Origin of the sequence: Helicobacter anseris (genome assembly GCF_003364335.1) — a bacterium.
Taxonomy (GTDB): domain Bacteria; phylum Campylobacterota; class Campylobacteria; order Campylobacterales; family Helicobacteraceae; genus Helicobacter_H; species Helicobacter_H anseris.
Window position 1 is genome coordinate 173015 of record NZ_NXLX01000001.1, and the last position, 53700, is coordinate 226714.

A 53700-nucleotide genomic window follows, 5' to 3' on the forward strand; every position below is an offset into this window, starting at 1 on the left:
TTCTCTTGAAGTCTTATCGCTATTTAAATGTCGCAATGCCTCAAGAATTATATTTTCATGATTTACTAAGATTACATTTGTGTGTTTGCCTGTAAATTCAAAATGTATAAAAAACTCAAAATCTTTATATAGATGATGTTGGCGACAGTGTAAAATCAAGATTCTATTATTTCCATCACAAAAACAATCAAGAAGCCTAGCTTTTTTTGTAAGTTTTTGCAATAAAATATCAAAAGGTGCTTGGTAGGTTTTTCCGGTATATATCTCTGTTGAGATAAAAATATTGCTTTGAGATTTTTGCATATCAAGATAAAAAATTTCTTGATCGAGTTGCAATCTAAAAAGATTTTCTTGAATGCGTTTTAGAGAATTGATATGTGTATATTCTTTAAAAAGTTTAGCAATATTTTTCAATAAACAAAGATTCATAAATTTAATCTTTTTTTTGCAAATTCTATTGCTTCTTTAGTGATATTAGAACCACTTATCATTCTTGCGATTTCTTGAATTTTTCCTTCTGTGTCTAAAGATTGGATAAAGCTTTTATTGTCTTTTTTGGTTACAAGATAGTGGTGATCTGCTAATGCTGGGATATGTGGTTGGTGTGATATAGCAAAGATTTGATAGCTTGTAGCAAGCTGTTTTAATACTTTTGCTACTCCATCGCTTTCCTCCCCACTTAAATTTGCATCAATTTCATCTAAAATTAAAATTCCCGTCTTATCTGAAAAATTTGCTTCAAGACACATTACAGCAAGGCGCAGTCTATTGTATTCTCCCATACTGAGATTTTGTATTTGTGTATTTTTTAGTAGTATTGAAATTTCTTGAGAACCGGTGTGACTGAGACTATTTTCTTTTAATAAAACTTGTATATCTTTTAATTTTAAGAGTTTGCAGAGTTCTTCTAACCCATTTGTAAAGTCTTTGATATATTTTATGCGGTAATGGGAAATTTCTTTGGCTAATAAAATGCATTCCTTCTCAATTTGTTTTTGATTATCCAAGAGTTTTTCTTTATTAAAACTAATGTTGTCATATTCTTTTAATTTTTCTTGTTGAAATTGCAATCGTATAAGGGCTTCTTCAATACTGCCATATCGGTGGTTTAAGTCTGCAAGTTTGGAGATTCTATCAAGAATTTCTTCAGGATTTAGAGTGTCTAATTCTTGAAGTTTTGTATCCTCATTGTGAAGAATATCTTTGATCTCAAGAATGCTTTCATCAAAAGTAGGATGTGTCTTTTCTAGGATTTGTAGAGTGTTTTGTATGATGTGAATATTTTGTAAAATATCTAATGATTGAGTAATAAGTTCTTGTATTTTTTCCTTTTTTGAAAAATTCTTTTTTAATTGCATCAATTCTTCATATTCGCCTACTTTTGGATTTAAAGATTGAATCTTATTGATCTCAAAGGTTGCAAATTCTCTTAATTCTTGGATATTTTTTTCTTCTTTAAGTAGCTGATTGTAGGATTGTTTGATTGTTTGAAGTTCATCAAATTTGATTTGCATTTGCAAGAGCAAAGAGTGATAGTCTTGCTCTTTGCTTGTAATAAGAGTATCAAAAACCCTCAAGAGATTAGAGCTTTGTAGCTCTGTGGAATTTTTAAGAGAAATGTGTTTGATGTGATTTGAGAGTATCTCTTGGAGATTTTTTTTTGCAATAAGAGAGTTGTTGATGAAATATCTTGTTTTATCTTTTTTTATAATATTGATGAATATCTCATTTTCATTGTCAATACCATAATCTTCCAGATTGATAGGGCATTGTGTTAGAATTCCTTGTATTTGTGTAGCATTAGAATCTCTAAGTCCAAATAGCCCGAGCAAGGATTCCATAAATACAGATTTACCACTACCACTAGCACCGCTAAATACATTAAGTCCCTTATGAAATTCAAGATTTAGATTCTCAAATACGATGGCATTTTTTATATGGATTGATTCAATCATTTTGTCCCCATTGGAATTTTTCTTTTAAAACTTTAAAATAATTTCTTTGCTTTTGCTGAATTAAAAGAGCTGGTTTTTGCGCACTTTTTATCGTGATAATATCATTAGGATTAGTTACAATAGTTTCTTGTCCATCAATAATGACAATACTTTGAGTGCTTACTTTAAAATTTAAAGTAAGTGTGTGATCTAATACCATAGGTCTTTGGGTGAGCGTATGTGCAGCAACAGGTGTAAGTAAAATATTCTTGCATAAAGGATATACGATGGAGCCACCAGCACTAATATTATATGCAGTTGATCCAGTAGGGGTTGCAATGATGAGAGAATCGCCTTTGTATGTATTGAAGATTTCGCCATCAATGTAGGCTTGAATATTAAGTATTCCACTAGTAAGATTGTTTTTAGAAATTAGAAATTCATTGATTGCAAAAAAATTTTGATTGTTTATTTGAGCCTCAAGCATCATATGCTCTTCAATTAGATAGTTGCCAGTAGTCAAAAGTTTTAGAAAATCTTGCAATTCAAAAGGATTTATAGCAGTTAAAAATCCTAGTTTTCCTGTATTGATACCAAATACAGGAATGTGGCTACCATAAACTTTTCTAATTAAGGAGAGCAATGTCCCATCTCCCCCAATAGAGGCAATTGCATCAACTTTTTGTATAAGCTGATCAAGTGGATAAGATGGAGTAAAACTAATATCATTTGCACTAGATGATTCTAAGATTACTTCAATATTGGCTTTTTGAAGGATATTGCAAATTGCTAAAAAAGTTTCTAGAGATGTTTGAGGCCTTAAGAATATCCCTAGTTTTGTGATGTTTTTTTGCATATTCCCTCTTTTTTACTTAATTGTATCAAAAATATACTCCCTATTGAAAAAGAATAATTACAATAGTTTAGAGTTATATATAAGGTTTTTATAATGGAAGGTTTATACATTGTTGTAGGGATAATTTCTGGTATTGCTTCTGGAATGTTTGGGTTAGGTGGAGGGACTATTATTGTTCCTATGATGTTGAGTTTAGGTTTTAGTGTGCATCAAGCAGTGGGTATTTCTGTTTTGCAAATGATTTTTGCCTCTTTATTTGGTTCTATAATCAATTATAAAAAACGACTACTTTCTTTAAAAGATGGTGTGTTGCTTGGAATAGGAGGTGTTATAGGTGCTAGCTTTAGTGGTAAGGTATTGCAAATTTTAAGTGAAACAAAACTTACTTTTATTTTTTTGCTTTTAATGTGCCTATCTTTTTATAATTTTTTGAATAAAAAGAATGGTAATACAGAGCAGAAAACTATCAAAACAACAAAAACATACTATGTTTCTGTTTTAATATTTACAGGAATGATTACAGGGATTTTTTCTGTTTCTTTGGGGGTTGGTGGTGGTTTATTGATGATGCCAATTCTTATGCATTTTTTAGGTTTTGATACTAAAAAAATTAGCGTATTATCATTATTTTTTATTATTTGTTCTTCTATTTCAGGGGCTTTGTCCTTATTCCAACATCAAATTATTGATTTTAATATTTTATATGTAGGGTTATTTGTAGGTGTAAGTGCAATGATTGGAGTAAGTATTGGAATTTTTCTTGTACAGAAGATAACACTCTCTTTGCATAAAAGAGTGTTATCTTGCATTTATGTTTTTGCAATATCTCTGACGACTTATCATCTCTTAGAGAGACTTATTTAACCTCAAAATATACAGAGAAATCTAATTCTGGATTTGCTTCTTTATATTTACTTGCTTCAGAACGAGATTTAAACGGACCTACAAGATATTTTGTTAGTTTTTGTCCATTGATGGTAATCTCTTGAGTTCTGTAAGAATGTTTTTTGAGCATTGTTAGCAACTCTTTGCTTGGTTTTTTGCTAAATACACCAACTTGTAAATAAGAGCCTTTTGTTGCGATACGCGAATTTGTATTTGCCTTAGCTTTTTTTACTTGTTTTTTAGCTTGTTTTTGTTCTATGTTTTTTTGTTGAGCTACAGGTTCTTTTTCTTCTTTAAATGCAGGTATCTCTTCTTGAGGTGCTGTCATTTGTAGCTGAGGGGTTAATTCTTTTTCTTTTGCTTCATTTTTTAGATCTAATGCTGTATGGAATTGATCATTTGGCACTATTTCTTGTGGAGCAGATGAAAGTGCTTCCTCTTGGCTTAGATTTTGGTGATTATCCTCATGCATAGCAGGAATTTCTTGATTGGATGGAGTGTCTGATGCTAAGGTATTTTGATCATTATTTTTTAGATTTTGCATAATTTGATCAAAACGTTCATCTTCTATTGCTTCTGGGGTTTTGGTATTATCTAAGATTTGCTCAGGTTGTATTGTTTCTGAATGCTCTACTACATCGTGAGAACTTCTTGTAAATGACCATACAAGCAAGATAATAATCAAGACAACAACAACGCCTATTGCACCTAAAATAATATTTTTGATATTTTTTGGATTTTTCTTTTCCTCAAATAAAAGTTCATTAAAGTCTTTTTCTTCCATTTTTTCTCCTTAATTTTATTCTTAAAATATTATCGTATTCTTATCAAAAAATTGGCTTATTATAAACTGGGAATCTACCTCCTAATTCTATGATTTCTTTTTCTATGGCTTTTTGTAGATTAGTGTTGTGAATATCATCTAATATATCTGCAATTTTATTTGCAATCCAAATAAATTCTTCTTCTTTCATGCCTCTTGCTGTTAGTGCAGGAGAGCCTATTCTAATTCCACTAGTGACAAATGGACTTCTAGTTTCTCCAGGAACTGTGTTTTTATTGACAGTGATTCCTGCATTACAAAGTGCGCAATCTGCGTCTTTTCCACTAAAATCTTTATTAAGGAAACTCATCAAAATTAAATGATTATCTGTTCCATTGCTTACAAGATCATAACCCCTATTGATAAGCACCTCTGCCATTGCTTTTATATTGCTTTTTACTTGTTTTGCATAGACTTTCCATTCTGGTTTGAGATTTTCACCAAATCCAACGGCCTTTCCTGCAATAATATGCATCAATGGGCCACCTTGGCTACCTGGAAAAACAGCTTTGTTGATTTTTTGTGCAATTTCCTCATCATTGCATAAAATAATACCACCTCTAGGACCTCTAAGAGTTTTGTGTGTTGTTGTAGTTACTACATGGCAATGTGGGAAGGGGTTGGGGTATTCTCCAGCTACCACAAGTCCAGCAACATGTGCAATATCTCCCATTAAAATTGCACCAACACTATCAGCTATCTCTCTAAATCTTTTAAAATCTAGTTCTCTAGTATAGGCAGAAAAGCCACATACAATTAGTTGAGGTTTTATGAGTTTTGCTTGTTCTTCGAGTTTATTGTAATCAATTCTTCCATCTAATTCAACGCCATAAAAAAAGCTTTGATACATTTGCCCTGTGATACTTACTTTTGCGCCATGAGTGAGGTGTCCTCCATGGCTTAAATCCATACCTAGAATTTTGTCATAGGGCTTGAGAAGTGCAGAATATACAGCGGTATTTGCTTGAGAACCTGCATGGGGTTGAACATTTGCAAAATTGCAACCAAAGAGTTTTTTAGCACGCTCAATCGCGATATTTTCAATCTCATCTACAAACTCACATCCACTATAATATCGCTTTGATGGATAACCCTCGGCGTATTTATTTGTTAGTATGCTTCCTACAGCTTCCATAACACTAGGAAAAGTATAATTTTCACTAGCAATCATTTCAAGATGTTCATTTTGTCTTTTAAATTCCTTTTGAATGCTTGAAAAAACTTCTTTGTCTGATTGTTCTAAATAATATTGCATGTTTTTACCTTTCTTTTATTGGATTAGTGAATCTTCTTCATTGGATTTTAAGACTTTCATCGCAGGAAATAAGATTACATCTTTGATGGTTTTTGCATCAGTAAGTAGCATTACCAAACGATCAATCCCTATGCCTTGACCAGCAGTAGGGGGCATACCATATCCTAAAGCCCATACATAATCTTCATCCATATATTGAGCTTCTTCATCTCCCGCATCTTTTTCTTTTACTTGCTGTTTAAATCTTTCTAGTTGATCAATAGGATCATTAAGTTCGCTAAATCCATTAGAAATTTCTTTACCACCAATAAAGAGCTCAAATCTATCTGCTATTTGCATATCTTTATCATTGCGTCTTGCAAGAGGGCTGATGTCAATAGGATATTGAGTGATAAAAGTTGGATTGATGAGTTTAGATTCTACAAAAGCATCAAATGCCTCTCCAAGTAATTTGCCATAACCCATTTGTGGCTGAATGACAATATGATTTTCTTGTAAAAACTCTTTGAGTTTATTTTCATCCTCGATAATATCTCTTGATATACCTCCAATTTTTTCTAAAGCATCTTTATAGCTTATAACCTCAAAGCAATCAAAATCAATAATATCACCATTATGTGGTAATTTATGGGGTAGATTTAAGGAATCTAATAGATAGATAAAAAATTCTTTAGTAAGAGCAATTAAATCCTCATAGGTTTTGTAAGCCCAATAAAACTCTATCATTGTAAATTCTGGATTATGAGAATGATCCATTCCTTCATTTCTAAAGTTTCTGTTCATTTCAAAAACTGCCTCAAAGCCACCTACAATCAGCCGTTTAAGATAGAGTTCTGGCGCAATCCTAAGATATCTATCAGCATCAAGTGCGTTGTGATGTGTGATAAAAGGTCTTGCATTTGCACCTCCAGGTATTGGATGGAGCATTGGAGTTTCTACTTCTAAAAATCCCTTATCTTCAAAGAATCTACGAATTTTAGAAACAATTTGACTTCGTAATTTGAAAGTTTCTTTCACTTCTTTATTCATAATCAAATCAACATATCTTTGTCTATAACGCAATTCTATATCTGTAAGTCCGTGAAATTTTTCAGGCAATGGAACAATGGATTTTGTTAAGAGCTTATAAGCGGTTGCATGAAGGCTAAGCTCACCTGTTTTAGTTACAAATGGAAAACCATAAACATTGATAAAATCACCAACCTCTAAAGTTTTTTTGAGAATCTCAAATTGTTCTTGTAGGTCATTTTGAGAAACATAAATTTGTAAGCTTGCGCTTTCATCTTCTATATTGATAAAACAAGCCTTTCCCATCATTCTAAGAAGCTTTACTCTTCCTGTAACATAAAAGTTTTGAGAGATTTCTTTTTTTTCTTCTTGATTTTTTAAATAATCAAATTTCTTTAAAAAATCTAAATTACTGATAGTTTTTTTTGCTTCGTTGCAATAAGGGTTTTGATTTTGTTCTTTTAGGAGTTGGACTTTGTGGAGGCGTTGCTGGATATATTGATTTTCAAACATTGTATTTTCCTCTATTTTCTAGTGTAATGGGGATTGAATCTTCTCTTGAATTTGCTCAACAGATTTTTGAACTCCCTTACCAATTTTTTGCATTTTTTCTTCAACTTCTGCAATACTATCAAAATGCACAATCGTGCTTGCTGTCTCAAGCATTGTAGCATAGACTTTGCTTTCTTGAGGTAATTTTTTTACAAAGTCAATCTCTTTGATAAAGTTGATTTGAGTGAGACCATATATGATAAAAGCAAGAATACAGAAGCTTTTGATACAAGAAAAAGCAAAACCCAAAAATCTATCAAGCAATCCAAGTCCTGCAAATTTTACAAACTTTGAGAGTATAAAACCTAGCATCATAAAACCGACCCAAAAAAATGCAAGAACGATAATAAAGCCAAGTATAAGAGAAACAGAAGGGCTATTGATATTGTAGATATACTGATTAAAAAAAACAGCCATTTCCCCAGAAAGCCTAGAAGCAAAAAATATCCCAGCTACAACTCCAATAAGTGTTGATACTTCGTGCATTAAACCATTCAAAAATCCTCTAGCACCCAAAACAACAACAAGCACTAAAATAAAAATATCAATATACCCCATAATAAATCCCCAATCTCTCTAAAGCTTAAATAAAACTAAAATAGAATTATGCTATTCTACCAAAAATATTTGAGATTTTATGGGATAAAAATGCAACAAACTCACTTACATTTTCTACAAAAGCAACTGCAAACTTTTCTTTTTGCACTAATTTTTTCTTTACCCATTTTAAGTGGAACACTTTTTTTGTCTCTTGGATATGAAAGACTTTATATTGCTTTGAATACTTTATTTGCTCTCTGTGCTTTGATTGCATTTATCAAGATAGATAAAAAAATGCGTTTTTACTTTGGATTTTATGTAGGAGTGCTTTTGTTTTATTGGATTGCTTTAAGTTTTAGATTCTCTCCAATGCCTATTTTAATACCATTGATTATTTTTCTTGTTGCTAGTATTTATGGGTTAATTTTTACATTTTTGCTTTGGTTTGAAAATATTTTTTTTAGAATCCTTGCACTTTTATTTTTAGGATATATTCATCCTTTTTATTTTGATTGGCTCTTTGTGGAATCTTTTTTTGCTTATAGTATTTTTGGAGTAGATAAGATAAGTTTTTGTTGCGTATTGCTTGGGGTATTTTTTTTACTTCAAAAGGGAAAAATAAGAATCTTTGCTTTACTTTTTTTAACACTCGCGACACTGCAAACAGAATTTTTCAAAACTTACAAAGCCCCTTTAGATATAGAGCTAGCTCAGACTGCTGTGCCTCAAGATATACGATGGGATAGTGAAAATTTGTATCAGATTGTTCAAAAGAATTTGCAATATATTCAAGATGCTATTAAAAATAAAAAAGCAATGGTTGTTTTGCCAGAAACAGCCTTTCCAATAGTTTTAAATCACTATCCACAAATATTAGCAAGCCTGAAAGAATTAAGTCAAAATATTGCAATTGTTACAGGAGCCTTGCGTGGAGATAGGGATAGAATTTTTAATTCTACTTATATTTTTAATGAAGGAAATATAGAAATGATTGATAAGGTTGTTTTGGCTCCATTTGGAGAGAAGATTCCATTGCCCAATTTTTTGGCAAAACCTCTTTCAAAACTTTTTTTTGGCACAGAACAATCTTTTGATTTTGCAAAAGAGCCAAGAAATTTTGTGATTGATAATAAAATTTTTAGAAACGCAATTTGCTATGAAGGAACTTCAAAAATTCTTTATCAAGATAAGCCACAATATGTTGTAGTTATCAGCAATAATGCGTGGTTTTATCCCAGTATTGAGCCATTTTTTCAACAAATTTTATTGAAGTATTATGCTAGAATCTCAAAAGCTTTGATTTTGCATAGTGCAAATTTTTCAGATTCAATGATAATTACCCCAAGTTTGTTTTTAGGAAAATAGATGATTTTAAGAGTAAAAAATCTAACACATAGTTTTGAGCATCTACTTTATGAGGACTTGAATTTTGGATTAAATGCTTCAGAATCTATGGCAATTTTAGGGGTTAGTGGTAGTGGAAAATCAAGTATTCTCAATCATCTCTCCACGATGTTGCCTCCTCAAAAAGGCAGTATAGATTTATGTGGATTAGAAAATATCTATACTCATAGCAAGCAAGAGCTTTTGCGCTTAAGGCGTTATGATTTAGGCATTATTTTCCAAGCACATTATCTTTTTAGAGGTTTTAGTGCTCAAGAAAATCTCAATCTAGCCACTCTGCTTACAGGAGTGCAGTTGGATACAAAGATTTTAAAATCTCTACAAATTGAAAAAATCCTGCATCAAAATGTAGGGAGTTTAAGTGGAGGACAACAACAAAGGGTGTCTATAGCAAGAGTTTTGTGCAAAAAACCAAAGATTATTTTTGCAGATGAACCTACAGGAAATCTTGATTGTCAGACTGCAAAAAGTGTGATGGATATGATGTTTGAATATATCAAACAAAATAAAAGTGCACTTGTTTTGGCAACACATGATGAAGAATTAGCATATCGTTGTAATTTTGTTTATCGACTTAAAGATAAAAAACTCATTCTTGAAAATCAAAAATAAAATACATAAGCAATACGCAACTCTATATCTTTTTTAATCTCAAAAGATTGTTTTAGTGTTTGCTCTGCCCAAATATTTGCTGTTGCATTTACAGCTTTCCAAGAGTCCTGCTTGAGATTATAATAAGGGATTTTTACCCCAAACTCCAATCTATCATGTCTTGTGAGATAAAAATGCCCCCCAAGATTAAAAAATACCCCACTACCTGAAGCATAAAATGCGCTTTCTTGATTATCATAAAGGGATTGATTGATCCAATAATTACTTTTTAAAAGATTAAATTCTGCGCCAAATCCTGCAAAAATTCCTATTTTCATAAATGGAAATTTTTTCCATTTTTTTTGAAAAAAATAATCAATGGGGAAATTGAGGAAAAAATCAAGATTTAGGCTTAGTGTGGTGGATATTGCATTACTAAGCAAAAAATCCTGCTGTGCTTTTGGGCTAAGCATAGCTACTTTTTGAATGTCAGGAGAACCATCACTTTTTTCACCTACAATTGTATCAAAACTTACATCTCTAGGAGTTTGTGTTTGCACCTCTCCTTGTATATTTCCTAAAGATGCTTGTGCTACTTCTATGCCTCCATAGATTCTAAGTCCAGAGATATGTAATTTATCAAAAATCGCTTCATTACCAAGTATAAATCTAAAAGTTGGGCTAATATGTCCTTTGTAGGTTGCAGAGGATTTGCCTCCTATGCACACGCTTCCCTCACAAGTATTATTATCTTTTGTAATAACTTGAGAGAAATCTGTATGGATTGTGTTTCCAAAACTGCTTCCAAAACCTACAAAAGCATTGTTTTCAATACCATATAAAAACCCAAGATAAAGCCAAAAAAATAAAACTTTTTTCACTTAAACACTTTTCTTATTGAGAGTTACAAGCTGAGGTAAATCTTCTTGCACAAGCATATTATTTTCAAAAAAATTCTCAATGCTCTCTCGCATAATATGTGCATCAGAAATACCATTGACTTTATTGCGATATTCACTAGCCTCTTTATGTCCTTTGGCATAAGCGTGTAAATTTTTTCTAAACATAATCACCCCTCTTTGCCCATAAAAATCAATCATCGCATCAAAATGCTTTAAAACTAATTCTTTTTTGATGATATGTGGAATCTCTGAAGTTTGATTTTTGATTTGCCAAAAAATCCAAGGAGAGCTAATAGCAGCTCTACCAATCATCAAGCCATCTGCTCCTGTTTGTTTGAGCACATCATTTGCAATCTCATAGCTTGTAATCTCTCCATTAGCAATAACAGGAACATCTAGGATTTTTTTTATCTGTGCAATACTTTCATAATCAATTTTTTCTTTTTTGTATCCATCAGATCGTGTGCGACCATGAACTACGACAAAATCAATAGGTGCGTCTTTGAGTGCGTTTGCAATTTCTTGAGGTATTTTTTTATCAAATCCTAATCGCACTTTTACGCTACTATATTGTTTATTGCTTGTCTCTTTGATAGTTTGAAGTAATTTTACAAGCAAGGGTAAGTCTTTGAGCAAGCCACTTCCATTGCCATGATTTGCAACTTTTGGGGCAGGGCAACCGCAATTAAAATCAATAATATCAATTCCATCAATTTGATTAAGACATTCCACGGCTTTTTTGACTATCTCGACTTTTGAGCCAGAAATTTGCACAGAATAGGGGTTTTCTTGTGGGGATTTTTCTACCATTTTCAAAGTTTTATCATTAGAATAAACTAAAGCGTGTGAGCTTATCATCTCACTTACTGTTATATCTGCACCAAATTGCTTAACTACGCTTCTAAATGGAAGATCTGTATATCCAGCAAGTGGTGCTAACATCAAAAGATTTTCAAAGTTGATTTGCATAAAATCCCTATTTTTCAAATTTTTGCTAATTATACCTTAAGCATTTTGTAATAAAAAACTTTCATAAGCATTTTTACGCAAAATGCAAGCATTGCAGATTCCACAGCCATAACCCCAAGGATGTTTTTTTTCTCTTATGCCCTCATAGCAAGTATGTGTATCTTCTAAGATGATTTCTAAAATCCCAAGCTCTTTTGCGAGTGCAAATTCTTTAGCCTTAGACATAGCAATAAGTGGAGTATGGATAGTGATATGGGTTTGTGAGCTAAGATTGAGGGTTTTTTCTATGCTATCAATAAAGACCTTTCTACAATCAGGATATCCACTATAATCTTGTTCTGAAACTCCTAGTGCAAGGTGATTAGCACCAATTTTTTGTGCAAAACTATGCGCAAGGGTAATAAAAATTGCATTGCGATTTGGCACAAATGAAGCAGGCAGAGCATTATTATTTAGATGTGTATCATTGACATTTTGGGTGCTATTGAAAAATAGTGCAGATTGGCAGATTTGATCTAAAAAATCAAGTTTTATGATATGAAAAGGTAGATGGAGTTTTTGTGCGATGAGTTGTGCTTGAGTTAATTCGATTTTGTGTTTTTGCCCATAATCAAATCCAAGCAAGACAACACTTTGAAATTTTTCTTGTGCCCATCTAGCAGTCGTTGTGCTATCTTGTCCCCCGCTAAAAATTACCAAGCATTTTTCCATACCATCTACCTTAAAAAGTGTTTTTGTTATAATACCCAAAAAAGGGGTTAGGGTTGATGTTTGTGCTTCCACAAAATGTGCTGAGAGTTTTTGAATTATTAAAAGATTTTGAAGTGTATTTAATCGGTGGGTGTGTGCGAGATTTATTGCTCGGTATCACTCCAAAAGATTATGATTTTACTACTCAAGCTACCCCTAGCCAAATGCAAGAGATTTTTAAAAATCAAGGTTTGAGATTTGTTGAAATGGGTAGAGAGTTTGGCACTATTGCATTGGTGTTAGATTCTCAAACTTTTGAAATTACTACCTTTAGAAAAGAAGGAGTGTATAGGGATTTTAGAAAACCAAAAAGCATTACTTTTGCATCAAGCCTTCTAGAAGATACCAAAAGAAGAGATTTTACTTTTAATGCCATTGCCTACCACCCAAAAAAAGGACTGATAGATTATCATCAAGGACAACAAGATTTACAAGCCAAAATCCTTAAAGCTATTGGGAATGCTAAGGAGAGATTTTGTGAAGATGCATTGCGTATATTGCGTGCAGTAGGTTTTGCTATGAGATTTGATCTTGAGATAGAAATGCACACCAAACAAGCAATGTTTGAGAATCTCAAGCTTTTAGATTTTATTTCCAAAGAGCGCATTACAAGCGAGTGGGAAAAAATCATCAATGCAAAATTTTTTATGAAGCGATTTTTGGAGTTTGAGGAAATTTTCACATTTATTTTCAAAGAAAAAATAACACTTCCACCTTCTCTGCCACAAGATTTTTTGCTAAAAAATGCCCTGCTTTTAAAAACCCCAAAAAATCTTACTGCCCTTAGATTTTCCAATAAACAAAACAAGCAAATTCAAGCATTTATGCAATGGCAATTGCAAAGAGATTTCAAAGACAAAATAGCAATCAAAAAAATGCTCTCTTTATATCCCAAAGAATGGATTGAGATTTTTTTATCCCAAGATGAGCAAAAATTACAGATTTTATCTACTATTTTTCAAAATAATGAAGTTTATCATCTCAAAGATTTAGCACTAAGTGGCACAGAGCTTTTGGAATTTGAGGGTAAAAAAAGAGGAGAGATTTTACAAGAGCTTTTAACTCTTGTCATAGAAGCAAAACTTCCCAATAGCAAAGAAGCCTTGCTTTCTTACATCAAGACTAAAAACTTTTAAGCAAAGCTTCAAAAGCCTCTTCAAATGCACTTAATCCTTCTTGCAAGAGTTTTTCCCCAAGCTCTTTGATATCAATACCTGCTTTTTTATAAGATTCTAACATTGTTTGAATATTTTCTTGTGGCATAAAAGGGATTGTAGTTTTTTGAGGATTTGCAAGATAGGCATTGATGGTTTCAAGTGGGGCAGTATTGATACTATGAGGATGTAAAAGTGCATTGATATAATAATCTTTTGGCAATTCCTCTCCCTTTACTCCAGTAGAAGCAAAAAGGGTGCGTGTATAAGGATTGTTAGAAGATTCTATATCAAGATAGCAGTCTTGAGCATTTAAGATTCCAAGCTTTGCTTTGAGTGAGGAATCCACTTTATCATCTATTGCCCTATCAAATCTTGAAACAAAAACACTAATCACCCCTCTAGTATCTCCCCCTTTTCTTCCTCTCTCAAAAGCTTCAAGGCAAGCCCTCGCTTGAGATTTTAAGAAAACTAAAGTCGCATTGATGGGAATATTTTCTTGCATCAAAGCTTCCATAATCTCAAATCCTGCTTCTGTTGCAGGGACTTTTATCATTACATTAGGAAGATTGATAGCTTTAAAAAGTCTTTTTCCCTCATCGATACTCTCACCAACTCTATCACCTAAAAAAGGATCAATTTCAAGACTGATATATCCATCATCTTTGTTTTTTTCCCATAGGCTAAGCATTTGATTACCCGCATTTTTAATATCCTCTATAGCAAGATTCTCATAAATGACTTTTGCCTTGCTTCCTTTTTGCTTTTGGATAGCTTCTTGGTAGATAGGGTTTTTGAGTGCATTGGCAAAGATTGCAGGGTTGCTCGTAGCACCACAAAAAGCTTGCTTTTGCAAAAGCTCTCCAAATTCTTTTTGCAAAAAACCTCTCTCAATAAAATCACACCATAAACTAAAATTTCTCTCTTTTGATAGTTTTTCCATTAAAAAATCCTTAAACTTTTTAGCTAATTTTAACAAATCATAAACAAAAGTATCTTATAATTAAAATTTTATACATTTTTTACAAGGATTATCACAATGAAAGGTAGTTTTATCTCATTTGCTTTAAGCTCGGTTTTGGTTGGAGGGGTAGTATGGGGTTCTGATATCACTTTGGATCTTACTCCACCAAAAGAGGGAGAAACAACAAAAGGATATCCTGTAGAATTTAAATATACCTATGATAAAGATGGAAAAAAAGAAACTAGTATAGATGAGCTTAAATCAGAGACAGATTACTTCTGGTCAAAAGATAGTGGTAGCACCCTCTCTTTAAAAGAAAAAAAGCAAGCAAGTGGTAGTATGAGCAATTTAGTAGCTACTGCGGTATTTATTGCTCCTGGAAATAATGATAATCTTTTGTTAGAGAATTTTAACTATATCTCAGTAGGTGCTGATACCATCACTGAAAAAGGTAAGAATGATACCTACTTTGCTATCCAAAGTGGTCCAAACTCCTATACAAGCTTCACACTCAATGGTGCAAATATCTTTTCTGGTTCAAACCTCCATGTCGGTGGGATAGCTGCAAATAGTAGTGCTAGTGGAGCTAATAACATCACAGGGGGATTTAAAGATGTCTATCTTAAAGGCACGATAAAAGTAGATGCCAATGCAATTGACCAAGCAGATAGTGCTGGTAGTGGTAGCAAAAATGCGACTTTGAATTTTAGTAGTGAGTATAATGGAGCGACTTATACTATTGATAGTAGTGCGACACTAGATCTTACTTCTAGTGGTAATAACACAAGCACTGTGAATTTTAATAAAGGGATTGTGAAATATGATACAAATACCTCCAAAGATGTGTTTGCTACAGATCAAAGTGTGCTAAATAAAGGAAATATCAAAATTAGCAATACCACAGCAAATACAACAGCGGGGACACCAAGTGAGGAAAAAAACAATATCAATTTTCATATTGATTTAAAAAATGAAGGCACGATTACTTTGGAAAATGCAACACTAACTTTTAAAGATAGTGGTTTAATCATCTCTGATAGTGGAAGTGTAGGCACCATTGATATTAAAGCAAAGACTGATACCAAAGATAAGCTCTCTAGCAATCAAACTAATAAAAGCACCTTATATTTTGATAGCACAGATACAACTACTGCTAAAGCTTTTGAGATAGCTTCTCAAAAAATCAATATCACAGGTATAGCACCAAGTGATGCAAGCAGTAGCGAGAGCAATCAAGAGCTTTTTGGCTCACAACTCACTATCAAGGTAAATAATAGTGGTATTCCAAGTGGTGGTGCAAAAGATTTGATTCTCACAGGAGCAAAAGATAAGCTCACAGCTATCACCATCGGTGCTAGTGCAAGTAGTGGCACGGTAAATGACAAAAACACAAGCTTGATTTTTGATTCTGATACAGTGTCGATGGATAATTATGTAGGCATTACAGTGCAAAGTGGTGCAAAACTTGATTTAACGCAAATTAAAGGAACTTCTAGAACTTATACTGATAGCAGTAGCTCCGGTGCTAATAAAAATACAATTTTAGATTTTCACAATCAAGGCACCATCACTTTCAAAGGTGATGGGGTAAATACTAATATCCTAGATGCTAGTAGAAAAAAAATCATTCTTACAGATTATGCGACGACTAAGACTACTTGCAAGGTGGGGGATACAGATTGTAGCAAGATTTCTGATGTAAATAATATCCCAAAAAATGCAACTTTAACTACCACAGAAGAAGAATCTGCTGGGACTATGGAGATTAGCGGAGGGAAAACAACAATACAAGCAGATGTGGCTTATAACTTTGGGAATCTTAAGATTAGTAATAGTGGGACTTTGGACCTCTCAAAAATTGCAAAAAAACAAGATGGAACAAATGGTAGTGTAGATGAAGTAGGATTTGTCAATGCGGGAGTTTTAACTTCCACAGGTGGGGTGATTGATACAAGGACTACACAAGAAGATACCACAAAAACTGGCAATGATATTGATTATGACGCGATGAATGTAAATAAAAAAAATACTGGTGGTAGTAATACCAAAAAGCTTATCATCACAGAAGCAAAAAAAGAAAAGGTTAATGATACTAGAGATAGTGGGATTGATAAAGATGGAAGCACTAAATTAAAAGAAGGAGAATCTTGGGCAGCAAATAAAGATAATGAAACTCGTGCAGAGTTTGTAGTAGATAGTGGTGCTACGACTATTAGGGCTTCTAGTCTGATAAACAAAGGGCTTACCACCATTCAAAATGGTGGGACACTCAATCTTTATTGTGTAGGCACGGATTATTGCTATGATGGGAGATATTGGACAAACTTTACAAAAGATAGTCAAGGTGTATGGTATATAATGAAGCCAGAAGAAGCACCTTCTAGTACTTCTCCTAGTGCTACAGAAAAGCTTAAGGCTACGCAATTGGTCTTTGATAATGACACAACGGGTGCAATTATCCTTAGTGGTGGGACACTCAATGCCATAGATTCTTATAAGTATCAAGAAAAAGATGATAGCGGAAGTTACAAAGATGTTACAAAATATATTTATCACTCTTTAAAAATCACAGGAGGGGAGCTTGGAGCTTCTGGAGGGGTGAATTCTATCATTCGCGTAGGATATGGAGATACTAGCGCTGGCTCAGGCGCTAATAATAATTATCTTACTTTAGAAAATGTCAATCTTTCTTTGAGAGGGGATAGCAAACTTTTTATTATTTCAGAAAAAGATGAGGATACAACTTCTAGTGCCAAAGCTGATGTTACTTGGAAAGCAGGAACTAGCAATAATAATACCTTTACAATGTATCTTGGTGATGATGACTATACAAAAAATACAAGAGGGATTTATATCTTAGGACTTGCAGATAGTGATGGCAACTACAAAGGTGGGACAATCAATTTTACAGATAATGGTGGCAGCAGCAGTAAATTACCTAAATTTGTAATTGATTTGAGTGATTTGAGTGGTAAAAATACTATTTTGTTAAATAAGCAATACAATTTCCTAGTCGCAGGGCAGATTCAAAGTGGTGGAAGCAAAATTACTGATGCAAGTAAAATCACAATGGAAATTAACTTTGGCAAGGGTGCAAATACTAAAGATGGAACTGATAAACCTGCGAGTGATACAAAAGATTATGGCATTTACGATCAAACACTTTGTGCAAATGATTCTAAATTCTGCCTTGAGGCAAAAGATACAAATAAAAATGGTAGTGTAAGTGATGCAAAAATTACCATAGGAAATTCTAATAATAATGAAGGCGTAGTGGTTGTAGATAAAAGTGATAGCTCCAAACTCTCTGATATTACCAATGGGTGGCCAAATGGAAGTAATGAGACTTACGCAGATTTTGTAACTTTCAATAAAGTTTATGAGCAAGGTAGTGGTACTTGTGATTTTAATACCCTAGAGGGTTGTGCGGTGATTGGCTTTAGTGCAGTGAAATCTAAGACTTTGCAAAAAGATGGAGTGAGTGCAGTTTTCCAAAGTATCAAAGATAGGTATAATCAACTCCCAAATACACAAAATGAAGTTATCAAAAATACTCTTGCAGGAATCAATCTTATTGAAAGTGCTAATGCCAATGCAAGCACGATTTTGCAAAGTATTGTAGATACTGATGGAGTTGCAAGCTCAAGTATTTTGCTAAATTTACAAAAATTCCAATACACTGGAGATTTGGATCTTGCAAATCAAGTGGCAAAAGATTTGAATACTTTGGATAATTCTTTAGATGCGATTTCAAATGTCGCTCAAGAGAGCTTAGAGCTTATTAGTCGTGTGAATTTTACCTCCACTTTAAATACAAGTGCGCGTCTTGCTCAAAATTCTAACCCTTATAGAATGAATACAAGTTTTGCAAAAGCAATCAAGAGCTTAGAAAACAAAAAATTTGCAGATATTAGTGATAGTCTTTATAGTTATACAGATAGATTTGATTTTGATCATAATGCGTGGGCAATGGCTATTGGTGGTTTTGGTGGCAAGTATAGTGGCGGATATAATGCACTTGGTGGTATCTCTGCTGGATATGACAGAATGCTTGGTCGTGTGCTTTTGGGAGGATATGCGACTTATGCTTATGCACTCTCTTCACTCAATAGTTTTAATAATGATTCCACAGTAAAAACAGATAATAGCTCACATAATCTTGAGATTGGTGCATATTTGAGAGCGTATGTTGATGCACACGAAATTGATGTGATTTTGAGTGAGACTTTGGGCTTTAATAGCTTGGATCTCAAAAATTCTCTCACTTCACAGAATCTAAAATTTGATAACTTTACGACAAATCTTACAGCACGCTATGGATATGTAATCCCTCTTAATGTGGATAAGGGACTCTATATCAAACCTTTGGTGGGATTAAACTATATGTATCAGTATAATACTCAAGTCAATGGTAGCACTGATGTAAGAATCAATGCTAATGCAAAGCATTCTAATGCAATGACACTCTCAGCATTTGCTGAGGTGCGAAAATATGTCGATGATAAAAAATATCTTTATATTATGCCTGGAATTGAGCAAGATGTATTTGCAATTAGTGGGGATTCTCAAGTGTATTTTGCAAATAGTGCAAATAATATTCTTACTTATAAAGTAGATAATGTGGTGCGCACTTATTTGACTGTCATAGGTGGTGGAGAGATTGGAATTAAAGATAATATGGCAATTACTTTTGGTATGGGTGCAAAAATATCTTGGGATAGATATTTTATCAATGGTAATGTAGGCTTTAAATATAAGTTTAATTCCAATTAAGATTTTTTGAGAGTGGATAGATGTTTGTAGATTGTGTGGAGATTTTTATCTTTAGTGGCAAGGGGGGTGCTGGTGCAGTCTCTTTTAGGCGTGAGAAATTTGTGCTTAATGGTGGTCCTGATGGAGGTGATGGAGGTGATGGAGGTGATGTGTATTTTGTGATAGATAATAATGCAGATACGCTATCAAATTTTAGAGGTAAAAAGCATTATCGCGCACAAAATGGACAACCTGGTATGCCAAAAAATTGCACAGGAAAAAGAGGTGAGGATCTTATCATTAAGATTCCAGCGGGGACGATTCTTTATGATGCGCAGACAAATGAAGTGATTTATGATTTTACCAATCAAACACAAAAGGTAAAAATCCTAAGTGGTGGCAAGGGGGGATTTGGTAATGCGAGATTTAAAAACTCTGTAAATCAACGCCCCACCTATGCACAAAGTGGTTTAGCAGGGGAAGAGAGGCATTTGCGTTTGGAATTAAAACTTATTGCAGATGTGGGATTGGTGGGGTATCCAAATGTTGGAAAATCAACCCTTATCTCTACGCTCTCAAATGCAAGACCACAAATTGCAAACTATGAATTTACTACACTAATCCCTAATCTTGGGGTAGTGGATATGGAAGGATATCAATCTTTTGTGATAGCTGATATCCCTGGAATCATTGATGGAGCAAGTGAGGGTAGGGGACTTGGGATTGAGTTTTTAAGACATATTGAACGCACAAAATTTTTACTTTTTGTCATTGATAGCACAAATTATAGAGAGCCTTTCTTGCAGTATCAAAACTTAAGGGCAGAATTGCAGAATTTCTCTCAAAATCTTTATGAGAGAAAATACGGGATTGTGCTTAGCAAGGTAGATAGCTTATCAGATGAGGGGGTTTTACAAGATTTTTTTGAAAAACTTGGAGTGCAATATGACAAAAAAAGTATTTTTGGTAGCTCAAGTGATTATGGAATCTTTGTGCAAAATGAAGATGATACAAAACCTCTTTTTATCTTGCCCATTGCCTCAGTGAGCAATCTCAATCTCAAAACCCTAAAATATCTTGTTTTTGAAGCTTTGAAATGAAAATTTTATTTATGGGAACACCTGCTTTTGCAAGGGTAATTTTGCAAGAGGTAATAAAAGATTTTGAAGTCATAGGGCTTTTTTGTCAGCCAGATAAACCCTTTGGCAGAAAACAAGAACTAAAAGCCCCAGAGACAAAAGAATTTTTGCAAAACTATGATTCAAAAATCCCAATCTATCAGCCCATAGAGTTTGATAAGGCAATATTGCAAGAGATTAAAAAACTCAATCCTGATGTGATTTTGGTGGTGGCATATGGCAAGATTTTGCCAAAAAGTGTTTTGGAATATAAATGTATCAATATTCACGCATCAATTTTACCAAAGTATCGTGGAGCAAGCCCTATCCAAGAAATGCTCTTGCATAATGATAGAATCTTTGGAGTAAGTGCAATGCTGATGGAAGAAGGGCTTGATAGCGGGGATATCTTGGGATTTAGTATGATAGAAAATACTTTGCAAGAAAATCTTTTGAGTTTGAGTGAGAAACTAGCATTTTTGGGTGCAGATCTTATAAAAGATGTATTGAAACGCCTTGATTCTATCAAGCCATTAAAACAAAGCAATGCGCAGGCAAGCTATTGTAAAAAAATCAAAAAAGATGCAGGAGAAGTGGCTTTTGTCAATGCAGAAGAGATTATTTTGAAATATCGTGCTTTTGGTGTGTGGCCAAGTGTATTTTTGAAAAGTGGTTTAAAGCTTTTTGATGTGAGTTTAGCAAAAAAAGAGGGGAGCTTTAAAAGCGGAGAGATACTAGATATCCAAAATGATGGTATTGAAGTAGGTTGTGAGAGAGGAAGTATCAAGATAGGGGCTTTGCAAGCTCCAAGCAAGCAAAAAGTCGCTTCTAATGTCTATTTGATGGGGAAAAGGCTTAGTGTAGGAATGCTACTTGAATAATGGATATTGTATTTTTTGAGACATTAGAATCTACACAAACTTTTTTGCTTGAAAAATTGCAAGAAGATTTATGTGTAGTAGCCTTGAAACAAACCAATGGGATTGGGAGTCGTGGCAATTCTTGGGAGGGAGTGGAGAGTGGGCTTTATTTTTCTTTTTGTTTGCATCAAAAAAAATTACCCAATGATTTAAAACTTCAAAGTGCATCTTTATTTTTTGGCTTTTTATTTAAGGAAGTTTTGAATGAAAAGGGTTTTGAAATATGGCTTAAATGGCCAAATGATTTGTATTTGAGAGATAAAAAAGTAGGAGGGGTGATTGTTTCTTGTAAGCAAGATAAGGTAGTTTGTGGAATAGGGCTTAATTTTAAAAGTTCAAGTTTTGGAAGTTTAGGGGCAGAGCTACATAAAAAAGAAATTTTGGAAGTTTTTTTCAAAAAAATTAAAAATACTTCACAATGGAAGCAAGTTTTCAGGAAATATAAGTTAGAATTTTGTAAAAATTCAGATTTTAGCTTTCACTACCAAGAACAGATGATTTCACTCAAAGATGTAAAATTACTTGAAGATGGGTCGATTTGTTATAGTGGAAAAATTTTTTATAGTCTGAGATGATGGAGTAGGAAATGGGTGAGATTATTGCTGTTGCAAATCAAAAAGGTGGAGTAGGAAAAACTACTACCGCTGTTAATCTAGCTGCTTCTTTGGCATTAGCAGAGAAAAATATTTTGTTAATAGATTTTGATCCTCAATCCAATGCTACTACTAGTCTTGGATTTAATCGTAGTGATATTGAGTTTGACATTTACCATGTTTTAATGGGAAGCAAAAAACTCTCTCAAATTATTAGAGAAACTGAGATGCCTCATATGTATTTAGCACCTTCTAATATTGGTTTAGTGGGTCTTGAAAAAGAGTTTTATGACAAAAAAACTAATGGCAGAGAATTATTGCTAAAAAAGCGAATCCAAGAAATTGAGAACCTTTATGATTATATTATCATTGATTCTCCTCCTGCATTAGGACCTTTGACAATCAATGCTCTAAGTGCTGCAGATTCTGTGATTATTCCTATACAATGCGAGTTTTTTGCTCTTGAGGGATTAGCACAGTTGTTAAGCACGGTAAAACTTTTGCAAGAGCATATCAATCCAAATTTGAAGATAAAGGGATTCTTGCCTACAATGTATTCTACACAAAACAATCTCTCAAAACAGGTTTTTGCTGATCTCTCACAGCATTTTGGTTCAAAACTTTTTAAAAATGCAGATGCCAAAGAAAATCCATATATCATTATTCCAAGAAGTGTTAAGCTTGCAGAATCTCCGAGTTTTGGAAAACCAATTTTGCTTTATGATGTGAAATCAAATGGTAGTATTGCTTATCAAAATCTTGCTCAATCTATTTTGCGTGGTGCGTGATGAAAAAGAAAAGTTTAGGCAGAGGGCTTGACGCTATATTAGGAGATGTAGAAAAGGCGTATAAAAATAATTTAAGTGAGCATACAGATTCTATTATTGAGATTGATATTGATTTAATCAAGACAAATCCTTATCAACCTAGAAAAACTTTCCAAAAAGAAAGTTTGCAAGAATTATCAGAATCTATTCTAGAGCACGGGTTATTACAACCCATCATTGTATATCTTGATGAGAATAAAGATTATGTTTTAATTGCCGGTGAGCGCAGATTGCGTGCGAGCAAAATGGCAAATCAAAAGACTATTAAGGCGATAGTTGCAGAAATAGATTTAGCAAAACTTCGCGAACTTGCTTTGATAGAGAATATCCAAAGAGAGGATTTAAATCCTATTGATTTGGCAAAATCTTATCAAGAATTATTACAAGACTATGCTATCACGCACGAAGAATTGGCGCAAAAAATAAAAAAATCAAGAGCACAAATCACAAATACACTGCGTTTGCTAAATCTATCTTTAGAGGTGCAAAAGGCTTTAGTAGATGAGAAAATATCTCAGGGTCATGCAAAAGTTCTTGTAGGGCTGGATGAAAAAAATCAAAAAATGATGCTAGATTCTATTATAGGACAAAAATTAAGTGTAAGAGACACAGAGAGAATGTCTCAAAATATTAAAAAATCTAACAATCTCCCAAAAAATATCAAGCTTGAAGCCTTGCAGAAGGCTATGCAAGATAAAGCATTTAAGGCAAAAATACAAAGCAATAAGATTTATATTACCTTTGAAAAACAAGAAGAAGTGGAAGCAATGCTAGCCTTTTTCTTGAAATAAGTTTCATTTTAAGGTATTTTTTGTTAGAATTTTGAGATTTTACAATGAGGAGTAAAAATGTCTACAGAAATTAGCCTACATCTTATGGCTTTAGTGTTTGTAGTATTTTTGGCAACACTTTATTTGTTGAATATTTGGTTATTTAAACCTTTGATACTTTTTATGGAAAAACGCGATGAATCCATAAATCAAGATGTTCAAGAAATTAAAGATAGTGCAAATGAAGTAGAGCTTATTACAAAAGAAATAGGCGAGATTTTAGATGGGGCTAGGGCTGAAGCAAAACATATGATAGAAAATGCTTCAACTGAGGCAAAGAGTGTTTATGATGCTAAAATGGCAAGATATAAGGCTGAAAATCAGACTAAGTTTGAAGATTTTCTAAAAGGATTAGAATCTGAGAGAGTAGAACTAAAAAATGCTCTCATTGGTAATAAGGCGTTATTTCAAAATGCTTTGAAAAGCAAGATAAAAGAAATTTAAGGAAAAATGATGCGAATAATTTTGTGTTTTTTTGTAGTTTTTTCTTCTCTGATTTTTGCTAGTGCTGTGGATATTAGCAAGACTGATATTGTTGAGAGAAGCATCAATTTTATTATTTTTATTGCAATTTTATGGTATTTGTTGGCAGGAAAACTAAAAGCTTTTTTTGGTGCAAGGAGAGAGAAGATAGCGCAACGATTATCAGAGGTGCAAGAAAAATTAAAAATTGCTAAAAATAATAAAGAACAAGCTTTAAGAAAATTAGAAGAAGCTAAAGAGCAGGCAAGTCAGATTTTGGCAAATGCAAAAAAAGAAGCCTATTTAATTGCTCAAAAAATTGAAGAGCAATCAAGTGTTGATATTGAGATTATGAGAAAAAACTTAGAAATATTGATGGAATTTGAGCAGAGAAAAATGGAAAAAGAAGTAGTAGATGAGGTTTTGCAAGAAGTATTTGCACAAAGTAAATTAAATACTACAGAATATGTCAATATTCTAGAGAAGAAGGTTGTGTAATGTTAAATACTATAGCAAAACGATATTTGAAGGCAATCTTAAAATCTTGGAAGACTGAGGATTTGGATGGTTTATTAAAAGAATTAGAGAAGGTTGCTTGTGCTACAAAAAATGATAAATTTTCTGATTTGATGCATTCTCCCTATGTCTCTTTCCAAGATAAGCAACAATTACTTCTTACTCTTATAGAATCTAAAGACAAAAAAGTATCTAATCTCTTGAGCTTACTTTTAGAAAATAAGCGTTTAGAGGTAATTCCTTATTTATGTGAGGAATTAAAAGGATTTATTAGTCAAACGCATAATTTTTATAAAGGTGTTGTCTATGCTAAAGAAAAGATGAGTGATGTTGAGGTTTTAAAGATTAGAGATAGTCTTGCAAAACGGCTAAACATAGGCTTAGAGCTTATATGTCAAGAGACGCATAAAGATGAGATAGCATTGGTAATTGATGGGCTAGATGTGGAAATTTCATTTTCAAATGAAAGATTCTTAAATGATTTAAAATCTCATATTTTAAAAGCAATTTAATATCTTAAAAGGAGTAAAAAAGTGACAAAACTTAATTCAGAAGAAATTAGTAATATTATTCAAGAAAGAATTGAAAATTTTGATATTCAGGTAGATATTGCACAAACTGGTAAAGTTATCGCTTATGCAGATGGTGTTGCAAAGGTTTATGGTATTAAAGATGTAATGTCTTATGAAATGGTAGAGTTTGATACTGGTGATAAGGGATTGGCCTCAAATCTTGAAGAAGGTAGTGTTGGGGTTATTGTTTTAGGTTCTGGAAAAAATATTAAAGAAGGCACTTCAGTTAAAAGACTTGGTAAGTTGATGAAAGTTCCTGTTGGGGAGAGTGTTGTAGGTCGTGTTATCAATGTTTTGGGAGAACCTATAGATGGTAAAGGTGTGATTGATGCAAAAGAATATCGTTTTGTTGAGCAAAAAGCACCAGGTATTATGGATAGAAAATCTGTGCATGAACCATTACAAACAGGAATTAAGGCTATTGATGCTCTAGTGCCTGTGGGTAGAGGACAAAGAGAGCTTATTATCGGGGATAGACAAACAGGAAAAACAACAGTAGCAATTGATACTATTATCAATCAAAAGGGGCAAGATGTAGTTTGTATTTATGTTGCTATTGGTCAAAAAGAATCTACAGTTGCTCAGGTGGTAAGAAAGCTTGAAGAACACGGCGCTATGGATTATACAGTGGTTGTTAATGCCTCTGCATCAGATTCAGCAGCAATGCAGTTTTTGGCACCTTATACTGGTGTAACAATTGGAGAGTATTTCAGGGATAATGCAAAGCATGCGTTGATTGTGTATGATGATTTAACTAAGCATGCAGTTGCTTATCGTGAAATGTCTTTGATTTTAAGACGCCCTCCTGGTCGTGAGGCATTTCCAGGAGATGTGTTTTATATCCATTCAAGACTTTTAGAGAGAGCTGCAAAGGTGAGTGATGAAAAAGGTGCAGGCTCTCTAACAGCATTGCCAATTATTGAAACCCAAGCAGGGGATGTATCTGCATATATCCCAACTAATGTTATTTCAATTACAGATGGTCAGATTTTCTTAGAAACGGATTTATTTTTCTCAGGAATTCGCCCAGCAATCAATGTGGGACTTTCTGTATCTCGTGTAGGTGGTGCAGCACAGATTAAGGCTACAAAGCAAGTTGCAGGAACATTGAGATTGGATTTAGCGCAGTATAGGGAATTGCAAGCATTTGCACAATTTGCATCAGATTTAGATGAAGTAAGTAGAAAACAACTTGATCGAGGTCAAAGAATGGTAGAGGTGTTAAAACAAGGTCCATTTGCACCACTTCCGATAGAAAAGCAAGTAGTAATTATTTATGCAGGTGCCAAAGGTTTCTTGGATGATGTGGCTGTTGATAAGATTGTAAAATTTGAAAAGGAACTTTATAGTTTTATAGAATCCAAAAAACCAGAAATTTTTGAAAATATTAGACAAAAAAAGGCACTAGATTCTGAAATAGAAGCTTCTTTGAAGGCTATAATTGAAGAATTTAAAGTAGGTTTTGGTAACTAGAAATGGGAAACAATCTAAAAGAGATACGTAAGAAAATTACAAGTGTCCAAAATACACAAAAGACAACAAGAGCAATGAAGCTTGTCTCTACTTCAAAGCTAAAGAAAGCTGAGGAGATGGCAAGACAGTCAAGATTGTATGCGCAAAAACTTAATGAAGTTTTTGATGATTTGGTTTCAAAATTACATTCAAGAGGATTGGATAGTATTAATTCTAAGTATTTTTTGAAATCAAAAGATAAAAAAATAAAGGTTGTGGATATTATTGTCATTACTTCAGATAAGGGACTTTGTGGTGGTTTTAATGCTGTTACAATAAAAGAAGCAATGCGTTTAAAGGCACAATATCAGGCACAAGGAATTCAGACAAGAATAAGAGGTGTTGGTAAAAAAGGTATTGCATATTTTGTATTTAATAATATTGAAGTAATGGATAAGATTGTCGGACTTTCTGCTTCCCCAGATTATGAAGCCTCATCAGAGTTTATTTATAGTGTTATTGATGATTTCTTAAATGACAAGACAGATGAAGTAATCATCTTGCATAATGGATTTAAAAATATGCTTTCTCAAGAGTTAAAATCTCGTATTGTCTTACCTTTTGATTTAGATGGGTATAAAAAAGAAATGGAAAGCACAAATCTTTTTATTGAACCAGATGATGAAGAGGATAGGGTTTTAGAGGATTTGGCAAAAAAATATTTTGAATATAATATGTATTATGCATTGATTGATTCTTTGGCTGCAGAACACAGTGCGAGAATGCAGGCAATGGATGCAGCTACAAATAATGCAGGTGAGCTTGTAAAAAGCTTGACAATTTCTTATAATAAAGCAAGACAAGAGGCTATTACTACAGAGCTTGTAGAAATAAATGCCGGCGTAGAAGCAATGAAATAATTTTTTAAGGAGTGATAAGGATTATGGAAGGAAAAATTACACAAGTTATTGGTCCAGTAGTTGATGTTGATTTTGATGGCTATTTGCCTGCTATCAATGAAGCGTTAGATGTAAATTATAAGGTAGAAAGTGAAGAAAAAAAACTTGTTTTAGAAGTTGCTGCACATTTAGGTGATGGTCGCGTTAGAGCCATTGCTATGGATATGACTGAGGGTTTAACTCGTGGGCAAAAAGTTATTGCACGAGGCAAGATGATTGAAGTTCCTGTTGGTGAGCAGGTATTAGGTAGAATTTTTAATGTTATTGGAGAGGTGATTGATGGGGGGGAAGCGCTTAAAGATGTGCAAACTTGGCCAATTCATAGAGAAGCACCAAAATTTGAGAATCAATCTACAAAAACTGAGATGTTTGAAACAGGTATTAAAGTAGTTGATTTACTTGCTCCATATTCAAAAGGTGGAAAAGTTGGGCTTTTTGGTGGTGCAGGAGTTGGTAAAACTGTTGTTATTATGGAATTGATTCACAATGTGGCTTATAAACATAGTGGATATTCGGTTTTTGCTGGAGTAGGAGAGCGAACAAGAGAAGGAAACGATCTTTATCATGAGATGAAAGAAGGTGGGGTTTTAGATAAAGTTGCACTCTGCTATGGACAGATGAATGAGCCACCAGGTGCAAGAAATAGAATTGCTTTTACAGGACTTACGATGGCTGAATATTTCAGAGATGAGAAGGGTCTTGATGTATTGATGTTTATTGATAATATTTTTAGATATGCTCAATCAGGTGCTGAAATGTCAGCATTGCTTGGAAGGATTCCTTCAGCTGTTGGTTATCAACCTACTTTGGCAAGTGAAATGGGAAAACTTCAAGAGAGAATTACCTCTACTAAAAAGGGTTCAATTACTTCTGTTCAAGCTGTATATGTTCCTGCAGATGACCTTACTGACCCCGCACCTGCTTCAGTATTCTCTCATCTTGATGCTAAAACAGTTCTTAATAGAAAAATTGCTGAAAAGGGAATTTATCCGGCTGTAGATCCACTAGATTCTAGCTCAAGGATTCTAGATCCTCAAATAGTTGGTGAAGAGCATTATAAGATTGCTACAGGTATTCAACAAATATTACAAAAATATAAAGATTTGCAAGATATTATTGCAATTTTGGGTATGGATGAACTTTCTGAAGAAGATAAAAAAGTTGTAGAAAGAGCAAGAAAAATTGAAAAATTCCTCTCACAACCTTTCTTTGTTGCAGAAGTCTTTACAGGAAGTCCTGGAAAGTATGTAACGCTTGAAGAAACGCTTGAAGGCTTTAAGGGTATTTTGGAAGGAAAATATGATCATATTCCAGAAAATGCATTTTATATGGTGGGTAATATACAAGAAGCAATTGAAAAAGCTGAAAAAATGAAAAATGCCTAAGGAAAAATAAAATGAGTGCTTTGATGGTGAGTATTGTTACTCCTTATGGGAAGATTTTTGATGGTTCTGTCACTTCCATCACCCTTCCTGGGGTTGAGGGTGAATTTGGAGTGATTGAAGGTCATAGCGACTTGCTTTCTTTATTAAAAACAGGGGTAATTGAAATTATTAGAGGAGAGCAGAGAGATTTAGTTGCTATAAATTGGGGTTATGCTAAAGTGCAATCACAGCAAGTTGATGTTTTAGTCGATGGTGCTGTATTGATTAGCGAGCATAAGGGGGATATTGCTATGGCTATTGAAAATGCTAAAAAACTTTTAGAAGATTCCAGTAATGATAAAATTGCAATTTCTGGTGTTGTTTCTAAGATTGATAATATGGTTAAGGGGAAATAATGTTAAGTTTACAAGGTTTTATACATAATAGTAGTTTTATTGCACTCTTTGTTTTATTTTGGCTATCAGTTTATTTTGTAGCTACTCTTTGGGTTTTTTTCTATAAGTTTTTTTTGTTGAAAACTACTTGTTTAAAAGAGCAAGATTCTTTAGATGCAATTTTGACTGGTAAGGGTATAGCTCCAAGTGATCCTTTATTTCAAAATATTACAAAACGCCCATCAAAGGAATTGTTGTTAATCTGGAGATCTCAGGTTCAAAAAAGAATTACTACAGGTTTGGTGGTTTTGAGTATTATCTCTTCAACCGCACCTTTTATAGGATTGTTTGGGACGGTCGTTGAGATTTTAGATGCTTTTGGGAAGTTAGGCGGAGGAGGACAGATAGCTTTTGATGTTATAGCTCCGATTATTTCACAAGCTTTGATTGCAACTGCTGGAGGTATTTTAGTTGCAATCCCAGCTTATTCTTTTTTCTTAATTTTAAAAAGAAAAGCATATGACATTAGTGTCTTAGTGCAGATGCAGATTGATATACTTAGTGTAGAAAAAAAGGCAACCAAAGAAAAAGGAAATAGTGTTGGATAACAATTTTATTGATTGGGAAGAAAAGCCAGAGTTAAATATTACACCTCTTGTTGATATTATGTTAGTGCTTTTAGCTATTTTAATGGTTACTACGCCTGCTGTGATTTACAAAGAAGAGATTAGCTTACCACAAGGTTCAAAAAGTTCAAAAGTATCTCAAGATGAGAAATTAGAAGTTAGAATGGATCTTGATAAAAAAATTTATATTAAAAATGATGTGTATGAATATAATACTTTCCCAGATAGTTTAAACTTATTGGCAAGTCGTTATGATAAAAATATGAGTATTTACATTCGTGCAGATAAACGTTTAGCTTACCAAGATGTGATTTATCTTCTCAAGAGTATCAAAGAGGCTGGATTCCATAAAGTATCTTTGGTAACAACAAATTAAATAATAATGAGTAAGAAGAGTTTTTTTTATTTAACAGGAAGTTTTTCATTTTTAGTTTATATTGCATTGCTTTTTATGATTTTTGGATTGATTAATCTTAAACAAGCTGATAAATTTATAGTAAAGACAGATACGCAATTTGAGCAAATTATTCCCATTGAGGCTTTAATAGAGCAAGAGATGCAGCCAAAGCAAGTTGATTTACAATCAAAGCCAAAAATAGAGGAAGAAAAAGAAGAAGTGCAAGAAAGTCAAAAACTTCCTGGTTTGAAGGATCTATTTTCAGATATTCCTGATTGGAGTGAGGATACAAGAAAACAAAAAGAAGAACAAGCAAGGATAAAAAAAGAACAGCAAAAAAGGCATCAAGAGCAACTAAAAATACAGCAAGAAATGCTCAAACAACAACAAGAGCAAATTAAAAATCTTCAAAGTAGTTTGCAAAATACTAATAGGGCATTAGAAGAGATTAATACGAGTATTGATATTAAAACAGATATTCCTCCAAATCAAGATAAGGGACTTCATGATGAATGGGTTGAGAAAATATATAGAATCTTATATGAAAATTGGGATTTTTCTTTTTATCAAAGAACGGTTATAAGCGTGCTTATTAATATCACAAGTAGTGGAAGTTTTTCATATAAAATTTTAAAATATTCTCAGTATGATGATTATAATCAAAAAATACAGGTATTGCTTAAGCGTTTAGAGGAAGTGAAGATGCCTCCTTATCCAAATGGAAAATCAATCAATATTGTAGTAAATTTTAAATCAAGGGTGCAAGATGAATAGATTTTTTTTGGTTTTTTTCTTAAGTTTTAGTATTTTTTTTGGCGCAGATGCTACGATTGATTTAATAAAAACAGTTCAAAAGATACCAGTTATTCAGGTAACTTATTTTGATAATAAGTATGCAGATCAAGCTTTAAAAGTTTATAAAGTTTTGCTCGGAGATTTAAATATAAGTGGTCATTTTTCTGTGCAAGAAGGACAGAAGGGTAAGGCAAAACCAAATTATGCAGAATTTTTAAACAATAAAATTGATTTATTGGCAAATATTGAAGCTCAGAAGAATGATGAGGGATTTAGGATAATTGTCAAACTCTTTGATATTAATGCCCAAAATCTTATTTTGGATAAAGCTTATACTATTGAAGAAGAAGCGCTTTATCCTTTTGTAGCTCATAAAATTGCTATTGATATTAATGATTATATAAAAGCACCTTCTATTGATTGGATGAAGCGTTATGTCGTTTTATCCGCGTATGTTGTATCTGGTAGAAGTAATATCTTAATTAGTGATTATACTTTAACGTATAGAAAAACCATTATCAATGATGGATTAAATCTCTTTCCAAAATGGGCAAACAAGGATCAAACAGAGATTTATTTCACAAAAATCATTAATAATGTTCCTACTATTTTAAAATACAATATTTACACAGGTGTGAGTTCAGAAATTGAAAAAAGTAGTGGTATGGCTGTAGTTTCAAGTGTTAGTTCTGATTCTAAAAAATTACTTCTTACTCTTGCTCTAGATGGAGAACCGGATATTTTTTTATTTGACTTAAATACAAAACAAAAAACTCAGCTTACAAAATATAGAGGAATTGATGTTTCTGGCAGCTTTGTGGATAATGATCAAGCTATGATTTTTGTGTCAGATAGGCTTGGTTATCCTAATATTTTTTATAAAAGTTTAGAAGAAAATGCTCCAGTTGAGCAAGTTGTATATCATGGAAAAAATAATAGTTCAGTGTCTTCTTATAAAAATTATGTTGTGTATTCTAGCAGGGAGACAAATAATGATTTTGGTTATAATACCTTTAATCTTTATCTTATTTCAACAAAAAATGACTTTATTAGAAGATTAACTGCAAATGGTGTAAATCAAATGCCAAGATTTTCAGCTGATGGAGGTAGTGTGATGTTTATAAAAAATTTGCCAAATCAAAGTTCCTTGGGTGTAATTAGACTAGATTATAATAAAACTTTTTTCTTCCCAATTTATAACATGCAAATTCAATCTTTTGATTGGTAGTTTATTGACTTATTTAGCTTATTTAAATAGAATTTTTATACTGTTAATAAAGTATTGAAGGATGAACTTGAAGAAAGTATTTTTCTCTTTTCTTGTTGTATTATTGTTTGCTGGTTGTGCAAAAAAGGCAATTATGGGTGATTCTGATGCTTTTGAAGAAGAAGCAATTCAGCCAAATGTAGTCGAAGCTTTAGAAGAACCTCTTGAGACAAAAAAAGCACTTGCAGATGGCACTGTGATTGCTAGTATATTTTTTGATTTTGATAAGTTTGAGATAAGATCAGATATGCAGTCTGAGATAGATAAGAGTGTGGATATTGCTAAAGAAAATGATGAGATGAAAATTTTGATTGAGGGGAATACAGACGAGTTTGGTAGTGATGAATACAATTTTGCTTTGGGCAATAAAAGAGCATTAGCTGTAAAAACAGCCTTGATTACTAGGGGTGTTGATAAAAAGAAGATGCAAATAGTTTCTTTTGGAAAAACTAAACCTTTGTGTACTGAAAAGACTAATGAATGCTATCAAAAAAATAGAAGAGGAGATATTAGACTATTATTAAATAAGTAGTCTAAATTTTCATGATAAGAAGATATATTACTTTTTTTTCTTTGGTACTTTTTTTAAATGCCGAACCATCTGCTTTTGAATTACAAAGTGGTGCTACGAAAAATGATATTAGTAATTTGCAATTAAGTAGTAGAAGTTTGCAAGGCATTGCTACAGATTTGCAAAACCGCTTGAAAAATACTGAGCAAATACAAGAAGGATTAAAGACTTTATTAGAAAGTCAAAATTTTAAGATAAAAAAAATAGATGATTCTTTTATAGTTTTGCAAAATGCGATTAATGGACTTCAGAATCAATTTGAAAGCACTAATGAAAAAACAAAAGAGCAAAATCAAGATATTGAAGTTCTAAAAGCTCAATTACTTGCACAACAAGAAGAAATTAAAAAAATCCAGTATTCTATTCAAGAAATTAACAAAGTAATGACGGAAAATAATAATAGTATTATCCAGCAACTTGCTTTAATGTCTCAATTTTTAGAAAAAAATCAAAATAATTTACCGACACTCTCTGAAGAAAAAAATGAAACTAAAAAAGAAGAAAATTTAACTCCAAAGACAAATAAACAGAAGTTTTCTGATGCTAAGTCTTTTGTACGAAAAAAAGATTTTAGCAGTGCAGAAGAGATACTCAATGAATTGATACAAGAAAAGTATAAAATAGCGGAGTGCTACTATATTTTAGGAGATATAGCTTATCGTAAAAAAGAGTATAAAAGTGCATTGGATCTTTATAAAAAAAGTGCAACATTAGATGAGAATGCTTCTTATATGTCAGCATTATTGTGGAGGACTGCTTGGTCTTTTAAATATCTAAAAGATGAGAAAAATTATCAAAACTTTATTGACTTGCTTGCTAGGACATATCCAGATAGTGAGCAAGGCAAAAAAGCTATTGATATAATAAACAAATCTAATAATAAGGAAAAATAATATGAGTAAAATAGAACATAATAAAGTGGTGTCAATTCAATATAGTGTAAAAGATAATCAAACTGGTGATTTGATAGATACAAATGTAGATTCCAAACCTTTAGAGTTTATGGTAGGTGCTGGTCAAATTATTAGTGGTTTAGAAAATGCATTATTAAATAAAAGTGTTGGTGATAGCTTGGAGATTGAGGTAAAACCAGAAGATGCTTATGGTGTTTATAAAGTAGATTTTTTACAAGAGGTGCCAAGAGAGCAATTTGAGGGTATAAATCTTGTTGCAGGTATGACTTTATTTGGTCAGGGTGAGCATGGAGAGACCGTTCAGGTGATTGTAAAAGATTTTAATGATAAGATCGTAATGATTGATTATAATCATCCATTAGCTGGTAAGACACTTTTATTTGATGTTAAAATACTTGATGTGCGTGATGCTACGGAGCAAGAAATTTTAAATGGTGGTGTTGGTATGAGTGGAGGTTGTGGCTGTGGTAGCGGCTGTGGTTGTGATAGTGGTGATGATCATCATCACGAGGATGATGCTTGTGGCTGTGGTAGTGGCTGTGGCTGCCACTAATTAGTAAAAAGTTCGGTAAGGTTGATTTTATTTTCATAAAATGCCTTTCCGACGATTACGCCACCCTCAATATGGTGGGATTTAAAACTTTCTTTTAATTCAATAAGATTATTAAGATCTTTAAAGCCACCACTGGCGATACAAGGTTTTTTGCTTGCTTGTGCCATTTTTATACTAAAATCAATGTTGATTCCACTTAACGCACCATCTCTACTAATATCAGTACATATAATAGCTTCTATTGCAGTATTGGCAAATTTTGAAGCAAATTCAAAAGCATTGATATTTTGGACTTCTTTCCAGCCGTTGATAGCTACTTGGTGATCTTTTGCATCAATGCCTATAACAATGGGATATTTTTCTGCCATTTTTTGAGTAAAATCAAAATTTTGGGTTGCAATAGAGCCAAGTATAATCCTAGAAACCCCTAAGTCTAAATATTTTTTAATAGAATCCTCATTGCGTATCCCTCCACCAATTTGGATGTTTATTTGTGTTGTTTTTGTGATTTGCTTGATAATTTCAAAATTCTTTGGACTTCCAGAACAAGCACCATTGAGATCTACTATATGAATCCATCTTGCTCCATATTCTTGAAATTTCTTTGCAAAATCAAGAGGATTGCCATATATGGTTGATTGTGCCATATCTCCTTTATAGAGTCTTACAGCCATTCCATCTTTTAAATCAATTGCAGGAAAGATATTAAACATTGCAAAACCTTTTTAAAAACTTGTGAAACTCTATTATAAGCTAAAAGATTTTATTTTTTGCTAAAATACTTAAAAAAGCACCTGCTATGGTAATGGAAAATAAAATTATTAATGTTTAAAAAAGAAGAACTAAAAAAATTAATTGATTGTTTTGAGTATCTAAAAAAGCATTATTTGGATATCTTTGATGCATTGCGTGCAATGCTAGAAGTTTTGCTTATTTGTAAGCATGCTTCTTTTTTATTTGATCTTAGGCCAAAGGATTTGCATAGTGCTTTAGATGATTTTTTTAATCAATATGAAATATCTCAGCCTAAATTATCATTAAACTCTATTAAGTTAAACCGCCTTAAAAAAAATCTTTTAAATATGAAACTTGATCTAAAATTGATTGAAGAGTTTATTTATATTATTACCCAACAAAAGACGGTTAATAAACTTTATTACTATTCAACGCCATTGCAGGTCAATAGGCTCTTAGTAGGCTTATTGGATATTAAATGTGGAGAAGAGGTTTATAATCCTTGTTATGGTATGGGTAGTGTTTTTTTGAGTCTTGCTCAAATTTGCTCAGAAGTAAGATTGTTTGGCGAAGAGTTGGATTCCAAGCTTTCAAAAATTGCTGTTTTGATTGCTAAAGTTTGTGGCATTGAATCTAAAAATCTCTTTGTAAATGATTTATTAAAAGATCCTTATTTTATTAAGCAACAGCAGGTAAGAAAATTCGATAAGATATTGTGTAATCCTCCAATGTCTGCCTATGTGGGGTTAGAATCTTTAAAAAAAGATGCAAGATTCTCTCAGATGGGGGCTTTAGCAAAACATTATTCAGAGTTGATTTTTCTCACCCATTCTTTGGCTCACTTAAAAAAAAGAGGTGTTTTTATTGTCAGAAATCAAGTATTACAAAAATCTGCATCAGAAGCAAAAATGAGGCAAAAACTTTTAGAAAATCGAATGATTGAAGCAATTATTGAATTGCCAAAAAATATTTTTCCTTTGCAAAATCATGATCTATCTATAATAGTATTAGCACCAAATAGTGAAGAAATTTTACATATTAACGCTAATAATGATTTTTTTTATATCCGAGATGGTAAGTATAATCAATTGATTAATCTAGATTATTTACTAGAGCTATTTAAAAATAAAGCAAATAGTCCTTATTCCAAACTTACAAGTATTAGGGAAATAAAACAGGATGATTTAAGCGTAAATGCATATTTAAATTTTGCCTCAGATAATAGTTTTTATACTCTTAAAAAAGTTGGATTTGAAGCAATTAGAGGGCAGAGGGTTTATGGAAGTAAGGGTGATGAGAAAATTTCTTATTATGATATAGGCATAGCAGATTTTAAACTTCTTGGTTTTATAACAATTCAAAATTTAGAAAATATCAAAGAGTGGGGAAATAAAAGAAAAATACAAAAATATGCACTGCAATCTTATGATATTTTGCTTTCTTTAAGAGGCAATTCTCCAAAAATTACCATTCTTGGAGATATAGGTGATAAAATTTGTGTTGCTAATACTGGTGTTGTTGTATTGAGGCATCAGGAAAAACAAAAAGCACTGCAACTTTATTGTTTTCTTTTTACGCAGGAGGGACAAGAAAAATTAAGACAAGTTTATGAAAAAAGCTCAAAAGATAGCTTGAGTTTGGAATTATTGCTTGATTTAAGCTTGCCAAAAGATTATGAGAAATTCTTTGAAAAAATATTTCATAAAATCTTAAAGCTTTCTGATAAATTGGATAATCTTAATAAAGAAATAGCTCATTTGAGGAGTATAAAGTGAAGATTTTGCAATCACAAATAAGAGATGTTATTGCGAGTGAGAGTGTTGTTGTGGTTATGCCTTGCAATTTGTATGAATGCATCTTAAAAGATGAGGTTTTTGTTGGACCTTTTGTAGAAATACAAAAAGATGTTGTTGTTGGGGCACGCACAAGAATTCAAAGTCACAGTTTTATTTGCTCATTGGTTAAGATTGGGGAAGATTGTTTCATAGGGCATGGAGTAAAATTTATTAATGATACTTTTAAAGAAGGGAGATTGACAAAAGATTCTAAGGATTGGCAAAAAACAGAGATTGGAAATAGGGTGCTTATTGGCAGTAATGCTACGATTTTGCCTATACAAATTTGTGATGATGTAGTTATTGGCGCTGGAAGTGTGGTAACAAAAGATATTAAGTCCTCTGGTTTTTACGCAGGAAATCCTGCAAGGAAAATTAAAGAGCTTAAAAAATAAGATATAATGCAAAAATATTAAGTCGGGAATTAAATTTATGAAAAAAGATAGTTTAAAAGTATGGGCTTTTCCAAGTTTGTGCTTTATGTTTTTTTTGTATGGGATGGCATTTGTGTTGATTTATACATATAATCAAAATTTTGGAGAATCTCTTGTAGCTGATAAAAAGTCTAGAGGGGAAATTGACCCAGAGGCTATTAGAAAAGAAATAATGAATTTAAAGCTTAATTAAAGAAAATAGAATATAGGTCGATTTATAGAGCATAGGCCAAATGTGAGGAGATAGATAATGATTGGTTCTGTTGGTGCCAAAGTCGGTTTTACAAATACATTAAAAGAACAAGATAAGCAAATAAAAAATCAAAAAGTAGAAAATACTCAGATAAAAGAAGACAAGGTATCTGCAATATCCCAATCTCTTAAAAATGGCACTTATAAAATAAATTTGAACGCTACTGCAGAAAAAATGGCACTAAATTTGCTTAATTTATAATATTACCATCTATAAGGTGTATTACAAATTAAGGGGCATTGATGCTACAAAATTATTTAAGGGGTGCTGTAAGCGATTTAGAAGCTCTTATAGAACTCACTCAGTTAGATATTTGTGATATCAAAGAGGCAAATCACGAAAGAATTTTTGAAAGAAATTTACAAAAACAACCTCTAATTGTTTCATTTGAGAATAAAAAAAATATGGCACAACAAGAGATTGTAAGCCTAAAGAGTGCAAATCCTCAAGTTGAATTAGGAGATTTACTTGATGAGGAATCTAGTGAGCTTCTTGGTTCGATGAAGCAAAAACTACAGAAGCTAAAAGAAGTAAATTCTGGATACGCTCGTATGGTTCTTGCAGTTTCTGAATTTTATAATTCTTTGATGCAAAAGATTGTTCCTCATGAAGTTTCTGGGTATGGTGTTCCAAAAACAACACAAAGCACATTTTTAAGGATTGAGGCATAATTATGGGCGGGATATTAACTTCTCTTAATACTTCCTATACGGGGTTACAAGCTAATCAGTTGATGGTTGATGTAACAGGAAATAACATCTCTAATGCTAGTGATGAATTTTATTCTCGCCAAAGGGTAATTTCTTCTCCAGAAAAACCTATAATAAGGGGCAATAATGTTTCTTATGGCAGGGGTGTTGATGTCCAATCTATCCAAAGAATCCATAATGAATTTGTGTTTGAGCGTTATGCTAGGGCAGCACAAGATTTTAATTTTGCAGATACAGAATTTAATTTTTTAAGAGAAACTTCATCAATGTTCCCAGATATTGATGGTGTTGGAATCTATAATGACATGAAAGAGTATTTTAATGCTTGGAAAGATATTGCAAAAAATCCAAAAGATCCAGCCCAAAAGCAGGTTTTAGCAGAAAGGGCAAAAATACTAACAAATAACTTGCATGATACAAGACAAAAACTTACAACTCTGCAATCTAAGGCATCTGAAGATTTGGAAGTGCGAATAAAAGAGGTGAATGAAATTGGAGCTCAGATTGCGCAAATTAATCGTGAGATTAAAGAAATGGAAGATAAAAATATCCAAAAGAGAGCCAATACTCTAAGAGATAGACGCGATCAATTAGAGTTTAATCTTAGAGAATTGATTGGAGCTAATGTTTTTAAAAATAATCTGATAAGTCAAGAGAGGGTAAATGCAGATTCTGTAGATTTTGATGATGGATATGTTTTAAATATAGGTAAGGGATTAAACATCGTGGATGGCGGGGATTTTCATCCTCTTGTATTGGAAAAAGACAATAATGCAAATCATTTAAATAGAGTGTATATTCAAGGTTATGATTTTAAAAAAACAGAAATTACCGATAAGCTTACAATGGGAAAAGTAGGGGCTTTGATTGAGCTTTATAATGATGGACATAATGGCACAAAAGTTGGTAAATTGCAATCATATATTAATGCCCTTGATAGTTTTGCAAAAGGTTTTATTGAAGCAAGTAATTCTATTTATGCGCAAAGTGCTAGTAATAGCATTCAGAGCGAAAAATTAGAATTGATGGCAAATGAAGCTCTTAAAGATACAAAATATAATATAAAAAATGGTAATTTTGATTTGATTGTTTATAATACTGATGGTAAAGAGATGGTAAAAAAAACAATTATTGTTAATGATACAACTACAATGAGGGATATTGTAAAACAAATTAATGCAAATACAGATGACAATCAGGATAATAATCTTCAAAATGATTTTGATGACTACTTCAAGGCATTTTTTGATGATTCAACCAAGCAGTTTGTTATACAGCCAAAAAAACCATCAGAGGGATTTTTTATTTCACTAAAAGATAATGGGACAAACTTCACCGGAGCTCTTGGTATCAATCCTTTGTTTATTGGAAATGATGCTAGGACAATTGAGCTTGATTATCAATATCAAAAAAACTCAACAAGTATCAGATCTTGGATGGCTCCAGTTGCAGGTAATTTTGATGTAGCAAATATGATGCAACAAATGCAATATGAAAATATTGAGTTTTATGATAAAAAATCAGATATTAAAAAAATGAAGCTCAGTGAGTTTTATCAGCTTACTGCTGGAAATATTGCGACACAAGCCCAAAGTGCCCAAACTACTTTGGATACAAAAAAAGCTGTTTTAGAAACTACAAAAAAAGAGCATTTAGCAATCTCTCAAGTAAGTATTGATGAAGAGATGGTAAATTTGATTAAATTTCAAGGTGGTTATGCAGCTAATGCAAAAGTAATTACTACTATTGATAAGATGATTGATACTTTATTGGGTATAAAACAATAGTTTGAAAGAATTATTAGAAGAGCATTATCATCACAGAAATGCTTATGAAGATTTTAGCACTCCTGATCCACTAATAGTTTTAAGACAATATACTTCCTCTCCCTACTTTGATTCTATTGCTCTTGTTTGTGCGTTGTTTGCATATGGTAGGGCAAGTGAAATTGTCAAATTTTTACAAAAATTAGATTTTGAAATATTAAAATGTGATATCCAAAAGATTCAAAAAATGGTTTTTCCATATTATCGTTTTCAAACCCAAGAAGATGTTAAAAATTTATTTATTTTGTTGGTTGAAATACAAAAAGAAGGTGGAATTAAGGCTTTAATGCTTGAAGGATATAAACAAGATGGTATTTTTGGAGCCATCAATAGAGCAATTGAGAGATTAAGTAAGAGTAGGCATAATACCTATGGAATGCAATTTTTGTTTTCTAAAACTATCAATAGAAAAAATCTCTCAAGTCATTCTCCCCTAAAGCGTTGGAATTTATTTTTAAGATGGTTAGTAAGAAAAGATAATATTGATTTTGGTTTTTGGAGTGAAATACCAACAAGTGATTTGATTTTACCTCTAGATACTCATACTTTTAAAATTTGCCATAAGCTGGGTTTATTGCAGAGAAAAAGTTATGACTTAAAATCTGCTATTGAAGTAACACAAGCACTTAAAAAATTTGATTGCAATGATCCTATAAAATATGACTTTGCACTTTATAGAATAGGTCAAGAAAAGCTTGCATTTTAAGCAATTTTTATGCTTTTTTTTACTATAATGTGCAAAATTTTATTTTTAAAAAGGAAAATCTATGGCAAGAAAATGCTTCTTTACAGGCAAAGGTCCTATGGTTGGTAATAATGTAAGCCACGCAAACAATAAGACAAAAAAAAGATCATTACCAAATTTAAGAAAAGTTCGTGTTCAATTAGAAGATGGAACTTCAATGCGTATTAAGGTTGCAGCGTCCACTTTACGCACTATGAAAAAACGCTCATAATTTTGTAGATTACTCAAGAGTTGAGTGTGAGAAATCTACCAAATCTTCTAACTATTTCTCGTATTCTTCTCTCTATCCTTTTGCTTTTTGTTTTAATTGATAGTAAAGACTTAGGGTTGAGAGAAGCACATCTTTATGCTTTTTTTATTTTTATTATTGCTTCAATTACAGATTTTTTTGATGGTTATATCGCAAGAAAATATCAGCTTATTTCTGTTTTTGGAGAAGTTTTTGATCCATTGGCTGATAAAATGCTAATTCTTTCTGCTTTTATAGGACTACTTATAACACAAACCGCAAGTCCTTGGGCTGTTTTTTTGATTTTAAGTAGGGAATTTTTTATTACAGGCTTGCGTGTTGTTGTAGCAAGCACAAAGCAAAGTGTAAAAGCAAGTATATGGGGAAAATATAAGACGGTATTGCAAATAATTGCCGTAGCTTTTTTGTTGTTGAATCTTAAAGGTGCAGATATAATGCTTTGGATTGCTACTATTATTACTCTTTATTCTGGATTGGATTATGCCTTGCGTTATTATAAGAGTATGAAATAAATGTCTTTCTTGATAGCTTTTTTAGCTTTATCTTTTTTGGTTTTTTTTCATGAATTGGGGCATTTTATTGCCGCGAGGATTTTTGGGGTTCGTGTAGAGGTTTTTAGCATTGGTTTTGGGGTAAAAATTTTTAGTAAGAAAATTGGAGAGACACAATATGCTCTTTCAATGATACCACTAGGAGGGTATGTTAAGCTAAAGGGGCAGAATGATTTAGATGTTTTAGAGCAAAATTGCCAAAATGATAGCTATAGTAATAAATCCCCATTTGTAAAAATTATAATTTTGTTTGCAGGACCTTTTTTTAATTTTATACTAGCTTTTTTCTTGTTTTTTATGGTTGGAAATATGGGTGTTAGCACCTATCTTCCTATTGTTGGAGAAGTAAAAAAAAATATGCCTGCTTTTGAGGCGGGTATTTTAGAAAATGATGAGATTCTCTCAATCAATGCTAAGCAAATAAAAACTTGGATGGATTTGCAAGAAGCAGTAGCGAAAGATACGATGTTAAATCTTGTGGTATTGAGAAAAGATAAGATATTGGATTTTACTATTCGCCCAGAAATAATAAAAGCAAAGAATATTTTTGGTGAGGAAATCCAAAAAGGGGTTATAGGGATAGCACCTAGCGGAAAAATAGGCATTGTAAAATATACAGGCTTTGAATCTTTTGAATATGCAAGTAAAAAACTCTACGAATCAAGCAAAATAATTTTACTCAGTGTGCAAAAGCTTATTTCAGGGATTATTCCACTCAAAGAAGTTAGTGGTCCAGTCATGATAGTCGATAAGCTTGCTCAGGCATCTAAGAGTGATTTTGTTTTACTTTTATTATGGGTGGGGCTTATTTCTGTAAATCTTGGTATCTTGAATCTTTTGCCGATACCAGCACTTGATGGAGGACAGATACTTTTTAATTTTTATGAGATTTTGACAAGAAAGCCTATTTATGAAAAAGCAAAATATTATCTTACTCTATTTGGTTGGATAATTCTGTTGAGTTTGATGTTGCTTGGGTTGAGAAATGATATTTTAAGATTGCTTGGAGTTTGGTGAAATATTTAAGTGTAAGTGCGTTAAATGCGCAGATTCAATCTCTTATAGAAAGCACATTTGTTGAAGTTTTTGTAGAGGGAGAGGTAAGCAACCTTACAAAACATAGTAGTGGGCATTATTATTTTAGTATTAAAGATAAGGATTCTTCGATTAGATGTGTGATGTTTCGAGGCAATGCAAGTAAATTAAAGTTTGATTTACAGAATACGCAAAAAGTATTAGTGAGAGGAAATATTAGCGTTTATGTGCCAAGAGGTGAATATCAGATACTTTGTTTAAGTATAGAGCCAAGTGGTCAGGGGGCTTTGCATTTTGCTTACGAGCAATTAAAACAAAAATTACAAGAAAAAGGTTTTTTTGAGGCAAGGCATAAAAAGGTATTGCCAAAATTTCCAAAAAAAATAGCATTGATTACCTCAAATACTGGGGCAGCATTACAGGATATGCTAAGAGTAGCGCATAATCGTTGGAATCTTGTAAAACTTGTAAATATTGATACTTTGGTTCAGGGAGATGAGGCAAAAAATCATATTGTGCAAAATATAAAATTTGCGGATAGTTTTTTTGAGACTAGTGAGGCTTTTGATGTGATTGTTTTGGCTAGAGGTGGAGGGAGCTTGGAAGATTTATGGGCTTTTAATGAAGAAGTTGTTGCTCAAGCTATTTTTGAAGCTAAAACCCCTATTGTATCTGCTATAGGGCATGAGATTGATTATGTGATTAGTGATTTTGTTGTAGATATGAGAGCGCCAACACCATCTGCTGCGATGGAGATGATATTACCAGATAGAAATACTTGGATGATAAATATTTCAAATATGTATGATGATATTCTTTTTCAAACACAAAAATTTTTTAATCAATTACATAAGCAAGTAAAAGATTATAGTTTTTTTCTTAGGCAACATCAAATTGAAAATAAACTCCAAGCAAATCAAAAAAAACTTCTAGAGTTGCAAGAAATGCTACTATCAAAGATAGAAAATTTTCTTTTAAGCAAAAATCCTATAATTTTAAAAGAACAGCTTGATTTTTATTTTAAGAATTTTTTGGCAAAAAAAGAATTGATGTATAAGGAAATTTTAGCAGAATTAAAAAGTAAGAATCTAGATAGGCTATGTCAAAATGGCTTTGCGCAAATTATGTATCAGGATAAAATTGTTTCTTTAGATAAATTGCATATAGGAGATGAGATTGAGATTGTGAGCACGCGTATACAAGCAAATGCCACAATCAATAAGCTAACTACCAAACCTTAAGATTAGTTTTTGTAGTTTCATAAAGTGTTCTAGACTTGCCATTGATATTATATTTTATGGCAAAGCCATATTTAACATTAGCGCTCCCATCCCTTGATAGAGAAACGCTTTTATAAGCTTCTCTTGTAATAGGAAGACTTCCTAATCCAGAGCTTGATCTTGGTGCTAAAGAGCGATTGACTTCTATTTCTGAAATTAAATCACCATTAATGTAGAGCGCTACTTTGTCAATGGAAATAAAAGAATCTGTTGGATTGCTAGCACTTATCCCTACAGCACCTTGTCCTATTGAAAAGGCACTACTTGCAACTATAAGCTCTTTATTTTCAACACGCATAGCTGGGACTTGAACTTTTGTAAAGATATAGCGCGCAGGAGCATCTCCTGTGTCATTGGTGATATACATATCCGCTCCATAGCTCATTAAAAGAGAAATCATTGCTTTATCGTTACGACTAACTGCATAATGCAAAGGAGTATTACCTCTGATGCTATCCTTGATATTGGGTTTTGCACCAGCTTTAAGCAAGGCTTGTGCAAATTTATAATTTCCAAATTGCACAACTTTATGTAAAGGAGTTTCGCCGTGGCAGACTTTATTGACATCTGCTCCACGATTGATAAGAAGATAGAGTATTTCAGTATTATTTTTTCTTGAGGCATCATAAATAGGAGTGCTACCTCTTAAAATTGCATTGACATTAGCACCCAAATCTATTCCTTTTCTTACATCGGTGTAATTGTTGCTAAAAAGTAGATAGTCATATTTATTGGCTAGAAGTAAGCAAGGTAATAAAAACATAAAAAATATTTTTTTCATTGTGATAGCTCCTATTTAAGATACATTTTAGCAAGATTTTGGATTTTTTTATAAATAGTTTCAAAATCTGTGCCATAAACTCTGCTATTTGCTATGCTTGTAATAAAATTTGTATCCCCATTATAGCGAGGTAAGAGGTGTAAATGCAAGTGCTCAGGGATGCCAGCACCTGCTTGCTTTTTGATGTTCATACCCATATTGATTCCCTCAGCACCAAACTCATAGAGCATTGCAATGGCTTTTTGGGATATTTTATGCAAATGCAACCAAATCTCCTCTTTAAGTTTTTCCGGGCTATCTAAATGCAAATGAGGGATAAAGAGTAGATGCCCAGCTGTATAGGGGTAAAGATTCATCACCCCGTAGCAAAAATCATCACGATAAAAAACATAGTTTTTTAAATCTTCTTGAGGATTTTTTGATATTTTGCAAAATATACACTCTGCGGGCTTTTTGTCAAAATAATCACTTCTCCAAGGTGCATAGATTCTATCCATATCAGCTCTAAATAAAATTCGGGGCATCATTTGCAAAAAGCAATAAATCCCCTTTATAAGTTGAAGTTAGCAAAATATTTTCTAATTGCGTCTTGTCCTTTAGAACAATTTTTTGCGGCCTGCTGATATATTGAGAGAGTATCTTAGAATTTAGCTCCCCAGTAATGATAACTAAATCAAAAGTGCTATCAATAGCCTTTGCAAGTTGGATATTTTGTTCTTGAGTGCTTTCAACAAGACCAGGAGTGATAATAACCTTTCTTCCACTATGAAGACTAGAAAGTCTTATAGCTTCTAGCATTCCTTTAAGATTCCCATTAAAGCTATCATCAAGTATGATTTTACCCCCAGCTGTAATTTTTTGTAAGCGATGAGGTGTTCCTTCAATTTTGCTTACAATCATTTGAATCTTTTCAATCTCTACCCCAAGTTCATAAGCCATAAGGATAGCTGCACTAAGATTTGCAATATTAAACATTCCAAGTATTTTAGTTTCAAATGCAAAATATTCTCCATTGATTTGGATTTCAAAAGATGTTTTATCAAGAGTAGATTCAATATTTCTAAGATTTGTTGGATAAAAAGCAAGGTGATTTTTTACCTCTTGGGATAGAGATGGTGGTAGAGGGTTTTGCTCATAAATTAAGGCTTTTTTGAGTTGTTTGCTTTTTAGAAGTTCAAATTTTGTTTCAAGAATATTTTGTGTATTTTTAAAATATTCTAGATGCTGTTCTCCCACTTCTGCGATGATAGCGTATTGATGTTGCAATAGTGTTGCAATTTCTGCAATATCCCCCCTTTGTCTTGCACCAGCTTCTGCTATATAAATTTCTATTTCTTTTTGTAAATTTTGATTGATATCACTCACAATGCCTTTGATGGTATTTACACTCCTTGGTGTGGCATAGACATTAAATTTGCTAGAGAGTATTTGCTGAAGAAAATTTTTGATACTTGTTTTTCCAAAGCTACCAGTAACAGCTATGATTTGCAAGTGTTTGAGATTTTTTAGTTTGAATTTTGCAAGTTTGTGATAACGATTAAAAAGTATTTTTTCATAAAGACTTGAAACAAGGATTGCAAAAGGCAAAACAAAAATAAAAGCAAAAGAAAAGAGCCAAACATTCTTAAAAACAAAAAATGATATTTGATGTAGGGCTAAAAAGATAAACAAAATGACAAAAAAACCATATACGCGCTTTGTAAAATGTAATTTTTTATCAAGTTTAAGATACCAAAGTATAAAAAAAGGCAAATGCACAAGCAAAAAAATACCCGTAAAAAACATCAAAATAATAGCAGAATGACTTAGCATAGTGCCTATAAATAGCAACAAAGGCAAAAAGAAAAAATAAATATGCCAAGTCCATCGATGATGTTTGGTAAAAACACGATAAAGACTATAGTTATACCATTGCAAATTGACAATGAGATAAAAACCAAGAGTTAGGATAAATAGCCAATCGATAATAGAAGCAAAAATAACAAGATAATGCATCGCCTAATCTCCCAAAATCGAAAAATCTTTAAAATCTATTTTTGAAACAATGGAAGTTTCCACTTCTTCTACTACAGCCCTTTGAGGGCCAATTTTTAATATAGAAATAAAAGATTCTAAAATTTCAAATTCACCATTTGCATAAATCTCAACACTAAAATTTTCTAGATTACGCACACTTCCTTTGATACCAAGCTCATCAGCCTTGCTTTTTGTAAATTTTCTATATCCAACCCCTTGCACAATACCAGATATCACAATATGCATCGTTTGTTTCATCATTTAAATATCCTTATAAAAAAGCTCTTCAATTTTTTTACCTTGATTGAGAAAAAAATAATGATCTCCTGTGAGTGCAAAGAATCGACTATTTTTTATAAGTTTTGAGATTTTTTCTCCAGAATCTAGACTAGTAGCCCTATCAGAGATGCCCCAAAAAATGCTTGCCTTTTTTTGAAAATTTGCAAAAATAGAGCTAAAGTCTTCATTCACGACATTTTTAAAGGTCTCATACATTCCACTATTTAGATTATCCGCATCTTTACTGCGCAAAAAATTTCCCTTAATGCCAAGAGTTTTGAGAGCTTTTGCAAGTAGAATTTTTAGTTTTATTTTAAGGGGTTTGGGCTCTAAAATCCCAGCTGTGCTAAGCAAAATCACCTCTTTATCCAAAAGCACAGCGACTTTTCCTCCAAAGCTATGCCCCACAATCACATCAGCATCAATTTTTATTAAAGAGAGAAAAGCCTCAATAATATGCGCATAATCTTTTGTGTGCAATATCGTATCATTGGCACTTTTGCCAAATCCAGGTAAATCAATATAAAGATGATTAAAAGCCTTGAAAGTATTTTTAAACGCACTTTGCATCAGCTCTTTATTGCTACCCCATCCGTGCAAAAAAATCATATTTTTATCAGAATGATTGGAGAGATATTCATAAGCGATTTCAAAATCTTTATTTTGATAAGACAGGATTCTTTTTGCCATAAAACTTACTTCGCCCTTTGAATTTTTTTGATGTATTGATAATCAATAGGTATGTTTTTCTTTTTGGGTAGATTTTCATAAAGCTCTTGGATAGCCTTTTGGAAGTCTTCAAAAAGATAGTTTGCCATACTACCTGGGATAGGATTGATTTCATTGAGATACACTTCCTCATCTATCACAAAAAAATCACAGCGTATCAAAGCCCCTTCAAAGCAATTTTCATAAATTCTTTTAAAAGAATCTTGCATTTTTTCTAAGATAGTATTGGTAATATTTGCATTTTTTGTCTTTGCGTCTCTTGAAAAATCAAGATATTTATTTTCAAAATCTAATAAATCTTGTTTTTGTGGCTCTTCTATGATAGAAAAGACAAAATCTTTTGCTTTATACCCTGCAAGATTGTATTCTTTCACACCTTTGATAAAAGGCTCTATAATCACTTCTTTATCATATTCAAAAGCACAATCAAGTGCATAATCAAACTCTTTTGCATCATTTGCCACACTCACACCTATAGAGCTACCAAGTCTTGAAGGCTTGATGATTAGAGGAAAGTCAAGATTGCTTTTGCGTGTATCTTTTTCTCTTAGCACTTCAAAAGGAAGCATTTTAACCCCTCTGCTTTGTGCAAAAAGTTTAGTATAGTATTTATTAAAGCTCAAAACACTAGATTCTACTCTAGGACCAATAAAAGGGATATGATAAAAATCAAGCAAAGAGGCAATTACTCCATCCTCACCATCAGCACCATGAATAAGATTGATGATACAATCACTATGAAGATATTTTTTTCCAAACAAAGAAGAGAGAAAAAATCCCGCATTATCAATAGAGAGTTTTTTGCACTTTTTATAATTTTCAGAAGCAAAAAAACTTGCCTGCATTAAATGAGATGGAATCTCATAAAAATAATGATTTCTATCCACAAAGATAAAATTTTCTATCTTTGCACCAAGCACTTTTTTAAGTGTAATTGCACTTACGATACTTATCTCATGCTCCCAACTCACCCCACCAAATAATACACCAATACGCATTGCTACTCCATTTGATTTTTTTAAAAATTTTTTAGATTTTATCAAAGATTAAAAAATTTCCAAAAATGTTGTTTTTAAATATTAGAAGATGCTCTTTTATTTCTGTAGTTTTAAGCTTAAATATAGTTTTCTTTGTAGATTTAATAAATTTTTAAGTAAAAAATATCTAAAATTACACGCTTTTTTGTTTTCATAAATAAAGAAGTGAAAAACTAAAAATTTAAAAAAGGAGTTTTTGTCATGGAACAAAAATTTGATGTAATGAGGGGGGGGGGTATAGTAATTCTTTAAATGCTTCTTTCTCTACAAAAGATTCAAACAATTCAAAAAAATTCTTCAAACCTTTAGTTGCTAGTTCTCTAGCTTTGTTTTTAAGTGCAAATATTGCAAGTGCTGATAGTAATAATTATTATAATGGCACCAATGTTACTAATGGAAATGGGACAGATCAATGTCAAAGTGCTAGTAGTCCTTGTGCTTACACATCTCACGGGACTTTTACTAAGGATAGTAGTACTAATACTTTAAATTTTACAAATACATCAAGAGTAACCGGGAATTACACTCTCACTGCAAAAGGTGTAACGATTAATGTAACTGCACCAACAACAAGTAATGCAAATGCTAATATAATAGATTTCCAAAAAGGAGCTGCAACTCTTACTCTAACAAACTCTTATCTAAAATTTGAAGATCAGACAACAAAAACAGCTGAGCACTTTTTAAGAGCTTTGGATGGTAGTGCTAGTTTAACTGCAACTTTCAATGGTGGTATTGGAACTGAAACTATAAAAAACCAACAATATAACAATATTGCTTTTTATGGTGCAATGATAATGGCAAATAATAATAGTGGAAATAACACTATAACATTTGATAATGGTGCAAATATGGTAGGTATGTTTTATGCTCTAGGTGGTTCAGGCACTACTGCAGCAAGTGTTAAAGCTACTTTTGATTTCAAAGGCGGTGGAAATCTTATAGCTACAGATAAAGATTCTTATATGAATAAATGGACAAATATAAAAGGTAAGGCAATTAATTTTGAAAGACAAATTGGTGGTGCAGATGAGAATAGTAATGTAACCTTTAACTTTGGTGAAAGTGGGCAGAAGGAATATGCATCTCAAGATAAATTAGATGCTGATGGCGTGGTGATTAAACAATTAAATAATGGAGATGTTTCTAATGATGATGCAAGTGGTGCTAAAACCCTAATTACTAATGCCATTAAGGGAAATATTTATGTAGCTGGGTATAGGGGTGGTAGTGGGGTTAATTATAATGCCAACCTAACCCTTAACTTCTATAATAACGGTCTCATTGATGGTGCTATTTCTACAAGTTCTGTTGCAAATATAAAAATCTATTTTGCAAATAAAGGAACTATTAGAAGTAATCTAGTTTTTGGTATGGGTGGAGATGGTTCTACAGGAACTTTTGTTATTGCTAAAAGTGCAAATGAAGCTAGAGTAGATGACCTAACCATTGAAGGTAGTATCACTAACAATGGTTTAACTAACTATACAGTTACAGCAAATAAATTTTTAATGGATGGAACTGCAACAACTGGAACTAGCACCAATGCTCTAACTTTTGATACTTATGAGGCAACTTTTAAGAATTTTAAATTAGATAATCATGGAACTACAGAAATTAAGACACATAATGTAACATTTGATACTTTTACATTAAATAATTATAAAAGCACTACCATTTCTGCAACAGAAAGTGCAACTTTTAATAACTTTTCATTAAATAATACTAACAAGGTAGAGATTTCAGCTAAAACATATCTTGTAATAAATGGTGCAAGCAGTGATATCACTACCAAAGGGAATTTAACAATTAAAAATGAAGCAACTTCTAGTACCACCACAGATGCTAAATCCTCCATTGATGTAAAAGGTATCTATGGTATTGGAGCATATAACACTACTTCTGATACAACTATCACTACCAAAGGTAATGTAAATGTAGGTGTCCTAGCTGCAGTAAAATCTGATGGTAGTGGAGCTGGTAGTATTAAAAATACACTTACAGTAGATAACTCAAACAATGCTGGAAGTGTGGTTTTAAGTGTTATTGGCAAAGATGCAACAGCAAGTGATTTAAAACTTCGTGGTGGTAGTATTAGCGGGACTACATTAGCCAATAATCAAACAAATCTTACTACTCGTGGTAATATTGTAATGTTTAGCAATATGACTGGCGGTAAAAGTGAATTAGTAGTTTCAAGTGGTCAAAATTCTTCTGCAAGTGTAGTAGGTGATATTTACACAATTGGTGGAACAAATAATATAAAACTTTCAGATACTACTAAAACTGATATCCCTGAATTTATAGGAAATATCACAGCAAATGGTGGAAGCACTAACTTAATCTTTGATAAGACACTCTGGGCTCCTACAAATGTCCTCTCTTTGATGTCTCAAACTTCAATGCAAGATAGTTCAAGTGATGCAGCTAAAGCTGCTTTATTATCTTACATTTCTCAATATGGCACAGGAACAGTAACTTCTAATAATAGTGGAAATGTGAATATTGTTCTAAGACAAGGAGATAGTGCGACATTTACAGATACTGCACTTTTTAATGTAAAAACAATAGGAAGTAGCACTACTACTATCTTGATGCAAAAATCATCAACTGACCTTAAGATAGGTGCAAATATTGATTATGATAATGCTGCTACTACAAATATTATCTTTGCTGGAAGTAATGATTTAGCAACAAGTGCAACTAAAGAAAGCTTTGATACTAAGGCAAACTTAACAGATGTAGGAACTACAGGTGCTCAACTCTTTGGTGTAACTTACAAAGATGGAACTTATTTTAAAGTAGGTGCAAAGACAAATGCCCAAAGAGAATTGATTCAAAGAGTAGGAAATACTGCAAATGGTCATACCTTAACATTAGTCGCAGATTTATCTGGAACTACAAGCACACTTAGTATTGATGGTTTGTTTATGGGAGATATCACAGCTCTGGCAAGTTCAACTGCTGCTGCTGGTGGATCTAGAGTAGGTTTTACACATAATGTAACTATCAATACCAATGCAATTATTGCTGGTAATATTACAAACCAATCTACTGATACACTAAATGTTGTATTAAAAGCTGGTTCTAAAGTTTTCATTGACCCAACAGTAACAAAAAATGGTCAGCAAAACTACGGAACTACTTATACTATGGCTTCACTAACTGCTGATGGTGCTACACACTCTTATACAGAAGACTTAGTAGATTCTATTAAAACTAAAAATACTGTAGTAGATTTAGGAACAATGGGTGTGGATTTAGCAGAAGTTGCTACAACAAGTGTTGAAGCTTATAATCTTTTAAAAATTACAAAACTTGGTGGAAATAATGTTTCTTTTAGAACAAGAGTAGGTGATCAAAATAAAGTAGCTAAAAATATTGGTGCGCAAAATAGTGCAAGTGATAGTGGTTCTACATTAACAGGTTATGCAGATAGAGTAATTGTAGAAGGCACAAAAGGTGATGTTACTTTACAAGAATTCTTACAACCTGTATATACTGATAATGTATCAGTAGATACGATTACTTATAATGAAACAGATACAAGCAAAAACATTGCAGTATTAACAGTAAAAAATGATAGCAATGGTAAAGCATTAGTAGATTTAGGTGCATTAGATGCAATTGAAGGATTTGATCAAATTAGCTCAGGTCTTAGAGCAGTAATCACTGATGCTAATGGTGCAGTTGGCACTGATAAAACAGGCTACACCACTTACTTCCTTGCATCTGCAGATAGTAAAGGTGCCTCTCTTGCTAACCAACAAGCTTCAGCAGCAGCTCTTGGTTCTAACTATGATCTTTATTTAGCTAATATGAATAGCTTAAATAAAAGAATGGGTGAATTAAGAGAGAATGCTAATGCTCAAGGTGCATGGGCTAGAATCTTTAATGGTATGCAAACCTCTAACTTTGCTTTAGAAACTAAAGCACTCTATACTACATTCCAAGCAGGTTATGATTATGCCTTTGGATTTAGTGGAGCAAATAATTATTTAGGTTTTGCACTCTCTTATGCAAATTCTATTACTACTAGTTCAGAAACTGTAAAAGATATACTTAATGTTGATCAGGGAATTAAAGATGTAACTTCTAATGCTATAGAGTTTGCAATCTATAATGCTTATGTTCAAGATGGAGCAAGCAAAGCAACTGGATTTAAGAATGGTTTATATACAGATACCATCTTAAAGTTTAGTTATATTATGAGTAATCTCTCTATGCTAAATCAAAGTGATACTTATAATACTAATAACTTTGCACTCACTCTCTCTCAAGAGCTAGGTTATAGATTCTTATTTGGTAAAACTAAAGAATGGAGTGTTACACCTCAAGCAGAAGTAACCTTTGGTTATTTAAATCAAAGCAATCTTAAACAAAAACTAGGAACTGCATACCTAGATGGTATTCAAGATAGCATTATTACTCTAAGAAGTAGAATTGGTGCAAGCTATGGATATGATTTCAAACAATTTACTGAGAATAAAGGATTTAATGCAAAAGTTTATCTAGGAACTTACTTTGTAGGAGATTATATTGCTGGGGGTAAAGTATCTTTAACTTCAAATCTAGGAACGAATGTATCTTTATCTCCTCTAGCTTCTACAGGTAGATTTGTTATGAATGTAGGATCTAATTTCTCTATTAAAGAAAATCATAGAATCTACTTTGATTTTGAAAGAAGCTTTGGTGGATTAATTACTACAAATTATCAAGTCAATCTAGGATATA

General features: G+C 32.5%; 54 protein-coding genes (1 of these 54 running past the window's edge). 36 read left to right on the forward strand and 18 right to left on the reverse strand.

What is annotated here, in order from left to right:
- The 3 genes in view from CQA57_RS00885 to CQA57_RS00895 are tightly spaced (each overlapping or abutting the next) and all read right to left on the reverse strand, a layout consistent with a single transcriptional unit that may run on beyond the window.
- Window positions 1-429, reverse strand: the 5' end (the start) of a protein-coding gene (locus CQA57_RS00885) for an NFACT family protein (RefSeq protein WP_115578345.1). Its footprint begins 894 nt before the window's first position; the window shows 429 of its 1323 coding nt (coding positions 1-429); its start codon is at window positions 427-429; its stop codon lies beyond the left edge, outside the window.
- On the reverse strand, window positions 426-1955 hold the full coding sequence (locus tag CQA57_RS00890) for an AAA family ATPase (RefSeq protein ID WP_115578346.1): 1530 nt from the start codon (window positions 1953-1955) through the stop codon (window positions 426-428). The genes CQA57_RS00885 and CQA57_RS00890 overlap by 4 nt, the downstream gene beginning before the upstream one ends.
- Window positions 1948-2790, reverse strand: a complete 843-nt coding sequence (locus tag CQA57_RS00895; protein ID WP_115578347.1) for an NAD(+)/NADH kinase — start codon at window positions 2788-2790, stop codon at window positions 1948-1950. The genes CQA57_RS00890 and CQA57_RS00895 overlap by 8 nt, the downstream gene beginning before the upstream one ends.
- A gap of 93 nt (window positions 2791-2883) precedes the next feature.
- Between CQA57_RS00895 and CQA57_RS00900 the strand changes: the two genes are divergently transcribed.
- Window positions 2884-3654: a sulfite exporter TauE/SafE family protein gene (locus tag CQA57_RS00900; RefSeq protein WP_115578348.1), complete on the forward strand. Its 771-nt coding sequence runs from the start codon at window positions 2884-2886 to the stop codon at window positions 3652-3654.
- Here the strand turns inward: CQA57_RS00900 and CQA57_RS00905 are convergent.
- The 4 genes from CQA57_RS00905 to CQA57_RS00920 are packed head-to-tail and all read right to left on the reverse strand — an operon-like array spanning window position 3647 to window position 7871.
- Window positions 3647-4459: an SPOR domain-containing protein gene (locus tag CQA57_RS00905; protein WP_115578349.1), complete on the reverse strand. Its 813-nt coding sequence runs from the start codon at window positions 4457-4459 to the stop codon at window positions 3647-3649. The two genes, CQA57_RS00900 and CQA57_RS00905, sit on opposite strands and share 8 nt — an antisense overlap.
- A 43-nt stretch (window positions 4460-4502) precedes the next feature.
- Window positions 4503-5753 carry a serine hydroxymethyltransferase gene (locus tag CQA57_RS00910; RefSeq protein ID WP_115578350.1) on the reverse strand — a complete coding sequence of 417 codons (1251 nt, stop codon included), beginning with the start codon at window positions 5751-5753 and terminating at the stop codon, window positions 4503-4505.
- Window positions 5754-5768: 15 nt separating this feature from the next.
- Window positions 5769-7274, reverse strand: a complete 1506-nt coding sequence (gene lysS / locus CQA57_RS00915; RefSeq protein WP_115578351.1) for a lysine--tRNA ligase — start codon at window positions 7272-7274, stop codon at window positions 5769-5771.
- 18 nt (window positions 7275-7292) lie between these two features.
- Window positions 7293-7871 carry a CvpA family protein gene (locus CQA57_RS00920; RefSeq protein WP_115578352.1) on the reverse strand — a complete coding sequence of 193 codons (579 nt, stop codon included), beginning with the start codon at window positions 7869-7871 and terminating at the stop codon, window positions 7293-7295.
- Between the two features lie 90 nt (window positions 7872-7961).
- Here CQA57_RS00920 and CQA57_RS00925 point away from each other — a divergent pair, with 90 nt between their 5' ends.
- Window positions 7962-9218, forward strand: a complete 1257-nt coding sequence (locus CQA57_RS00925; RefSeq protein ID WP_170126790.1) for an apolipoprotein N-acyltransferase — start codon at window positions 7962-7964, stop codon at window positions 9216-9218.
- Window positions 9219-9869, forward strand: coding sequence for an ABC transporter ATP-binding protein (locus CQA57_RS00930; protein ID WP_115578354.1), 651 nt, complete (start codon window positions 9219-9221; stop codon window positions 9867-9869).
- Here the strand turns inward: CQA57_RS00930 and CQA57_RS00935 are convergent.
- The 3 genes from CQA57_RS00935 to queC are packed head-to-tail and all read right to left on the reverse strand — an operon-like array spanning window position 9860 to window position 12430.
- The gene (locus CQA57_RS00935; RefSeq protein WP_115578355.1) at window positions 9860-10729 is read right to left on the reverse strand and encodes an outer membrane beta-barrel protein; all 870 of its coding nucleotides are present in this window, start codon (window positions 10727-10729) and stop codon (window positions 9860-9862) included. The two genes, CQA57_RS00930 and CQA57_RS00935, sit on opposite strands and share 10 nt — an antisense overlap.
- Window positions 10730-11719: a tRNA dihydrouridine synthase gene (locus CQA57_RS00940; protein ID WP_115578356.1), complete on the reverse strand. Its 990-nt coding sequence runs from the start codon at window positions 11717-11719 to the stop codon at window positions 10730-10732.
- A gap of 36 nt (window positions 11720-11755) precedes the next feature.
- On the reverse strand, window positions 11756-12430 hold the full coding sequence (gene queC / locus CQA57_RS00945; protein WP_115578357.1) for a 7-cyano-7-deazaguanine synthase QueC: 675 nt from the start codon (window positions 12428-12430) through the stop codon (window positions 11756-11758).
- A 56-nt stretch (window positions 12431-12486) separates the two neighbouring features.
- Between queC and CQA57_RS00950 the strand changes: the two genes are divergently transcribed.
- Entirely contained in the window at window positions 12487-13605 is a 1119-nt protein-coding gene (locus tag CQA57_RS00950; protein WP_115578358.1) for a CCA tRNA nucleotidyltransferase, read from the forward strand.
- Here CQA57_RS00950 and CQA57_RS00955 read toward each other — a convergent pair.
- Complete coding sequence (locus CQA57_RS00955) at window positions 13592-14566, reverse strand: transaldolase (protein WP_115578359.1); 975 nt, start codon at window positions 14564-14566, stop codon at window positions 13592-13594. The genes CQA57_RS00950 and CQA57_RS00955 overlap by 14 nt on opposite strands.
- A 96-nt stretch (window positions 14567-14662) precedes the next feature.
- Here CQA57_RS00955 and CQA57_RS00960 point away from each other — a divergent pair, with 96 nt between their 5' ends.
- The 20 genes from CQA57_RS00960 (at window position 14663) to CQA57_RS01055 (ending at window position 34470) form a co-directional block, all read left to right on the forward strand.
- Entirely contained in the window at window positions 14663-19360 is a 4698-nt protein-coding gene (locus tag CQA57_RS00960; RefSeq protein WP_115578360.1) for an autotransporter outer membrane beta-barrel domain-containing protein, read from the forward strand.
- Window positions 19361-19380: 20 nt separating this feature from the next.
- Window positions 19381-20439, forward strand: coding sequence for a GTPase ObgE (gene obgE, locus CQA57_RS00965; protein WP_115578361.1), 1059 nt, complete (start codon window positions 19381-19383; stop codon window positions 20437-20439).
- Window positions 20436-21338, forward strand: a complete 903-nt coding sequence (gene fmt / locus CQA57_RS00970) for a methionyl-tRNA formyltransferase (protein WP_115578362.1) — start codon at window positions 20436-20438, stop codon at window positions 21336-21338. Before obgE ends, fmt begins: the two co-directional genes overlap by 4 nt.
- Entirely contained in the window at window positions 21338-21952 is a 615-nt protein-coding gene (locus tag CQA57_RS00975) for a biotin--[acetyl-CoA-carboxylase] ligase (protein ID WP_115578363.1), read from the forward strand. The genes fmt and CQA57_RS00975 overlap by 1 nt, the downstream gene beginning before the upstream one ends.
- An 11-nt stretch (window positions 21953-21963) precedes the next feature.
- Window positions 21964-22758 carry a ParA family protein gene (locus CQA57_RS00980; protein WP_115578364.1) on the forward strand — a complete coding sequence of 265 codons (795 nt, stop codon included), beginning with the start codon at window positions 21964-21966 and terminating at the stop codon, window positions 22756-22758.
- Window positions 22758-23588, forward strand: coding sequence for a ParB/RepB/Spo0J family partition protein (locus CQA57_RS00985; protein ID WP_115578365.1), 831 nt, complete (start codon window positions 22758-22760; stop codon window positions 23586-23588). The genes CQA57_RS00980 and CQA57_RS00985 overlap by 1 nt, the downstream gene beginning before the upstream one ends.
- 57 nt (window positions 23589-23645) lie before the next feature.
- On the forward strand, window positions 23646-24071 hold the full coding sequence (locus CQA57_RS00990) for a F0F1 ATP synthase subunit B family protein (protein ID WP_115578366.1): 426 nt from the start codon (window positions 23646-23648) through the stop codon (window positions 24069-24071).
- A 9-nt stretch (window positions 24072-24080) separates the two neighbouring features.
- Entirely contained in the window at window positions 24081-24587 is a 507-nt protein-coding gene (locus CQA57_RS00995; protein ID WP_170126791.1) for a F0F1 ATP synthase subunit B, read from the forward strand.
- A complete protein-coding gene (locus CQA57_RS01000) occupies window positions 24587-25117 on the forward strand; it encodes a F0F1 ATP synthase subunit delta (protein ID WP_115578368.1) in 531 nt (176 codons plus the stop codon). The genes CQA57_RS00995 and CQA57_RS01000 overlap by 1 nt, the downstream gene beginning before the upstream one ends.
- A gap of 21 nt (window positions 25118-25138) precedes the next feature.
- Complete coding sequence (gene atpA, locus CQA57_RS01005; protein WP_115578369.1) at window positions 25139-26650, forward strand: F0F1 ATP synthase subunit alpha; 1512 nt, start codon at window positions 25139-25141, stop codon at window positions 26648-26650.
- Between the two features lie 2 nt (window positions 26651-26652).
- Complete coding sequence (gene atpG, locus CQA57_RS01010) at window positions 26653-27549, forward strand: ATP synthase F1 subunit gamma (RefSeq protein WP_115578370.1); 897 nt, start codon at window positions 26653-26655, stop codon at window positions 27547-27549.
- Window positions 27550-27572: 23 nt separating this feature from the next.
- A complete protein-coding gene (atpD, locus tag CQA57_RS01015) occupies window positions 27573-28973 on the forward strand; it encodes a F0F1 ATP synthase subunit beta (RefSeq protein WP_115578371.1) in 1401 nt (466 codons plus the stop codon).
- An 11-nt stretch (window positions 28974-28984) separates the two neighbouring features.
- Complete coding sequence (gene atpC / locus CQA57_RS01020; RefSeq protein WP_115578372.1) at window positions 28985-29368, forward strand: ATP synthase F1 subunit epsilon; 384 nt, start codon at window positions 28985-28987, stop codon at window positions 29366-29368.
- Window positions 29368-29955 carry a MotA/TolQ/ExbB proton channel family protein gene (locus CQA57_RS01025; RefSeq protein WP_115578373.1) on the forward strand — a complete coding sequence of 196 codons (588 nt, stop codon included), beginning with the start codon at window positions 29368-29370 and terminating at the stop codon, window positions 29953-29955. Before atpC ends, CQA57_RS01025 begins: the two co-directional genes overlap by 1 nt.
- Entirely contained in the window at window positions 29948-30349 is a 402-nt protein-coding gene (locus CQA57_RS01030; RefSeq protein ID WP_407918726.1) for a biopolymer transporter ExbD, read from the forward strand. The genes CQA57_RS01025 and CQA57_RS01030 overlap by 8 nt, the downstream gene beginning before the upstream one ends.
- A gap of 6 nt (window positions 30350-30355) precedes the next feature.
- On the forward strand, window positions 30356-31144 hold the full coding sequence (locus CQA57_RS01035; RefSeq protein WP_115578375.1) for a TonB C-terminal domain-containing protein: 789 nt from the start codon (window positions 30356-30358) through the stop codon (window positions 31142-31144).
- Window positions 31137-32393 carry a Tol-Pal system protein TolB gene (gene tolB / locus CQA57_RS01040; RefSeq protein WP_115578376.1) on the forward strand — a complete coding sequence of 419 codons (1257 nt, stop codon included), beginning with the start codon at window positions 31137-31139 and terminating at the stop codon, window positions 32391-32393. The genes CQA57_RS01035 and tolB overlap by 8 nt, the downstream gene beginning before the upstream one ends.
- 61 nt (window positions 32394-32454) lie before the next feature.
- Complete coding sequence (pal, locus tag CQA57_RS01045; protein ID WP_211305529.1) at window positions 32455-32964, forward strand: peptidoglycan-associated lipoprotein Pal; 510 nt, start codon at window positions 32455-32457, stop codon at window positions 32962-32964.
- 11 nt (window positions 32965-32975) lie between these two features.
- Window positions 32976-33896: a hypothetical protein gene (locus CQA57_RS01050; protein ID WP_115578378.1), complete on the forward strand. Its 921-nt coding sequence runs from the start codon at window positions 32976-32978 to the stop codon at window positions 33894-33896.
- Window position 33897: 1 nt separating this feature from the next.
- Complete coding sequence (locus CQA57_RS01055) at window positions 33898-34470, forward strand: FKBP-type peptidyl-prolyl cis-trans isomerase (protein WP_115578379.1); 573 nt, start codon at window positions 33898-33900, stop codon at window positions 34468-34470.
- On the opposite strand, the gene hisA is transcribed toward CQA57_RS01055, so the two are convergent.
- Complete coding sequence (gene hisA, locus CQA57_RS01060; RefSeq protein ID WP_115578380.1) at window positions 34467-35183, reverse strand: 1-(5-phosphoribosyl)-5-[(5-phosphoribosylamino)methylideneamino]imidazole-4-carboxamide isomerase; 717 nt, start codon at window positions 35181-35183, stop codon at window positions 34467-34469. The two genes, CQA57_RS01055 and hisA, sit on opposite strands and share 4 nt — an antisense overlap.
- A 111-nt stretch (window positions 35184-35294) precedes the next feature.
- On the opposite strand from hisA, the gene CQA57_RS01065 reads away from it, so the two are divergent.
- The 11 genes from CQA57_RS01065 (at window position 35295) to xseA (ending at window position 44085) form a co-directional block, all read left to right on the forward strand.
- Window positions 35295-36980, forward strand: coding sequence for an N-6 DNA methylase (locus CQA57_RS01065; RefSeq protein ID WP_115578381.1), 1686 nt, complete (start codon window positions 35295-35297; stop codon window positions 36978-36980).
- On the forward strand, window positions 36977-37435 hold the full coding sequence (locus CQA57_RS01070; RefSeq protein ID WP_245941821.1) for an acyltransferase: 459 nt from the start codon (window positions 36977-36979) through the stop codon (window positions 37433-37435). The genes CQA57_RS01065 and CQA57_RS01070 overlap by 4 nt, the downstream gene beginning before the upstream one ends.
- 37 nt (window positions 37436-37472) lie before the next feature.
- Complete coding sequence (locus CQA57_RS01075; protein ID WP_115578382.1) at window positions 37473-37667, forward strand: hypothetical protein; 195 nt, start codon at window positions 37473-37475, stop codon at window positions 37665-37667.
- Window positions 37668-37724: 57 nt separating this feature from the next.
- A complete protein-coding gene (locus tag CQA57_RS01080; protein ID WP_115578383.1) occupies window positions 37725-37928 on the forward strand; it encodes a flagellar biosynthesis anti-sigma factor FlgM in 204 nt (67 codons plus the stop codon).
- A gap of 41 nt (window positions 37929-37969) precedes the next feature.
- Window positions 37970-38398, forward strand: a complete 429-nt coding sequence (locus tag CQA57_RS01085; protein ID WP_115578384.1) for a hypothetical protein — start codon at window positions 37970-37972, stop codon at window positions 38396-38398.
- A 2-nt stretch (window positions 38399-38400) separates the two neighbouring features.
- Window positions 38401-40224, forward strand: coding sequence for a flagellar hook-associated protein FlgK (gene flgK / locus CQA57_RS01090; protein WP_115578385.1), 1824 nt, complete (start codon window positions 38401-38403; stop codon window positions 40222-40224).
- 1 nt (window position 40225) lies between these two features.
- Window positions 40226-40969: a TIGR02757 family protein gene (locus tag CQA57_RS01095; RefSeq protein WP_115578386.1), complete on the forward strand. Its 744-nt coding sequence runs from the start codon at window positions 40226-40228 to the stop codon at window positions 40967-40969.
- 61 nt (window positions 40970-41030) lie between these two features.
- Window positions 41031-41219, forward strand: a complete 189-nt coding sequence (gene rpmB / locus CQA57_RS01100; protein WP_115578387.1) for a 50S ribosomal protein L28 — start codon at window positions 41031-41033, stop codon at window positions 41217-41219.
- 26 nt (window positions 41220-41245) lie between these two features.
- Entirely contained in the window at window positions 41246-41770 is a 525-nt protein-coding gene (pgsA, locus tag CQA57_RS01105) for a CDP-diacylglycerol--glycerol-3-phosphate 3-phosphatidyltransferase (protein WP_115578388.1), read from the forward strand.
- Complete coding sequence (rseP, locus tag CQA57_RS01110; protein ID WP_115578389.1) at window positions 41771-42826, forward strand: RIP metalloprotease RseP; 1056 nt, start codon at window positions 41771-41773, stop codon at window positions 42824-42826. It begins immediately after the preceding gene.
- Window positions 42823-44085, forward strand: a complete 1263-nt coding sequence (xseA, locus tag CQA57_RS01115; protein WP_115578390.1) for an exodeoxyribonuclease VII large subunit — start codon at window positions 42823-42825, stop codon at window positions 44083-44085. Before rseP ends, xseA begins: the two co-directional genes overlap by 4 nt.
- Here the strand turns inward: xseA and CQA57_RS01120 are convergent.
- The 6 genes from CQA57_RS01120 to CQA57_RS01145 are packed head-to-tail and all read right to left on the reverse strand — an operon-like array spanning window position 44072 to window position 48927.
- Entirely contained in the window at window positions 44072-44905 is an 834-nt protein-coding gene (locus CQA57_RS01120; RefSeq protein WP_115578391.1) for an ankyrin repeat domain-containing protein, read from the reverse strand. The two genes, xseA and CQA57_RS01120, sit on opposite strands and share 14 nt — an antisense overlap.
- An 11-nt stretch (window positions 44906-44916) precedes the next feature.
- A complete protein-coding gene (locus tag CQA57_RS01125) occupies window positions 44917-45402 on the reverse strand; it encodes an HIT family protein (RefSeq protein ID WP_115578405.1) in 486 nt (161 codons plus the stop codon).
- Between the two features lie 7 nt (window positions 45403-45409).
- Window positions 45410-46900: a Mur ligase family protein gene (locus CQA57_RS01130; protein WP_115578392.1), complete on the reverse strand. Its 1491-nt coding sequence runs from the start codon at window positions 46898-46900 to the stop codon at window positions 45410-45412.
- Between the two features lie 3 nt (window positions 46901-46903).
- On the reverse strand, window positions 46904-47182 hold the full coding sequence (locus tag CQA57_RS01135) for an acylphosphatase (RefSeq protein WP_211305530.1): 279 nt from the start codon (window positions 47180-47182) through the stop codon (window positions 46904-46906).
- Window positions 47183-47890, reverse strand: coding sequence for an alpha/beta fold hydrolase (locus tag CQA57_RS01140; RefSeq protein ID WP_115578393.1), 708 nt, complete (start codon window positions 47888-47890; stop codon window positions 47183-47185). It lies immediately after the preceding gene.
- A 5-nt stretch (window positions 47891-47895) separates the two neighbouring features.
- A complete protein-coding gene (locus tag CQA57_RS01145) occupies window positions 47896-48927 on the reverse strand; it encodes a D-alanine--D-alanine ligase (RefSeq protein WP_115578394.1) in 1032 nt (343 codons plus the stop codon).
- A 365-nt stretch (window positions 48928-49292) separates the two neighbouring features.
- On the opposite strand from CQA57_RS01145, the gene CQA57_RS01150 reads away from it, so the two are divergent.
- Window positions 49293-53700: autotransporter outer membrane beta-barrel domain-containing protein (locus tag CQA57_RS01150; protein ID WP_115578395.1), on the forward strand; the 4408-nt coding region annotated here is incomplete at its 3' end.

Bases quoted from the DNA above. Each gene is read 5' to 3' on its own strand.
- hisA (WP_115578380.1), bottom strand. From the start codon at position 35,183: ATGTTTAATATCTTTCCTGCAATTGATTTAAAAGATGGAATGGCTGTA.
- obgE (WP_115578361.1), top strand. From the start codon at position 19,381: ATGTTTGTAGATTGTGTGGAGATTTTTATCTTTAGTGGCAAGGGGGGT.
- CQA57_RS01000 (WP_115578368.1), top strand. From the start codon at position 24,587: ATGTTAAATACTATAGCAAAACGATATTTGAAGGCAATCTTAAAATCT.
- CQA57_RS00930 (WP_115578354.1), top strand. From the start codon at position 9,219: ATGATTTTAAGAGTAAAAAATCTAACACATAGTTTTGAGCATCTACTT.
- CQA57_RS00910 (WP_115578350.1), bottom strand. From the start codon at position 5,753: ATGCAATATTATTTAGAACAATCAGACAAAGAAGTTTTTTCAAGCATT.
- CQA57_RS00925 (WP_170126790.1), top strand. From the start codon at position 7,962: ATGCAACAAACTCACTTACATTTTCTACAAAAGCAACTGCAAACTTTT.
- CQA57_RS00890 (WP_115578346.1), bottom strand. From the start codon at position 1,955: ATGATTGAATCAATCCATATAAAAAATGCCATCGTATTTGAGAATCTA.
- CQA57_RS00985 (WP_115578365.1), top strand. From the start codon at position 22,758: ATGAAAAAGAAAAGTTTAGGCAGAGGGCTTGACGCTATATTAGGAGAT.
- CQA57_RS00980 (WP_115578364.1), top strand. From the start codon at position 21,964: ATGGGTGAGATTATTGCTGTTGCAAATCAAAAAGGTGGAGTAGGAAAA.
- CQA57_RS01135 (WP_211305530.1), bottom strand. From the start codon at position 47,182: ATGATGAAACAAACGATGCATATTGTGATATCTGGTATTGTGCAAGGG.
- CQA57_RS00950 (WP_115578358.1), top strand. From the start codon at position 12,487: ATGTTTGTGCTTCCACAAAATGTGCTGAGAGTTTTTGAATTATTAAAA.
- queC (WP_115578357.1), bottom strand. From the start codon at position 12,430: ATGGAAAAATGCTTGGTAATTTTTAGCGGGGGACAAGATAGCACAACG.
- CQA57_RS01075 (WP_115578382.1), top strand. From the start codon at position 37,473: ATGAAAAAAGATAGTTTAAAAGTATGGGCTTTTCCAAGTTTGTGCTTT.
- CQA57_RS00940 (WP_115578356.1), bottom strand. From the start codon at position 11,719: ATGCAAATCAACTTTGAAAATCTTTTGATGTTAGCACCACTTGCTGGA.
- CQA57_RS00995 (WP_170126791.1), top strand. From the start codon at position 24,081: ATGCGAATAATTTTGTGTTTTTTTGTAGTTTTTTCTTCTCTGATTTTT.
- rpmB (WP_115578387.1), top strand. From the start codon at position 41,031: ATGGCAAGAAAATGCTTCTTTACAGGCAAAGGTCCTATGGTTGGTAAT.
- CQA57_RS00960 (WP_115578360.1), top strand. From the start codon at position 14,663: ATGAAAGGTAGTTTTATCTCATTTGCTTTAAGCTCGGTTTTGGTTGGA.
- atpD (WP_115578371.1), top strand. From the start codon at position 27,573: ATGGAAGGAAAAATTACACAAGTTATTGGTCCAGTAGTTGATGTTGAT.
- CQA57_RS01120 (WP_115578391.1), bottom strand. From the start codon at position 44,905: ATGAAAAAAATATTTTTTATGTTTTTATTACCTTGCTTACTTCTAGCC.
- CQA57_RS01085 (WP_115578384.1), top strand. From the start codon at position 37,970: ATGCTACAAAATTATTTAAGGGGTGCTGTAAGCGATTTAGAAGCTCTT.
- CQA57_RS00920 (WP_115578352.1), bottom strand. From the start codon at position 7,871: ATGGGGTATATTGATATTTTTATTTTAGTGCTTGTTGTTGTTTTGGGT.
- CQA57_RS01125 (WP_115578405.1), bottom strand. From the start codon at position 45,402: ATGGATAGAATCTATGCACCTTGGAGAAGTGATTATTTTGACAAAAAG.
- atpG (WP_115578370.1), top strand. From the start codon at position 26,653: ATGGGAAACAATCTAAAAGAGATACGTAAGAAAATTACAAGTGTCCAA.
- CQA57_RS01035 (WP_115578375.1), top strand. From the start codon at position 30,356: ATGAGTAAGAAGAGTTTTTTTTATTTAACAGGAAGTTTTTCATTTTTA.
- CQA57_RS01145 (WP_115578394.1), bottom strand. From the start codon at position 48,927: ATGCGTATTGGTGTATTATTTGGTGGGGTGAGTTGGGAGCATGAGATA.
- CQA57_RS00955 (WP_115578359.1), bottom strand. From the start codon at position 14,566: ATGGAAAAACTATCAAAAGAGAGAAATTTTAGTTTATGGTGTGATTTT.
- fmt (WP_115578362.1), top strand. From the start codon at position 20,436: ATGAAAATTTTATTTATGGGAACACCTGCTTTTGCAAGGGTAATTTTG.
- pal (WP_211305529.1), top strand. From the start codon at position 32,455: ATGAACTTGAAGAAAGTATTTTTCTCTTTTCTTGTTGTATTATTGTTT.
- CQA57_RS00900 (WP_115578348.1), top strand. From the start codon at position 2,884: ATGGAAGGTTTATACATTGTTGTAGGGATAATTTCTGGTATTGCTTCT.
- CQA57_RS01140 (WP_115578393.1), bottom strand. From the start codon at position 47,890: ATGGCAAAAAGAATCCTGTCTTATCAAAATAAAGATTTTGAAATCGCT.
- lysS (WP_115578351.1), bottom strand. From the start codon at position 7,274: ATGTTTGAAAATCAATATATCCAGCAACGCCTCCACAAAGTCCAACTC.
- CQA57_RS00895 (WP_115578347.1), bottom strand. From the start codon at position 2,790: ATGCAAAAAAACATCACAAAACTAGGGATATTCTTAAGGCCTCAAACA.
- CQA57_RS01025 (WP_115578373.1), top strand. From the start codon at position 29,368: ATGTTAAGTTTACAAGGTTTTATACATAATAGTAGTTTTATTGCACTC.
- atpC (WP_115578372.1), top strand. From the start codon at position 28,985: ATGAGTGCTTTGATGGTGAGTATTGTTACTCCTTATGGGAAGATTTTT.
- CQA57_RS01130 (WP_115578392.1), bottom strand. From the start codon at position 46,900: ATGCATTATCTTGTTATTTTTGCTTCTATTATCGATTGGCTATTTATC.
- tolB (WP_115578376.1), top strand. From the start codon at position 31,137: ATGAATAGATTTTTTTTGGTTTTTTTCTTAAGTTTTAGTATTTTTTTT.
- flgK (WP_115578385.1), top strand. From the start codon at position 38,401: ATGGGCGGGATATTAACTTCTCTTAATACTTCCTATACGGGGTTACAA.
- CQA57_RS00990 (WP_115578366.1), top strand. From the start codon at position 23,646: ATGTCTACAGAAATTAGCCTACATCTTATGGCTTTAGTGTTTGTAGTA.
- CQA57_RS01050 (WP_115578378.1), top strand. From the start codon at position 32,976: ATGATAAGAAGATATATTACTTTTTTTTCTTTGGTACTTTTTTTAAAT.
- CQA57_RS01065 (WP_115578381.1), top strand. From the start codon at position 35,295: ATGTTTAAAAAAGAAGAACTAAAAAAATTAATTGATTGTTTTGAGTAT.
- CQA57_RS01055 (WP_115578379.1), top strand. From the start codon at position 33,898: ATGAGTAAAATAGAACATAATAAAGTGGTGTCAATTCAATATAGTGTA.
- CQA57_RS00905 (WP_115578349.1), bottom strand. From the start codon at position 4,459: ATGGAAGAAAAAGACTTTAATGAACTTTTATTTGAGGAAAAGAAAAAT.
- rseP (WP_115578389.1), top strand. From the start codon at position 41,771: ATGTCTTTCTTGATAGCTTTTTTAGCTTTATCTTTTTTGGTTTTTTTT.
- CQA57_RS00975 (WP_115578363.1), top strand. From the start codon at position 21,338: ATGGATATTGTATTTTTTGAGACATTAGAATCTACACAAACTTTTTTG.
- CQA57_RS01080 (WP_115578383.1), top strand. From the start codon at position 37,725: ATGATTGGTTCTGTTGGTGCCAAAGTCGGTTTTACAAATACATTAAAA.